Below are 45,282 nucleotides of genomic sequence, written 5' to 3'. Positions count from 1 at the left end.
CCTTTACGGTGATTTTTATGATCCTGATAAAGGAAGGGATTTTTGGCAGGACTTTTGAGGTCTGCGAGGTGTCATGTAATAAGGGTTTTCTGGATATTTTATTTGCACCCGGCTTCCGGGACTTTCACGCAAATCGGGCAAGTAGTACGCTCTTACGAACAAGCAAAAAGTAAGCCAGAATTTAAAAATCCCTTAACATATTCTTTTCAATTAATGTCCATCCTCGCCCTCACTTATGGCGTAAAAACAGACAAAATACGTACGGATGATCACCTGCACCATCAGTGTGCAATTGCGCCATTTTGGGGTTTTTTAACAGTGCTCAGATGAACACGTTCGCTGATAGCCGCGCGCTGTTTGCTGCACTTCTCAGCATTTTCAGCTGGTTTCCACCCCAATCTCAAAAATAACCGTTCATATATTCATCATTTAGCCAGAAATTTTTAGGGAATTAATATGGGCTAAACCGCCAGGAATATTCTTTTACAAAGTGGATTGTGTGGTTATTTGATGTCCAGACTGAACATTCATCCTGATTTGGTTAATGAAATGTTTTTTTATGTTTGTTTGTTGTAACTCACAGTCTGTGTAAATGCCTGATGGTTATATTGACGTCAAGGAAAGGAGTTGCCAAATTGATAGCCCCAAGGAAGACCAGTGATTATTTCCGGTAAGGTTTTGTAAAGCCAGCTTTACAGAACGCAGGAAAAAAATGGCAGTTCACCATGCTCTGGTTGGACTTATTGCAGCGCACGAGCAAACACAGTCACCCGCATATAAAAATAAAGGGTGACGTGAGCTGTAAAACACAACACACACATCCACATCACCATTAATCGATGGAGCAGAAGCGATGACAATCTCTTTAGGTAAGTCGGGGCTACTGAAATTCAGTATGGGCCTGATTGCGCTGACCGTTGCGGCCAGTGTCCAGGCAAAAACGTTAGTGTATTGCTCTGAAGGTTCACCTGAAGGCTTTAACCCTCAGCTGTTCACCTCCGGCACCACGTATGACGCAAGCTCCGTGCCTATCTACAACCGTCTGGTCGAGTTCAAAATCGGGACCACAGAAATCCAGCCAGGTCTGGCAGAGAAGTGGGACGTTTCCGCTGACGGCAAAACGTACACCTTCCATCTGCGCAAAGGCGTGAAATGGCAGGACAACAAGGACTTCAAACCGACCCGTGATCTGAATGCGGACGACGTAATCTTCTCCTTCGAACGTCAGCTGGACAAAAATAATGCCTACCACGGTGTTTCCGGCGGCAGCTATGAATACTTCGAAGGTATGGGAATGGGCGATCTGATCAACAAGATCGTGAAAGTGGACGACAACACCGTGCAGTTCGTGCTGAACCGCCCGGAGTCTCCGTTCCTGGCTGACCTGGCGATGGACTTTGCATCAATCCTGTCTGCGGAATACGCTGACAACATGATGAAAGCGAAAACGCCTGAGAAAGTGGACCTGGATCCAATCGGTACCGGTCCGTTCCAGCTTCTGCAATACCAGAAAGATTCTCGCATCCTCTACAAAGCCTTCCCGGGCTACTGGGGCACCAAGCCGCAGATCGACCGTTTAGTCTTCTCCATCACGCCTGACGCCTCCGTGCGTTACGCGAAATTGCAGAAAAACGAATGCCAGGTCATGCCGTACCCGAACCCGGCAGATATCGCGGCAATGAAGAAAGATAAATCCATCAACCTGATGCAACAGCCAGGTCTGAACGTGGGTTACCTGTCCTTCAACGTTGAGAAAAAACCCCTGGATGAAGTGAAAGTGCGTCAGGCACTGACCATGGCTGTGAACAAAAAAGCCATCATCGACGCGGTTTATCAGGGTGCTGGTCAGCCGGCTAAAAACCTGATCCCACCAACAATGTGGGGCTACAACAAAGACATCGTGGATTACCCGTATGATCCGGCCAAAGCCAAAGAGCTGCTGAAAGAAGCAGGTCACGCAGACGGTTTCACTATCGATTTGTGGGCGATGCCGGTACAGCGTCCGTACAACCCGAACGCACGCCGTATGGCTGAAATGATCCAGGCTGACTGGGCGAAAATTGGCGTGAAAGCCAACATCGTGACGTACGAGTGGGGCGAATACCTCAAGCGTGCGAAGAACGGTGAGCACCAGTCTGTGATGATGGGCTGGACCGGCGACAATGGGGATCCGGATAACTTCTTCGCGACCCTGTTCAGCTGTGCGGCTGCAAAAGACGGTTCCAACTACTCCCGCTGGTGCTACAAGCCGTTTGAAGATTTGATCCAGCCAGCCCGTGCTGAATCTGATCACGCCAAACGCGCTGCGCTGTACCAGCAGGCTCAGGTTGTGATGCATGATCAGGCACCTGCGCTGATCATCGCCCACTCCACTGTGTATGAGCCAGTACGCAAAGAAGTCAAAGGCTATGTCGTTGATCCGTTGGGCAAACACCACTTCGAAAACGTAAGCATGGAGTAATAGCGCTTCGCTATTGAATCCACTTGTTAAGAGTTTTGTGAGCTACTAATAAGCCCGGAGCGCTACGGTTCTCCGGGCATTTTATACAGAGAGTACGGGATATGTTGCAGTTCATACTCCGACGTTTGGGGTTAGTTATCCCAACGTTTATCGGCATTACTTTGCTGACTTTTGCCTTCGTACACATGATACCAGGCGACCCGGTCACTATCATGGCAGGCGAGCGCGGGGTTTCTCCCGAACGTCATGCCCAGTTAATGGCAGATATGGGGCTCGACAAGCCTCTCTATCAACAATACTTCAAATACGTGAACGGGGTGCTGCATGGCGACCTGGGCACTTCCTTAAAAAGCCGCACCCCTGTCTGGCAGGAGTTTGTACCGCGCTTTAAAGCCACCCTGGAACTGGGTATCTGCGCAATGATTTTTGCCATCATTGTCGGGATCCCGGTAGGTGTGCTGGCGGCGGTAAAACGAGGCTCGATATTCGACCACACGGCCGTGGGGATATCGCTGACCGGCTACTCGATGCCGATATTCTGGTGGGGGATCATGCTGGTTATGCTGGTCTCGGTGCAGCTTAACCTGACGCCGGTGTCGGGGCGAATAAGCGACACTGTTTTCCTGGATGACAGCCTGCCGCTGACCGGCTTTATGCTGATCGACACGCTGTTCTGGGGCGAACCGGGTGATTTCGTTGATGCTGTGATGCACATGATCTTACCGGCTATCGTGCTCGGAACCATTCCGCTGGCGGTGATTGTGCGTATGACCCGTTCTTCCATGCTGGAAGTGCTGGGCGAAGACTACATCCGTACCGCGCGCGCCAAAGGCGTGAGCCGTATGCGGGTGATCGTCATCCACGCACTGCGTAATGCGCTGTTGCCGGTAGTGACCATCATTGGTTTGCAGGTCGGTACGCTGCTCGGCGGTGCCATTCTGACCGAAACCATTTTCTCCTGGCCAGGACTTGGCCGGTGGCTGATCGACGCACTCCAGCGCCGCGACTATCCGGTCGTACAGGGCGGGGTGTTGCTGGTCGCTACTCTGATCATTGTGGTTAACCTGCTGGTAGATGTGCTCTACGGCGTGGTCAACCCGCGTATTCGCCACAAGAAATAAGGGGCGCACAATGTCTCAAACCACTGAGCCGGTCGCTAACGAGTTAGTGACGGCTGCGCCAGTGCCGATGCCGCCTCTGCGCGAATTCTGGCATTACTTCAAGCGTAACAAAGGGGCCGTTGTCGGCCTGGCTTACATCATTATTATGCTGGTCATTGCGATTGGCGCGAACGTGATTGCACCACACCTGCCTGCTGAACAGTTCCGTGACGCGCTGCTGCGCCCGCCGGTCTGGATGGAAGGCGGCAGCTGGAAATTCCTGCTGGGCACCGACGACGTGGGCCGCGATATTCTCTCGCGTCTGATGTACGGCGCGCGTTTATCGCTGCTGGTCGGTTGTCTGGTTGTGGTGCTGTCGTTAATCCTCGGTGTGGTTTTCGGGCTGTTTGCCGGTTACTACGGCGGTGTGGTTGACGCCATCATCATGCGCGTGGTCGATATCATGCTGGCCCTGCCAAGTCTGTTGCTGGCGCTGGTGCTGGTGGCGATTTTCGGTCCGTCGATTGTTAACGCCTCGCTGGCGCTGACATTTGTTGCTTTGCCACACTATGTTCGCTTAACCCGCGCGGCGGTGCTGGTGGAAGTGAACCGTGACTACGTGACCGCTTCGCGCGTCGCCGGTGCCGGTTCTGCGCGCCAGATGTTCATCAATATTTTACCTAACTGCTTAGCGCCGCTGATTGTTCAGGCATCGCTCGGCTTCTCCAACGCCATCCTCGATATGGCAGCGTTGGGCTTCCTCGGGATGGGCGCACAGCCGCCAACGCCTGAGTGGGGCACCATGCTGTCTGACGTTTTACAGTTTGCTCAAAGTGCCTGGTGGGTCGTGACCTTCCCCGGTGTGATCATTCTGCTGACGGTGCTGGCATTTAACCTGATGGGTGATGGCCTGCGTGATGCCCTCGACCCTAAACTTAAGCAGTAAGGGGTTGGAGATGGAAACAACATTAACGAATGACGTTCAGGTCGGCAAAACGTTGCTGACCGTGGATAAACTCTCCGTTCACTTTGGTGACGAAGGGACGCCGTTCCGCGCCGTAGATCGTATCAGCTACAGCGTGAAGCAGGGCGAAGTGGTCGGGATTGTCGGCGAGTCCGGCTCCGGTAAATCAGTCAGTTCACTGGCGCTGATGGGGCTTATCGACTTTCCCGGCAAAGTGATGGCGGAAAAACTGGAGTTCGGTGGCCGTAATCTTCAGGGGATCAGCGAAAAAGAGCGCCGCCAGATTGTCGGTGCCGAAGTCGCGATGATTTTCCAGGATCCGATGACCAGCCTGAACCCGTGTTACACCGTGGGTTTCCAGATAATGGAAGCCATCAAAGTGCATCAGGGCGGGAACAAAAAGACCCGTCGTCAGCGCACCATCGATTTGCTGAATCTGGTCGGTATTCCTGACCCGGCTTCGCGTCTCGACGTGTATCCGCATCAGCTTTCCGGCGGGATGAGCCAGCGCGTGATGATTGCGATGGCGATCGCCTGTCGCCCGAAACTGCTGATTGCCGATGAGCCGACGACTGCACTCGACGTGACCATTCAGGCGCAGATCATCGAGTTGCTGCTTGAACTGCAACAGAAAGAAAACATGGCGCTGATGCTGATCACCCATGACCTGGCGCTGGTGGCGGAAGCTGCGCATCACATCATCGTGATGTACGCCGGTCAGGTGGTGGAGTCGGCCAAAGCCACGGAAATCTTCCGTGCGCCACGCCATCCGTATACCCAGGCGCTGCTGCGCTCGCTGCCGGAATTTGCGGCAGACAAAGCCCGTTTACAGTCATTGCCGGGCGTAGTGCCGGGTAAATATGATCGTCCGAACGGCTGTCTGCTCAATCCGCGCTGCCCGTATGCAACCGACCGTTGCCGTACAGAAGAACCCGCGCTGCGTGACCTCGCGAACGGGCGTCAGTCGAAGTGCCATTATCCGCTGGATGATGCCGGGAGACCTACTTATGAGTCCTGATAACACCCAATCGCAGCCGCTGTTGCACGCGATTGACCTGAAAAAACATTACCCGGTGAAGAAGGGCATCTTCGGCCAGGAACGTACGGTGAAAGCGCTCGACGGTGTGTCGTTTACGCTCGAACGCGGTAAAACGCTGGCGGTGGTCGGGGAATCCGGTTGTGGTAAATCCACGCTGGGCCGTCTGCTGACCATGATCGAAGTGCCGACCGGCGGTGAACTGTATTACCGCGGGCAGGATTTGCTGAAACCTGACGCAACAGCTGAAAAGCTGCGCCGTCAGAAGATCCAAATCGTGTTCCAGAATCCTTACGGATCGCTGAACCCGCGTAAGAAAGTCGGTCAGATCCTCGAAGAACCGCTACTGATCAACACCAAACTGACCCGCGAAGAACGTCGCGAAAAAGCGCTGGCGATGATGGCGAAAGTGGGTCTGAAAACCGAACACTACGATCGTTATCCGCATATGTTCTCCGGCGGTCAGCGTCAGCGTATTGCCATCGCCCGCGGTCTGATGCTGGATCCGGACGTGGTGATCGCCGATGAACCGGTGTCCGCGCTCGACGTTTCCGTGCGTGCGCAGGTGCTGAACCTGATGATGGATTTGCAGCAGGATCTGGGGTTGTCTTACGTCTTCATTTCTCATGATTTGTCCGTTGTGGAACATATCGCCGACGAAGTGATGGTGATGTACCTTGGCCGCTGCGTGGAGAAGGGCCCGAAAGACGCCATCTTCAGCAATCCGCGCCATCCGTACACGCAGGCATTGCTGTCTGCGACGCCGCGTCTGAATCCGGACGAGCGCCGTGAACGCATCAAGCTGACCGGCGAGCTGCCAAGCCCGCTGAACCCGCCAGCCGGTTGTGCGTTCAACGCCCGCTGCCGCCGCGCGTTCGGCACCTGCAAACAGTTCCAGCCACAGCTGAAACAGTACGGCGACCAGCTCGTCGCCTGCTTCGCTGTCGATCAGGATGAAAACGGAACCACGCAAACCGTCGCGTAATTCTGAAGGATTTGCAGAAATGACAAAGCCCGCGAAAGCGGGCTTTTTTGTGGGTAATTTTTCAGACATATTGGCGGATGAGATATTGATATGATGCCTCAATCCCCAAAAATAACAGGACGTTAATTATGGCATCTGTACCCTTATCTGGACCCGGTTCTCAGGTTGTTCAAAATAATATGAGAGAAGCCCGGCAACAACACTTCTTATGGGGGCTGGATTTGCACAAGAACGTGCAGGAACTTCAAAACCTGAATGGGGAAGATGGACTCAGAAGCCACCGTACGGAGATGACCCGACAGATCAACGTAACATAAGAGAAGGGATCGATTATGCCATTCAAAATGGTTATTAGATGGCTACATCGTTTCGTCACTCTCGCCCTTTTTCTGCTGGTGATGGGGTTCTGGTGGCTTAATCAGAGCGGGGATAATCCAGCCGGAGATAAATTGCTTCGCACACAAAAAATTAATGATCATATGTGGTTATATATGACTGAAAGCCAAAGCGGGGGAGCGACGGTTCCTTTCCACTACCGGTATTATCTGGCTGGAGACCTGAAAGGCAGTCATAGTGAAATCGTTAAAAATCTGGCTGAGAGTTTTCCGTTTATCTCAGGGAGTGGAACAATTGCCGATATCAGCGCCAGTGCAGATAACCGGGTGAGGGTTACGTATAGCGGAAATGTTTTTTCTTTAAGTAATAATGCCAGCTACAACTATAACGGGCACGACTATATGGCCAGCTTTAGCTATCAGATTAATTAAATCTCTACAGATATTAAAAGGGCAGTCAGCGTCCACCGACTGCCTTACTTTTCCAGAGAACGTTTACCCTTTATGACTCGCCCACCAGCTCAGCAGTTGCAGAGTGGAAGAGTAGTAATCGTCTTTCGGGGCCAGGTTCGGGCTGATGGCTTCGGCATTGGCCATGGTGAAGTCGCGGATGGCTAACAGGCCCGGCGACATGTTGTAACTGGCTTTGGTGCCGGTCATGACATCAATCCAGGCCGGAGTGGCGTCACGCGAAGACTTCTGCCACCACAAAATAAACGGCGCCATCTGCGGGCTGCCGGGATGCGCCCAGCCAAGATACAGCGGGATACGCACGGCATCATAGCTGAAACGGGTTGGCCAGCGGCTCGCCGGTTTCATCGTGCCGTCAGCCTGCATATCAACCCAGTCAGTCGGCAGCCGGAATTCACCAAACGCCATTTTACTGAGCATTGCGGTGCCGCTTTCGTCCAGATCTTTCCACACTTTTAAATGGCTGCGCGCAAAGAACGCCTGCCAGGCGGGGAAGATGAAATAAGACGGGTTGACCGTGATATTGCTGGTCTGATTGAAACCTGATACGCCGGGCAGCATCACTTTGTAGCCCGCGTAATCAATCACATTGTGTTTGATCAGCGCGGCCTGCAATTTGTCAGAAGCCTGGGTATAGCGGGATTCATTCCATTTATCCCCCGCCAGCAACAGCGCCCAGGCGATAAGCGTGTCGCCATCAGAGGCGTTATTCTTGTCCGCGACATGGACGCTGCTATTCGGGTCATAGCGCCATGAGTAGAGACCGATATCTTTACGGTAAAGCGTTGTGTTTGCCCACTGCCACAGTTTGTCGAATGTCGCCTGATCGTCATTGAACACGGCCAGTAACATGCTGAAACCCTGGCCCTCTGTGTGGCTGACGTTTTTATTGGCGGTATCAATAATTCGACCGTCTGGCATCAGAAAGCGGCTTTTATAAGCCGACCAGCCTGCATCCTGAGCCATTACTGAAGAGCTGAAAAATGCAACAATGAGGCTGAACCACAGCAGCAGACTGTAGCGCCGAAATAACCACATATAAATTCCTTACAAACCATTTTGATAGCGGAAAACAAAGGCGCCTTCCGGTGTGCTTTCCTGCCAGCGAAGGGGAACATAAGGCTGCCCGCCTTGTGATAACAACCATTCGGCATACAGACCTTCAAACAACGAAATCAGGGCGATACGCCATAATTCGTCATCCTGTCCTTGCGGCGACACCGGCCAGGCAATATGAACCAGCGCGAGCTGTTGCTGAGTGGCTTCCAGCTTCACTACACCCCAGTCAAAATGGCTGAGGATATGGTTAATGTTATCTTCCAGTTCACCCAGCGTTGAAGAAGCCGGTAACGCATGTTGTCGCGCCAGATTATTGCCCATCAGGGTGATAAAACGACGGCCATCGTCATCGTCAGCCGACGCCAGAATACCTGAAAAAAGCACCTGCACCAGACTTTGCCAGCCAGGCGTGGTGTGACGCTGGCGGTAATATTCCTGCGCAACTTGTGCATAGTTCTGTTCTTGCATGGTTTTATTCCACCGGTGTTAATTTTGGCCCATCAGGTAACGGAAGTAGACCTGCGCGGTGCTTTCGTTGTAGTCGCCGAAAGTATCGTAGCCAACCTGTCCGCCAATCTGCATGCTTTTGTTCAGATGATAGTTGCCGCCAACGCCTGCGTTCCAGCCGATGCCGTTTTGTGTTTTCCCGCCGTAATAGGCTTCAGTGCCGTAACCTTCTGCCACCAGATCTTCCAGCTGTTTCTGCAAGTCCGGGTTATTCGGGAAGTACGCACTCTTATCCTGAGAGTAAGACTGATAACCCACGGAGCCTGACAGTTTCAAATCCCAGTCGTCATACTTCTGGGTGTATTCCACCGGGAAGGAGACGCTGACGTAGTTTTGCGGGCTGAAGTAACCGCCCTGGCCGTAGGAGTAGTAGCTGAGGTTCTTGTCGAAATTCATGTAGCCGACGTTGATCCCCGTTTTCAGCTCGCGGTCGTCATAACGATACGGACGAACGTACAACCCGGCGTTGGCATTCACCGACTGGTTGCTCTTCACGTTATTACCCAGATAGCTGTAGTAACCGCCTTCGGCATAGAAACCGGCGTCGCCATCGTCATAGGACAGATTGATGCTGCCGCCGTTTTTGGTGACCTGACCCCATTCCTTGCCGCTGTAATTATCTTTGGTGCCGACGTAAGACAGAATACTGTCGGTGACGGCACGACGTTCAGCGGTCACGCGCAGGGTGGTGAAATCAGTCAGTTTCGGTGCCCATTGCACGCCACCGACCAGTGAGTTCAGATCCTGTCCGAGCGGGGTACTGCCGATATCCGCTTTATAGCTGTCGCCGGTCAGCGCGGCGTTCACTTCTACGCCGGTCGCGCTTTGGTTGCCTGCGGCGGGAGCGGAATACGTTGTCGGATCGGTGCCGGTAATCGTGTTGTAGGCCACGCACTGATCGGACGTTGCATTGGTCGATGTACAGTTTGTACTTGAGTTCGCCGCTGCGGCTGCCTGCAATTTGGCAAAGGTGCTGTAGTTTGCGATATCCAGACCGGCGGCGGCTGCGGCTGCGGCCACATCTTTTTGCGCCGACTGCGCCTGTGCCAGCGCACCCTGACCAAACCGGGTATTGCCGGTGCCGGACGGGCTGCCTGCGCTGAGGGAAACCGGCGTGACGCCGATGCTCAGACGCGACGTATCAAACGGCACGAAGGCAAAGGTCATCGGCGCTTTCGCTTCGGTCAGCTGGCTGAGACCGCTTTCACCGTCACGTCCGCGAATTGACATATCGCCCTGCGCCCAGGTCGCAGTTTTGCCCTGCAAATCGTCGAGCATGTCGTCGATCTGTTTTTCCGTCGCGGTACGCTGTGCGACGGCGGTTGGTACGGCAGGTGTCGGAATATTCCCCGGCACCGAAACCTGATCAGAGACCTGCCACGGCAATACCGTTCCGTAGGACGATTGTGTTGCCGGACGGCCCGGTGAAGTTCGCGTTGAGCGGTTGATAAACGGGTTGTCGCTGATCTGCAATCCGGCCACCTGCGCCGTGCTGTCTGCGCCTTCCAGACCAATCATCTTGCCCTTTGCGGAACGCAGTAACGCCAGCGCCTGCTGGTGATCGCCCTGTGCTTCGGCAACGCGGGCTTCGAGTAACAAACGGTCCGGCGTACGTTCGCCGCGCAGACCGGTTAACAGTTCCTGCGCCCGTTTATTATCGCCTTCGCCCAGCGCAACGTTGATAGCACCGACGCGTGCATCCTGCGTCGGCGTATCATTAAGCATCAGGTAGTTATAAACCTGACCGGCCTGTTTATTGAGTTTGCCGGACTGATAAAGGCGCGCCATCGCCAGCATCAGATCGCGGTTTTGCGGATCGGCCTGGAGCGCGACGACCAGTTTGTCGTAAGCGGCGGCGTACTGACCTTGCTCACGCAGCTGATCGGCCTGAGTGATCACGTATCCGTTACGCAGATTAGCCAGTGCGGTTGCGGATGTGCCGGACTGAATTTGCGGATTTTGCAGGAAAGCCTGCGCTTCGTTGCCCAGACCGGCGGAATTGAGCACGGTGATCTGATCGGCATAATCGCCCGCATTGCCGTTCACGCCCTGACGCATGTTCTGGCGAACCAGCTGCACGGCCAGCGGAACTTGCCCGGTGGCGGCGAGATTTTTTGCCAGTGCGCCGACATCGGCTGGTGCCGTCGGCGGATTCTGCGCCAGTGCGCGCAAGGTATTGGCGGCCGCGGCGGTATTACCCTGTTGCAGATAATTTTCGGCATCCGTCATTTGTGCATTGAAGTTGGCGCGCTGCGCCAGTTCACGCATACCCTGATTCTGGCTGCTGCGCGGAATGCGCGAGAGCAGGGCATTGGCGGTGGACCAGTTTTTGGTTTCGGACGCAAACAGCGCGGCGGCGTAAAGGTCTGCCGATGACGCGCCCGGACGCGAAGACGGCGCCATGATGGACTGCGCCTGCGCGGTTTGCCCCTGCGATTGCAGAATCCGCGCCATATCCAGTTTTACCCAGACGTTAGACGGCTGACGTTCCTGCGCCTGCTGGAGAATATTCAGCGCGCGCTGCGGATCGTTGTTTGCTACGGCCTGCGCGGCCTGACGGCGCATCGGTTCGATGACGTCGGCCACGGTCGGCGGATTCATCTTCGCCTGCAAACTGGCTGGCAGGGTTTTCAGAACCTGATTGGCCTCAGCCGTTTTGTTTTGCTGACGCAGTACGTAGAACAGGCCAGCGCGGGCATCGGCGTTGTCACCGAGTGCGCTGTACTGCTGTTCCGCACCGGCCAGATCGCCTTTGCGGCGCAGAATATCTGCACGCAGCAAACCGGCTGACTGACCTTTTTCACCGCCGACTGACGCCAGCGGGGTAACGGCGGCCAGCGCGGCGTCATAACTGCCAGACGCGGCGGCGGCTTTGGCTTTCGCCAGCTGGGCATAAAACGCAGAATCCTGCGCCTGATTGCTCAACTGCGCACTGTTCGCGCCGCCCTGTGCCGCGGCTTTGCTCAGGTACTGCGACGCTTCTTCAAAGTTTCCGCTGCGCTGCGCGATGTAACCCAGACCGGCCAGTGCATCGGCGTCGTTCGGGTTATCGGCCAGCACGCTTTCAAACTTGGCTTTCGCGCTGTTGACGTCGCCGCTGTTGAGCGCCGTAAAGCCCTGACCCTTCGCCGCGCCGCCAATATTTTTCTGGAAGTATGCCATCACGGCGGTGTCATTCGGATGACGCGCCTGATAGCCCTGATACAAATCGCGGTCATCTTCCTGCGGTGCCATCCACAACAACGCCTGACGCAGCGAGCGGTCGGCTTCCGTGCTGGAACCGGCCATCGTGCTCAGCAGTTTGATCCCGTCGCGGCGGGTCGATTCCTGATACGTCAGCACTTTGCCTAGTCCGAGACGCGCCTGCGTGTCGTCCGGACGGGCGGCGACGCGCTGCTGTAATCCCTGAATGGCCTGCGGCTGGAGCGATTTGTCGCCCGCCATGGTCAGGTAATATTCGGTCGCCAGACTGTCGAGGGGCTGGTTGCCGTTGAAAATAGTGCGGTAGGCAGAAAGCGCGCCGCTGACGTTCCCCTGCGCCGCCATCTGACGGGCAGACGCCAGCTGCGCCGGTGGAATGGACTGCATCGCTTTGGCGCTGTTGAGCGAAGCCAGGCGCGGGTCATCCGGCGAAACGCTGGACAGTTTCTGACGCCACTGGTTTGCCGCCGTTTTGTCGCCACTTTGCATGGAATATAGCGACATCAGGTACAACGCCTGCGCGTTATTCGGTTCTACCAGCAGGACTTTCTGCAAGGCATCTTTCGCCAGATCATCGTGGGCGCGTTCATGCCAGTAAGCGGCCTGATCAAACAGGGCTTTCATGGCCGGATTGGTGGTGTCCGCCGCAAACGTGGTGGCACTGAAACTTGTAACTCCGGCGATCCCTACCAGATAAATAGCCCTGATCACCGCCAGGGACAGTTTATGTTTTTTCATTTTCCAGCTCCGGTAATCGCCAGGTTATAGCCGGGAGTAACGGCTACCTTCATTGTTATTGTTGTTCTTCTTGAGACGACGCTTTTCATTTCTGACCCAGACGTTTAGCAGCATGACGACGCAACACGACGAACAGGCTCAGGCCAATCAGCAGTGAAACCAGTGTGGCAATCAGCGAGAGGATCACAATATGTGTGCTGGCGTACCAGAGCACCATCATGTACCACGGCATCTGTCCGGTCGGGAATTGCTGGCCGACGGAGAAGCTGCGGATGCCATTTTCATCGGTAATAATCGCCAGATCGCCACGCACGTTGGCGTTGATTTTCGGCGATTTCAGGTCGTTATGAATTTTCAGCAGTTGCTGATCGTCCGTGCCCGTTGCGACGACCACGACGTGATCGTTTGACCAGCGTGAGCGGTAGCTGACGAAGCCGCGCCATGCGCCGGTTGAGGACAGATAACGGTCAGCATCCACCGGCTGGCGGTACCAGTCGCCGGTGAGCCAGGCCACGATGCGCTGAACCTGCGTCGGCGTTTTCACGCCCATCGAACCGGCATTCACGCTGAACGGCGAATCGGCCAGTAACTGCTGGTTGAACGGCGTATCGCCCAGCGTGGTGACGGCCAGAATATCGCGGTCAAACAACGCGTTATTTCTTTCATCGCCTTTCAGGCCAAAGGCGACCTGCACGTGATTCACCGGTACACCCGTGGCTTTCCCGGCGCGTGCGGCCAGATTCAGCAACGTATGGATTTCACCGGCAGAAGGCACTTCCGGCAGCAACATCAGCGTGTCGGTGAAGTCAGCCAGTTTGGAGTACGGATAAGACGCACCGACGAAATACGACAGGTTCGGCAACTGTGCGAAATGGTAGCTTCCGCTCAGGTCGATGAAGGATTTCGGATCGATACGGCTCTTGATGTTGTCGCTGGTCAGAATGCTGCACGGCGCATCTTTTTTCGGCCTGATGTCGAAATAGAATTGCAGCTGGTTATCGCCGTAAATCAGGTATGGCGCGAGTTGCAGGGTATAACGTTCCTGACGACTGTCACCGCCCAGACGACGCCAGATATTTTCCACCAGACCGACTTTGTTCACCGTCAGGCTGCGCAGGAAGTTGCTGTTGATGGACACATTGAGGCGGGAGCTGTCTTCATCAATCCAGTTTTCCGTCGGGAAACGGTAATCGATGCGCACTGGAATGTTGTGGCCATCCCACATGAACAAGTCTGGCGCGGCGCGGAAGGCGACCTGAATGCCATCGTGGTAAATCCCGTTGGAAATCAGGGAGTCCGGATCTTTACCCGCAAGTTCGCCCAGCGTGACCGGGCGCGAGGTATCAATCCAGCGCGGTGCGTCATACGGTTTGCTCGACGGAATAGTTTGCTGCGTGACATCCAGACGTTCGGCATTGTTCGGCATACCGCCGCTGATCAGGCGGTATGCGGCCTGACGCAGTTCGTTATCGTCATTGCCCAGTACCAGCAGCAGTTTGTAAACCGGGTTAATCGGGTTATCGATAATCTGAATCGATGCGCCGTTGCTGGCTGGCAACGTCAGTGAACCGATTTTATCGCCTGGCTTACCAAACAGAATGCCGTTCTGGTCCGGTAAATCGTTCAGGATGACCGGGAAATCGACGCTGCGATAATCGGACAACATGCCGAGATAAGAAGAGACCATCGCCGCTGCGCTGACATCGCCGGGTTTCATCGCCGCAGAGAAACCCATCGTAATTTTCGATTCCTGCATTTGCAGGCCATCAAAGAACGGACGCGGGAAGTTACCCAGATTGCGGCCAATATTCAGCTGCTGACCTTCCAGACCAATGCTGGTGGTCGGCAAAATTGTGACCCAATATTTGTCTGACTGATCTTTCTCGCAGGTCATGGTGTTGCTGTCATGCACGCGGAAGCTCAGGTTGTTGTTGGACACCACCATCGCCGACGGAATATCCAGATCGTAAACATCGCCGCCGTTGCTGCTTTGATTGAGCGGCAGATTGCCCAGAGGCTGACCGTTAAGCATCAGTTCCAGCGTAGTATCGCGGGCAATCAGTGCCGGGGAAATTTTCAGTGCCAGCGACAGGTGGGCGTTGGTGACCACTTCATCGGCAGGCAGCGTAAAGATAATCCCGGACTGTAACTGGCCGCCGCTGAGGGTCAGGCCGTTGGTCTGCCCCATTTCAGCCACGGTGATAGTGCTGGTCACCGGCTGAACCAGCGGAATGACCGGCGCAGGGGCTGCCGACGGATCGGCGTCGGGCGCGGTGCTGCTGGTATTCAACGGCGTTGTATCGGTCTGAGGTGCGTCGCCCGCCGGAGCTGCCGTGGTTGGTGCTGCGCTGGCCGGTGCGCTTTCATCCGGCATCGGCGTGACGGGCGGCAACCATGATGGCGCAGCGGGAAGGCTGGTCGCCGGATCCACGGCTGGCGCCGCGGCGTCTTCAGCATGAGTAAACGGCAGGCTGCTGAAGGTCAGCAATACACCTGCGGAGATTTTCCTGAGCAGGGACGCGCCCGGCACAGCAGATAAACGGCGTTTTACGGTCTGTTTACTTGGTCGATTCATGCTGCTTCACTCTTGCTGGTGGCGTCAGCGGGTTTATTTTTGGCACGGCGCTCTTTCCAGGTGTTGTAGAACAGCTCAAACACGCAACGGATAATGCTGACCAGAGATTTGAACGGGTTGTCCGGCGGATACTCTTCGCCAATCCAGGCGTCAGCTCGGCATAACACAACGCGCACCAGCTCGCGGCGTTTCGACAGCGGCAGGTTTTCAAATTGCAGACGCAGGCGTTCTTTATTGCCGCTGATTTGCGTCACCGGGAAACTCTCTGCACCGGAAGAAAGCTGAATTTCAACTTCTTCAATTTCTTCGTCGATGTAACGCACATCCGGCGTTACCAGCTGCACGCCGCCCATCGACATATCAATCGTGGTGGTGCGCAGTGAAATCCCATTGGCGTAATGAATGATGGCCGGAATAGCGACATCAATACGGATGGTTTTACGCACCTGACGGGTTTCTTTCGCCACGGCAATCGCCGCCAGCAAAATCAGCACGCTGAAGCTCCCCCATGCGACGTTCAGGGCAATAACGTTCGGATCGATGGCAAAGTAGTCATGGAAAATCGCCCGCACTACGCCGTAACCGATGCCGATAATCATCAGAATCGCGACAATCAGGTGCGGTTTGACAATGTTGAAGTCGAAGAAGCCGACGTCCAGCAGGCCGCCTTTGTCGGTCACGTTAAATTTCCCGCGTTTTGGCGCGAACATCGTGACCAGCGTTGGCAGGATCAGGTGGAAAGCCATGACGGTTTCGTAGATTTCACCCCAGAACGTATAGCGGAACCGGCCATTCATGCGGGAGTTGATGTACAGCGACATCACCAGATGCGGCAGCGCGTACGCAAAAATCAGGCTGGCTGACGAGGAAATGATGTTCAGGTTAAACAGCAGGAACGCCAGCGGTGCGGTCAGGAACACCACGCGCGGCAGGCCAAACTGGAAGTGCAGCATGGCGTTCAGATAACACAGGCGTTGCTGCCATTTCAGGCCACGGCCCAGTAGCGGGTTATCGACGCGGAAAATCTGCGTCATGCCACGCGCCCAGCGGGTACGCTGAATGACGTGCAGACCAAGACGTTCTGTCGCCAGACCGGCGGCCAGCGGAATATCCAGAAACGCGGTATTCCAGCCACGGCGCTGCATTTTCAGCGCGGAGTGCGCATCTTCTGTTACGGTTTCAACGGCAAAACCGCCGACTTCTTCAAGCGCCACGCGGCGGATAACCGCACACGAACCGCAGAAAAAGGTGGCATTCCAGTTATCGTTACCTTGCTGAACCGGGCCGTAGAACAGCGCGCCTTCATTTGGCATGGTGCGGCCAGCGGAAAGGTTACGTTCGAACGGATCCGGCGAGTAGAAATAGTGAGGCGTCTGGATCAGCGCCAGTCGCGGGTCTTTCAGAAAACTGCCCACGGTCGCCTGCAAAAACGCGCGTGTCGCGACGTGGTCGCAGTCAAACACACAAATCAGCTCACCTTTGGTGAGTTTCATCGCATGGTTCAGGTTACCGGCTTTGGCGTGGGAATTGTCGTTACGGGTGATATAACCCACGCCCGCATCGGCGGAGAACACGGCGAATTCATCGCGTTTACCGTCATCAAGCACGTATATTTTGATTTTGTCTTTCGGATAATCGATACATTGCGCGGCCAGAACGGTATCACGCACCACATCCAGACTTTCGTTATAAGACGGAATATAAACGTCAACGGTTGGCCACAGGGTGGTGTCATCCGGCAATGGTTCGATGGTACGTTTCAGCGGCCACGTGGTTTGCAGGTAGCCCAGCAATAAAATAATCCAGACATACAGTTCGGCGAGGAATAACCCGATCCCTAAGATGGCTTCTATCGTTGAATTAAAATGCAGCGTCTCTGTCGCGCGCCAGTAAATATAACGCGTCGACATAATAACGGACATGATGACCATGACCACGCTGATACGGCGGCTCTTGCTGATACCGAGCAGGAATAACAGCCCGATGCTGATCAGACCAAAAATGTACTGTTTCTGGCTGTCCATAGGGGTGATGATGATCACTGCTGCCACCGGCAGCAGCAGAAGCACAAGTAAGGAAAACAGGAATTTATTCATCGCTTTGGGGTCGCTGTTAACAGTGATAGTTAATAACTGCCAGATTTAGGCGCGGCGTGTAATTCACCATCACCGACTTTAATCCCTAAAATAGCGGCGACTTTTTTGCTGATCAGTTCAATATCAAATGCCGAAGCCGATACCGGACTAAAATCAATAATAGAGCGCTGCGAGGCATTTGCCTCTGGCACACATTCATCCCTGTGGATCGTGCCTAATAATCTTTCGTTCAGACGTTGTTCAAAAAATTGCGTCACGTCGCGGCTTAATGTCCGGCGAGTGTCACTTTGGTTAACGACGTAATATTCACCTTTCTTATTATTTAAAGGCGTGCCAATTAATTTATTTTTTTCCATTAATGGCAATAAAGATAATGACGCGGTATCCGCTAACATCACCACAATATGTAAATCCGCAAGCGCCTGAACGGCTTTTAACGCCGGGCTCGGGCCCGGAGGAAAATCGGCGACAATAATTAAACCCGGATAATTCAGTACGGTATTTAATCCCCGCTGTAAGAAATGCGGATCGCTGGCTAACTGGTGTTCGAATTCCAGACGCTGATCTTCCGTCACTTCTCCGTAAGGTAAAACAAAGGTATTTGAACCCGCTTTGAGAATAAACTGGCTCCAGTCGGATTCATTGCCTGAACCGGCGACAAAGCCGCGGGTATCGGAAATAGGCACGCCAAAGTGAAGGCGAAGGGCATTCTGCACATCAAAATCGATGACCAGAACTTTGCTGCCACTGCGGGCAAGCGAATAGGCCAGGTTGGAGGCCACCGTGGTTTTTCCCACCCCACCTTTCGGTGAACAAACGCAAACTAACGGCATGAGGCAATCATCTCTAACAGGGGTTGAAGCGGTGTGTCGCGATGTAAATAGGCGCTGACAGGCTGCGGAGCCCGCTGTTTAAACATTTGTTTAAAGCGCTGGTTAGCATCAGCAGACGCCGGGGACGCGGGTGCAACAGGCGCCGTGCTGGTTGTGTACGGGCTGGCCGGTGCCGGTTGATACGCCGGTGCTGCAGGCTGTACGGGCTGGCTGCGAACCGGGGCGGCTTGCTGAACCGGGGCCGGCTGAACATGCGCGGGCCGCACAGGTGCTTCAGGCATCACTTTACGCAGTGAATCGAGCAGACTTCCGCCGTTGTCAGGAATAACTGACTGGGCGTGGAACGTCGGCGCGGTGTGAACTGGTTGATGTTTTCCGGGCTGCGCGGCCTGCACGGGAGCAGGCTTTGGCGGCACCGGAGGCAGCGTTTCACGCAAGGCATCGAGCAATCCAAAACCCGCCACGGGCGGAGGGACTTCCGATGACAACGGTGCGGCCTGATTTTGCTGCACGGGCTGTGCGGCCGCGGCTTGTGGCAACGGTTGCTGAGGCTGATTCACCGGGGGTTGCGTGAACGAAGGTTCGCTCATGGGCTGCGACGCAGCGAGTGAAAACTCATCGGCAGAAATAGACTGAGGCGTAGGTTGTGTCGTGCGGCCATTGTCGAGCGGTCCGGCTGGATTTTCGCTGGCTGACACTTGTTTAATCAACGTCCATTGGTTCATAGAACCGGTAATGGATTCACCCGTTGATTTTTCGTTAAGCTCTTTATAATCAAGCTTTTCCAACTTCGTTTTATCCATAAAACGTTTAATGTCGTCATATTTATTCATAAATCCCGCCCGCTAGGATTATATATATCGGTGTTTTCTGGACGTCAAAACGGACCTTAAAAGGCCGCTAACAAAGCATAAGAAAAGTTTAATTTTGTTTAAGTTTTTAGTGGGAATAAGACTCTTCTTAATATATCAGCTCTTTTACAGCATAGAGCACTTTTTACAAAAAATAGGATTATCACGCATAAATAACAATGCCCCTATAACTGCCTGTTACAGAAAGATTTAGATATTAATTATCTGTGTTTTTGCGTTAAAGCAGAGGAATGCGTTGCTCGTATTGAAATCGGTAGCACACAAACAACATTAGTGAAGTTGATGTTAGGATCTTCTTACGTTGCTAAGTATTCAATTACGACCCGTAATGTATGTTTTTCGTCAGTGAAATACCCTTGTGAATAATGAGTGTAGATGCTTACGGTCAAACGTGTTGTTTTTTATAGCCAAAACATTGTGTTTCACCTCGAAATAACCGGTTATGAGGTATACTGCGCAGAAGTACCGTTCCTGTTAGTGTATGCGGGGCAAATCAGCCCGGCAGTTGATGGAGAAATAAGTTGCGGGTCAGGCGTTCATTAACGATTAAACAGATGGCGGCGGTATCCAGTATTGCTGCAGTCACCATTTGTATTTTTATCGTCATCCAGTTGTTTCACTTTGTGCAACAGCGGAGGGACGATTACGCCCAGCAACTTGAAAATATTGCACATTCTGTCCGCGAACCGCTGTCGCAGGCGGTGCTCGATGTCGATCTGGAAGAAACGCAGGACATTCTCAATACCCTGCAACCGGTCGGGATTCTGAGCCGTGCCGACGTCGTGATGCCTAATCAGATTGCTGCATTGCACACGCATTTCCCGCCGGGCAGACCGGTGCCGCAGTGGGTTACCCGCGGTTTCAATCTGCCCGTCACCATTTCTGTTCCCCTTTATTCTGCGGCTGCCAGCCCTAAAGCCCCCAAGCCGCTGGCGTATCTGGTTCTTCAGGCGGATTCGTACCGCATGTATCAGTTTATCGTCAGCGCGCTGTCGACCATGCTGACAACCTATCTCCTGCTGTCACTGATCCTCACCATCTCGGTGAGCTGGGTGGTGAACCGCCTGATCGTCAAACCGCTGCGCACCATTGCCAGAGAGCTGGAATCGCTGCCGGAAAGTGAAGTGCCTTATCACCAGCTGGTGCTGCCGGAGCGCCATGAAGACGATGAAATTGGCATGCTGGTGCGCAGTTATAACCGTAATCAGCAGCAGCTGGAAAAAGCGCAGCAAAGCATGAATGACGCGCTGCTGCCCGCGGAAGATAGCCTCAATAATGCCGAGCAGTTTATGCTGCGCCTTCAACACCGGCTGCATTCGTCGGAGCCGGAAAAGGGCTTCCACCTGCTACTGATCGGCATTGAAAGCCTGCGTGACGACGGCCATGTCAGCTGCCCGCTGATCTCTTCTATTATGGATGTGCTGCCGGAACACTGTTTGCTGGCGCGTCTGAGCTACAACGAATTTGCGTTGCTGGCGGGCGATGTGCCACGGCCATTTATGGCGATGCGCCTTGCGCGACAAATCATGGAACGCATTAATGCGCCGCAGGAAAGCGATTCCGGGAATATGTCCCTGCATCCGACCGGCAGCATCGGCATTGTTCAGCACACGGGCGAAACGCCGGTGACCGCACAGCAGCTGATGGCGAATGCCCGTGCGGCCAGAGTGTCGGCGTATCAGCAGGGCAAAAACCAGATTCTGTTTTTCGAACCGGAACTCACTGAGAAAATTCAGAAACGCCTGTTGCAGGAAAATGAAATTCTGCACGCGATGGAACAGAACGATTTCACGCTGTTCATCCAGCCGCAGGTCAATATGGAAACCGGCACGGTGTTGGGCGCTGAAGCCCTGTTGCGCAGAAAAATGGCCAACGGCAGTTATGGTCTGGAAAGCGATTTCATCGTGCTGGCCGAAGAAATCGGCGTAATGAGCATGCTGGGTTACAAAATCCTCGAACTGGGCTGCGGCATTCTTGCCGACTGGCAACAGCGCGGCATTACCTTACCGCTCTCGGTGAATTTATCCGGCGTCCAGGTTCAGCAGCGTAATTTCCTGCCGGAACTGCGCAGCCTGCTCAGTCGCTACAAAATTAATCCGGGTCAGCTGGTGCTGGAAATCACCGAAACGGCGCGCATTGATGATTTGGATCGCGCGCTGTTGTTGCTCAGCGAACTCCGCGCCGTGGGCGTCTCGATTGAACTGGATGATTTCGGCCTGGGCTATTCCGGGCTGGAATATCTCAACCGCCTGCGTTCTTTACCTATCGATGTGATCAAAATTGACCGCAGTTTCGTCAGCGTTCTGCCGGAAGACGAAGTGATGGTACACATTGTGGCCTCAATTGGCCGCGCGATGGATATTCAGCTTATTGCAGAAGGCGTTGAAACCGAAGCGCAGCGCCAGTGGCTGCTGAAAGAAAATATCCGGTTCGGGCAGGGCTATTTATTCTCTGCGCCGCTTTCTAAAGAAGAGTTCGAAGAGAAATTCTGTCAGCCCGCATGAATCCGATAAAGGGCAGGAAACCCCTTCCTGTCCGGCCTTTTTTACCCCTCCTTTACTTTTTTTAATTACATTACTTATTGCTGAATGCTTTCCGCTCTGGTTTTTCATGAACCGTTATTGCAGTGCGAAACGAAATATTTCCATCATGTTGTGTGTGTGTTATTTCCCTGCTGCCGCTCATTACCTTTGACCTTACAAAAATAGAAGGCGGCGCAATCACTTCAGGATGGGTATTTATGAAAAAATCACTCTTCAAGAGTCTGTATTTTCAGGTTCTTCTGGCAATCACCCTCGGAATTTTACTGGGACATTTCTACCCCGAACTCGGCGCTCAAATGAAACCATTGGGTGATGGTTTTGTTAAATTAATCAAAATGATCATCGCCCCTGTCATCTTCTGTACGGTGGTGACCGGCATTGCGGGCATGGAAAGCATGAAAGCCGTGGGGCGCACCGGGGCGATCGCGCTGCTCTACTTTGAAATCGTCAGTACGCTGGCGCTGATTATCGGCCTGGTGATTGTGAATATCGTCCAGCCGGGCGCGGGAATGAACGTCGATCCGGCGGCGCTGGATGCCAAGGCGGTCGCGGTTTACGCCGAGCAGGCGCAGAGCCAGGGCATTATTCCGTTCCTGCTGGATGTCATTCCGTCGAGCGTGATCGGCGCATTTGCCAGTGGCAATATCTTGCAGGTGTTGCTGTTTGCCGTGCTGTTCGGCTTCGCGCTGCACCGCATGGGCCACAAGGGCCAGCTGATTTTCAACGTCATCGAAAGCTTCTCACAGGTCATTTTCGGCATCATCAATATGATCATGCGTCTCGCGCCGTTAGGGGCATTCGGGGCGATGGCATTCACGATTGGTAAATATGGCGTCGGTTCTCTGGTGCAGCTCGGTCAGCTGATTCTGTGTTTCTACCTGACCTGTATTCTGTTTGTGGTCGTGGTGCTGGGGCTTATCGCCCGCTTTACCGGCTTCAGCATCTTCAAGTTTGTTAACTACATTAAAGAAGAACTGCTGATCGTGCTGGGTACGTCGTCCTCTGAATCCGCGCTGCCGCGGATGCTGGATAAAATGGAGCGTTTGGGTTGTAAGAAATCAGTGGTGGGGCTGGTTATCCCGACCGGCTACTCGTTTAACCTCGACGGCACCTCGATTTACCTGACCATGGCGGCCGTGTTTATCGCACAGGCGACCAATACCCATATGGATATCTGGCATCAGATCACCCTGATTGTCGTGCTGTTGTTGTCCTCGAAAGGGGCGGCGGGCGTGACCGGCAGTGGTTTTATCGTTCTGGCGGCGACGCTGTCAGCGGTCGGGCATTTACCGGTTGCCGGGCTGGCGCTGATTCTGGGCATTGACCGCTTTATGTCAGAAGCACGTGCGCTGACCAATCTGGTGGGTAACGGCGTGGCAACCATCGTGGTTGCAAAATGGTGTGATCAGCTGGACGAAGGTCAGTTAAAAGCGACGCTGAATGGTCAGAAAGGTCTGACGGAAGCTGAGAAATCGGCGTCAGGTTTCTGAATAATGGTCTCTGAACGGATGAAAATATCGCTAACCGTTCCAAAAAACGCATTTATTTAGGCTCAAAATCCCCTAATAACCACCGGTTACTTGATGTAACCGGTGGATTATCTTCATAATAACTCCCTCAAAGGCCACCTCCGGCGCTTTTTACCAGAATATTTTCACGGGCTGCGCGACATTGCGAAAAACGCGCGGTCTAACGAAGGGCTGTAATTTACGTCCTTAACTTACGCATTCAGTTCCTGTGGGCTCGCCGAACAGCACCGGCAGGACAGCATATTTGAACATTAGATTGTCATTACGTAGGGGTTCACATGCAGGGCACCAAAATCCGTTTACTCGTTGGTGGATTGTTGCTGGCAGCAGCCGCAAGTCATGTGCAAGCTGAAGCATTACAACCTGACCCGGCCTGGCAGCAGGGCAAGTTGGATAATGGATTTACCTGGCAGTTGCTGACCACGCCGCAACGTCCGAGCGATCGTATCGAATTACGCCTGGTGGTACGCACCGGCTCGCTGGCAGAATCTGCCCAGCAGGCGGGCTACGCCCATTTCCTGCCGCGTCTGGCGCTGATGCACAGCGAAGGATTCAGCACGTCTGAGCTGCAATCACTCTGGCAGCAAAGTATCAATCCGCAACGGCCATTGCCGCCCGCGGTCAGTTCCTATGATTTCACGATGTATAACCTGAGCCTGCCGAATAACCGCCCGGAGCTGCTGAAAGATGCGCTGAACTGGCTGGCGAATACGGCGGGTAAAATCTCTGTAACGCCTGCGCTGGTCAGCGCCGCGCGGCAGGAATCGCAGGATCCGGTGGGTTCATTGCCGCAAAATACGCAGGATGCCTGGTGGCGTACCCGTATCGTCGGCTCAACGCTGGTGGGGCATAGCCCGGATCAGCTGCCGACCAAACCGGTCAATATCGAAGCCCTGACGAAGTTTTATCATCAGTGGTATACACCGGACGCCATGACGCTGTTTGTGGTGGGTAATGTCGACAGCCGCGCGCTGGGTGAACAAATCAACCGGACATTCTCGCCGCTGAAAGGCAGCCGTCAGACGCCACAAACGTTGCCGACGCTGTCGGAAGTCACCACCAAATCCATGACCACGATGGACGGCAACCTGACGCAAGATCGTCTCTCATTAATGTGGGATAACGCGTGGCAGCCGATTCAGGATTCACAGGCGCTGGCCGCTTACTGGCGCAGTGATCTGGCCCGCGAAGCGCTGTTCTGGCATCTTCAGGAAGCCCTGAAAAGCGCTTTTGAAAACAAAAAAGACGCCACAACACCGGGCTCTGGCCTTGGTTTTGATTGCAACGTCCAGTATCAGCGTGCGCAGTGCGCCATCCGAATTGAAGCGCCACAGGCTAAGCTGACCGAACTGTTCAAGCGTCTTTCCGAAGAACTTCTGGCCGTGCGTGACAAAGGGATTTCTCAGGCTGAGTTTGATGCGCTGATTGCGCAGAAGAACGATCAGCTGAGCAAACTTTTCGCCACTTACGCGCGTACCGACACCGACGTGCTGATGAGCCAGCGTTTACGCTCGCAGCAAAATGGCGTTGTCGACATCGCGCCTGAGCAATATCAGCAATTGCGTCAGCAGTTCCTTAGTACGCTGACGCTGCCGGTGCTGAATCAGGAGCTGAAACAACAGCTTTCCCGCGAACCTGCCATGCTTATCGCACAACCTAAAGGTGAGCCAGAACTGAATGCGGGTGAACTGCGGGCGGTATATGACAAAGTGATGGCACCGGTGGAGAGCGTTCCGGCAGCGGGTGATGTGCCGGCGGCATCGGCGGCGGCGAGTGCGCAATAAGGGAGAATCCCTTATTTATTCCCGGTTGGGATGGGTGAAAGTTTCGGTTTTTTAAGTGCAGCGCTCACTTAACTCACCGCGCCGAAACCGATAAAGAGAGGAAAGTGCTTTTCCTCTCTTTAATCTCTCCTCGCTTTTTCACTCCGCGCTATCGCTCGCTGGCTATGTTTCAGCAACCGCAGTGACAGGCTGGAAATCTTGCCGCTGCGCGGTACCTTTGCTCGGGTTTCGAGCCATAGGTCTCGAACCTCTCGCGCAGCAAGCTTTCTGAAACGCCCGTACGATCTTAAATTCAAAACCAATATGCTTTTAGAAAGTTAAAAATGGCGTGATCAAAAATCCTGCTGAACGGAGCGGCTTCGAGACCTGCGGCTCGAAGACCGAGAGAAGGAAGTGCGAAGCACCAGGAATTGCGCCACTCGCTTAAGTGACAGAACATGTCCGTCTTGCCTGCGGTAGCGCGCAGTAAAAAGACGTGGGAAATCCAAGAGGGGCCCGTCATGGCCCCTTTTGGGCGGTTTCGGCGCAGCGAGTTAAGTGATCACTGCAATAAAGAAACCGAAATACCCACGGTCAATTTTGGCAGCCCCACTGCAAGTGAAAAATCGTTATACCCGCCCTGGCATAAACTCCACAGGAATGATCGCCCCGCGATGCTGAATCACAGTACTCGCAGTCTCATGCCCGCGCACGGCGGCTTCCACCGCGCTGCCACCGGTTAACCGAACAGCCAGATACCCGGCGCTGAATGAATCACCCGCCGCAGTAGTATCAATCACTTTCTCTTTCGGTAATTTAACCGCCGGAACGTCGTATAGTTCGCCTTCGGCGCTGGATACGATGCAGCTGTCAGCGCCGCGTTTTACCACGACTTCACTGACGCCAAGCGCGTGGGTGCGGGCTATCACTTCGTCGTACGGCTTCTGGCCCCACAGCATATCTTCGTCATCAAGCGTCAGAAATGCGATGTCCGTGCAGGAAAGCATGGCGTTGTAAGCCGCCTGCGTTTGCTCTTTGTTCGCCCATAAGCGCGGACGGTAGTTGTTGTCGAAAATGACTTTTCCGCCGCGTGAACGACACGCTTGCAGCAGTGTCATCAGACGTTTACGGCTTTCATCGTTCAGAATTGCCAGGCTGATCCCGCTCAGATACAGATAATCAAACTCTGCCAGCTTCTGGCAAATCTCTTCGGATTGCGGGCTGTCGAGCCAGTAACGCGCGGCGGCATCGTTGCGCCAGTAGTAGAACGTGCGCTCACCGGTGCTGTCCGTTTCAATCACATACAGGCCAGGTAGTTTGTTTTCCAGACGCTGCGTCAGCGCGGTGTGGACACCTTCCTGCTGCCACGCCTGCAACATCTCATTGCTGAAACTGTCATTGCCGAGCGCTGTCACGTAGTGAACGTTCAGCGCTTCAGGCGAAACCTGGCGGGAAATATAAACAGACGTGTTCAGCGTGTCGCCACCAAAACCACGGTGAAGGGCATCGCCTTTCTGAGACAATTCGATCATGCATTCGCCGATAACGGCAATATTTTTGCTGGTCATTGTACCTGGCCTATGTCTGAAACATTAAAACGAAAGAAAAGACCGTCATTATTGCGCTCTAGTCTCTTCATAAGAATGCGGTCAGTCAAATAAATTAAAACGAGGTTTTATTTTTTTAGGCAGGAAGCGAAAAAATGAAATAAAAGGAGGGTAAAAGTGGAAGCAGCAGAACTTCCACCTGGGCATCACCGTGGGAAGGCTACTGGCTTTCTTTACGCAGTTCGGTCACCGGTCGGCCCCCGATCCCCCAGTTATCGGTATCGACTTCATCAATGACCACAACCGTGGTGGCCGGATTTTTACCCAGCGTATCGGCCAGCAGCTGGGTCACGCCGGCGATAAGTGCCTTTTTTTGTTCGACGGTTGCGCCTTCTCGGGTGATTTTGATATTCACGTAGGGCATTTTTTTCTCCGTATCGGGTAAGCAAAAGGGAAATAACGTGCGGTCAGTTCTCCACTGTAGAAGCGGATGAAAAGAACCGCCAGCCAGCCTTTTTGGTTTTTTATGCGGGCAGAACGGCGAGAAATGCGGAGTGATTAAAGTTTCCCCGCGCAGCGCCGATAGATATCTCTACTAATGAAAGCCAGGAAATCGGGCTACTAATCACCTTGTAGTCACGCAACACATGTTGCCGCATGTCCCCTGATGATCTGATTCTTATTCATGACGGCAGAAAAATATGATAACTAAGATGATGTTAGGGCTGATTACGCCTTCTTTTACCGCTATCGAACGCGTAAAAGCACAGTCTTACTGGCGTCAATGTCAGAGAGTGTACCGTTTTCAGCCGATTTATCGCACTACAGGAAAACTGTTGGGGATTGAATTGCTGACCGGGGTTTTCCACCCTGCGAACCCGCATAAATTCATTTCGCCCGAAGAATATTTTGTCGCGATCGCTGTCGGTAAACGCCTGCAAATCGTTCAGGAACAACTTAACCTGTTGCAGCGCTGGCAAAATCTGTTCATCGATAACGAATTACTGGCGTCAATCAACGTCGATGGTCAGGTGCTGGAAATGTTGCAGTCTGATTCTGCGCTGCAAGCGCAAATCAACGCGATGCCATACGTCCGTTTTGAACTGGTCGAAAGTGCTGAACATGCGCTGAGCATTCCGTTGTCCCAGATTGAACAATCCGACCGGTTATGGCTCGATGACTTTGGTCAGGGCATTGCCAACTTCTCTTCCTTCACCACCTGGCACTACGAATACATCAAAATTGCCCGCGATTTGTTTATTCTGCTGGGTCAGAGCGAAGAAGGCTCGCGCCTGTTTTACACGCTGGTGACGCTGATGAAGCGCTACAGCAAAGGCGTCATTATCGAAGGGGTCGAAACCGCCGCTGAATGGGCGATGGTGCGTAATTCTGATGCGCTGGCCGCTCAGGGCTATTATCTGGCGCGACCCGTTGTTTTCGACCATCTGGATAATCTGCCAATACATTTCAAAGGATAATGAATCACACCTAACTCGCTGAGGCTAAGTCTCAAAATGCCGGGTGAGTTGATGTGGTGTGATGCATTATCATCACGCTGATTTTTAAGGCGTTATCACTGCCCCTCCTTCACGTTTTATCCCTCCTGATGCAGACCGTTTCCGGCAAGCTGTGACGAATTCAACTATGGTTAAACTCTGGGATTCGTTAACTGTTTGAAAGGAACAGCGTTATGACGCGCACAGGTAAAGTGATCTCCTGGGTTGTCGGTGTGATTGTTATTCTGTTGATTGCCATCGTGATTTTCATCGCGATGTTCGACTGGAACCGCCTCAAACCCACGATAAATCAAAAGGTCAGTACTGAGCTCAACCGGCAATTCGCGATCCGCGGTGATTTGGGCGTGGACTGGTCGCGGCAAAAAGATGAAGCGGGCTGGCGGGCGTGGGTTCCCTGGCCTCACATCCATGCGGAAGATATCGTGCTCGGAAACCCTTCCGACGTTCAGACCGGCGAAAAAGACGCGCAGATGGTGAAACTCGCCCGCGTTGATGCCAGCATTGCGCCGCTCGCGCTGCTGCACAAAGAAGTGCTGATACCACGCATCTGGCTGAAACAGCCGGATGCCTCGCTGCTGCGTTTGGATAACGGCAAAAATAACTGGACGTTCAATCTCGCTAACAGCGACACCAAAGACCCTGCGCAGCCGCCATCAGCCTGGTCATTTACTCTCAACGATATCGTGTTTGATCGCGGGCAGATTGACTATAAAGACGCCAAACTCAAAGCCGATTTCCGCGCCGTGATTGATCCGCTGGGTAAACCGCTGCCGTTTACGGAAGTGATCGGCGATAAGAAAGATGCGCCGAAAACCAAAACCCCGCCTTACGTGTTTGGCTGGAAAGTGGACGGGAAATACAACGGCGAATCCCTGTCGGGCAGCGGGAAAATTGGCGGAATGCTGGCGCTGAAAGACCCTGACGCGCTGTTTCCGTTACAGGCGGATGTGCGTTCGGGGAAAACCCGCGTAGCCGTCGCCGGGACATTGCAGGATCCGATGAACCTCGGCGGTCTGGATTTACGCCTGAAATTCTCCGGGCAGACGCTGTCTGATTTGTACGGTCTGACCGGCGTCCTGCTGCCGCAAACGCCGCCGTATTCTACCGACGGCCATTTGTCGGCAACATTGCACGGGAAGAACGGCGCCATTTACCGTTATCAGAACTTTAACGGCGAGATTGGCGACAGCGATATTCACGGCTCGCTGACCTATGAGGCCAGCAAACCAAGGCCAAAACTCACCGGCGACGTGGTGTCCAAACAGCTGCGTTTTGCCGATCTCGCGCCGCTGATCGGGGCTGATTCCAATACGGATAAAGCGAAACGTGGCGAAACGACCCGTCAGCCTTCTGACAAAGTGCTGCCGGTAGAGAAGTTTGATACCAAAAGCTGGCGCGTGATGGACGCGGATGTGAAATTTAGCGCCAAACGTATTGAGCACGGTAAATCGCTGCCGCTGAGCGATTTAAGCACGCACCTGAAACTCACCGACGGCGAAATTCTGCTCGACCCTCTGCGTTTTGGCGTGGCGGGCGGTAATCTCAATTCCACCATCCGGCTGGAGGGCGACAAATCGCCGATGCAGGCGCGTGCGGATATTCATGCGCGTAAGCTGAAACTGAAACAGTTGCTGCCGAGCGTACAGTCGATGGAGCGCAGTCTGGGCGATCTCAATGGCGATGCGACGCTGACCGGCACCGGGAATTCGGTGGCCGCGTTGCTCGGCACCAGCAACGGCGACATGAAAATTCTCATCAACGACGGCGTGATCAGCCGGGGTCTGATGGAACTGGCCGGGCTGAACGTGGGGAACTACGTGGTCAGCAAATTGTTCGGCGATGACGAAGTGGCGATCAACTGCGCCGCCGCCAACGTGAACGTCAAAAACGGGCTTGTAACGCCACGGTTGTTTGTGTTCGATACCGAGAATGCGGTGATCAACATTACCGGTAGCACCAATATGGCGACGGAACGTCTGGATTTGTCGATCAACCCGGAAAGTAAGGGCGTGCGTATTCTGACGCTGCGTTCACCGCTGTATGTCCGCGGCACGTATAAAAATCCGGACGCCGGTGTAAAACCCGGCCCGCTGATCGCCCGTGGCGCTGCTGCCGTCGCGCTCGGCGCGGTCGTCGCCCCGGCCGCTGCGTTGCTCGCACTGATTTCCCCAAGCGACAACGAAGAAAACCAGTGCGGTCCGATATTGCAGCAGATGAAAGAGAAGTGATTGATACGCTCCTCCCGGCGAAAGGGAGGAGCTGATTTCACCGGGGCACCGGATCCAGTACTGCGCAGCTATGATCCTGGATTTCTTCGGTCGAGGCGTTGTTGAGTTTGAGTAAATCGCGCTCGCTGGCGAGCAGCAGGAAGTCGCCGCCCGGCAGGCTGACCATCGCCATGCCGAAGTGGCCCATTTTTTTATCTGCGTCCGGCACGCCTTGCGCCAGAATTCTGAACGCGCCTTTCTCATTGAGCTCGGCAGGTGTTACTTTACGCGCCAGATAGGTGTGGCCCAGCAGTTTTTCCGGCAGTTCCTGCCAGTTGTATCCCATCTGCGCGCCCTCTCTGGCCAGCGTAGTTTTTACCTGCGGCAACAGACAGGAAATATGGATGTGCAGCTGATTCTGCGAGCGTCCGTATTGTGAATTAATCGCCAGCGAGATATTGCTGTCATCAATCGGTTTGCCGTATTTATCCGCCATAAAATGCCGCGCATTCCAGGCCTGATTGAAAAAGTTCGGCGTTTCCGGCTCCAGCAGCGCCGGGCTTTCCATACCGGTGATCCGCGCGCTGGGCATCAGTAAATACTGCAATGGCCCGTTCAGATCCTTCAGCACCACAAATCCGTGTTGTTCATCCACCTGCGCGCAGGGATCGGGTTTGCCCGTGCTGCGCTGATTCGGCACGCATTTTTTGCTGATGATGTTCCACAAGGCGTTAGGATTGGAAGAGTGGGGCCAGAAATACCAGAAAGCGGCGGCAATGATGATAAGCAGGAGCAGGGCAGGCAAAACTAATCGTCGTAAACGCATAAGAAACCTTCGCAGAAGGCACCGTGCCAGGCGAAAAACCTGGCACGGTGTCCGGATCAGTTACAGCGACTGATGGGCAGTTTCTTTGGACAGCAGCAGCGCGACCAGCGTCAGCGTTGCCATAAAGGCCAGATAAACGCCCACATAGAACAACCCGTAATGAGTTGCCAGCCAGGTGGCGATGTACGGCGCGACGGACGCACCCAGTATCGAAGACACATTATAGGAGAAGGATGCGCCGGTGTAGCGGACTTCTGTCGGGAACAGTTCAGGCAGCAGCGCGCCCATCGGACCAAACGTCAGCCCCATCACCATAAAACCGCACAGCAGGAAGACCATCACCAGCGCCTGCGAGCCTGAACCGAGAATGGTCGGGAAGCACAGTGCGAAAACAATCATCAGCAAGGTAATGCAGATCATCGTTTTGCGACGCCCAAATTTATCCGCCAGCTGACCGGCAATCGGTACCATTACGCCGAAACCGACCACGCCAATCATCAGCATCAGCAGGAATTCATTACGCGGAATGCCCAGGCCGGCGGGCTGGGCTGCCGTGCCGTAACCCAGTGAATACACGGTCATGATGTAGAACAGCGTATACGTTGCCACCATGATGAACGTGCCGAGCAGGGTCGCTTTTTTGTATTTGGTGAACAGCGTGCCAATTGGCACTTTTACCTGTTTACCGGCTTTGGCAATTTTAGCGAAGACCGGCGTTTCATGCAGGGAAACACGCACGTAAAGGCCAACCAGCACCAGCACCGCAGAAAGCAGGAACGGCACGCGCCAGCCCCAGGAAATAAACTGTTCGTCGGTCAGCAGCCAGGACAACAGCAGGAACATCCCGTTAGCGAAGAAGAAGCCAATCGGCGCGCCAAGCTGCGGGAAAGAACCATACAGCGCGCGTTTTTTCGGTGGCGCATTCTCCGTTGCGAGCAATGCCGCGCCGCCCCATTCGCCGCCCAGACCGAGACCCTGACCAAAACGCGCCAGCGCCAGCAGCATCGGTGCGAAAACGCCAATCGTCGCGTAAGTCGGCAGCAGGCCAATGACAACGGTGGAAACACCCATGGTCAGGAGGGACGCCACGAGCGTCACTTTACGCCCTACGCGGTCGCCGAAATGCCCGAACAGCGCGGAGCCAATCGGACGCGCAATAAAGGCGATAGCGAAAGTGGCGAGCGACTGTAGCGTGGCGGCCGTCGGGTCGCCCTGCGGGAAGAAGATGTGCGGGAACACGATCACCGCAGCGGTGGCATAAATGTAAAAGTCGAAAAACTCGATGGCCGTCCCGATCAGCGACGCAACGATGACTTTTCCGCGTGAGTTCTGATTCACCAGGTTGGCGTCAGCTTCTAATTCTTGAGCGATGGAGGCTTGCATAAGTGTTTCTTATTTGTTGTTGATGAAATAGAGGGTTTGTAAATAAATGTGTGGTGAAAGGGCATCTTATGCACAGCCAGACGGGTTTTCAACGAGGGAGAAATGCCTAAAAACGGCATTTCGGGCGGGATCGGGGGAATCTTTTTTGGCGTTGCCCGTTTGCAAATCATAAGTTTGCTCAATGGAACAAATTCAGAGTAACTGACTGCAAAACCGTGAAATAAAAGTACGGCCATTAGTCAGTTATTCTGGTTTTAAGGGCAGTGAGAAGTGCTATCTGGTGTTATTCACTGCTTTTTGACTTCTTTTCCAGAGTTAACGGCGGTTATATGCATTTCATCTGGCACGATGAGGTCGTCAGGCGTGTATTCGCTGTCGTTTCCCGATGTCGTTTTGGCCGTTTTTGCGCCTTTTTTCCCATGATCGGGCATTACCGGGTCATCTTTGTATTTCGCGGTGGCAATCCACGCGGCGACAAACAACGTCAGACGGGCGAAGAAATAGAAGAACGCCATCAGGCCAATGACCGACCCGAACGCCGCGCCGGAAGGCGAGGTGGCCAGTTTCGGCAGTGTCATGGTCATCACGAATTTAATCACCTCAAAGCCAATCGCCGCCAGCAGCGTGCCGCGCAGCAGGGCTTTCTTGCGCGGTTTATGGCGCGGCAACATCCAGAAAATCCACAGGAACAGCAGATAGTTGGCCGCAATGGAAATTACCAGCGCAATACTGGTCATCACCGGTCTCAGCCACTCGATACCGCCGAGCCCCAGCGCATCCACAATGGTTTTTTGCGCCGCACCGGCAATAGACGTCAGCGACAGCGTGATGATCAGCGCCAGCACCAGCCCGGTCAGCGAAATAAAATCGCGAATGTAGCGGCGGTAAATCTTCTCCTGATCCTGCGGATTGCGTTCCCAGACGTCACGCGACTGCGCGCGGATCGCCTCGCGCAGATTTCCCATCCAGCTGATGCCGGAGTACAGCGCAATCAGCAGGCCGGATAACCCGACGGCGGTGCGTTGCTGAATGGCCGTATTGACCGTGCTTTTCAGCGTATTCGCCAGATTCGGGTCGCTGATGCTGTTCACGATTTTATTGATGAGACCGGCCAGCAGATCCGGATTGGACGCCAGCACGAAACCCACGGCGGCGAAGGAAACCATCAGAATCGGGATCAGCGAGAGGAAAGAGAAATAGGTGATCGCCGCACCAAACTGGCTGCCCAGACGATCGTTGAAACGTTCCGTGGCCCGCAGCAAATGCGCGACCCAGCCCCAGGACTGAACGTATTCCACCAGCCGTGAGAATCTGCCGATGTTTTTATCCACCGTCGAATTGCCGGTTTTGATGTTAATCAGCGGGGCGGGTGTTTCCTGTTTTACCGGTTCTTGCTTAGAAATAATGGGCATTGATCCATGTTGTCCTTAAAAGTGCATCCAGTCTTAAGTATAGACGCCTGAGCCGTCCGGGTGATATCCGGCGGGTTTAACCGCTCAGGCAATGAACGTTTGGGTTATATCTGTCAGCCAGTCCATGAAGACTTTGACGCGCCGCGAAAGGTTCAGGCGGTGCGGATAAACCAGCGTCACGGGCATCGGCGGCGCACGGAATTGCGGCAAAATACTCACCAGCTGGCCACCCGCCAGCGCGTTACGAACGCCAATCAGCGGCGCCTGAATAATCCCCAGACCGGCCACGCAGGCTGAAACATAGGTTTCCGTGCTGTTGACCGTCACCGCACCGCCGCTTTTGACGGTTTTCACCTGCTTGCCGTCGAGATATTCAAACGCAGACGTATGGCTGCCGAGCGTTTGTTCGTAATGCACCATCGCGTGCTGCGCCAGCTGATCGGGATGATCCGGCGTGCCGTAGCGTTGCAGATAACCGGGGCTTGCGCAGTTAATCACGCTCAGATGCCCCAGCGGGCGGGCGATCAGGCCGGAATCCTTCAACGTGCCGCTGCGCACCACGCAGTCAAACCCTTCGCGCACCACATCCACACGGTGATCGGTACTGCTCAGTTCGATTTCCAGCGCCGGATAGCGGTTCAGAAACTCCGCCAGACGCGGCAACACCAGATGCGTCGCCATGCCGACCGACATATCCACGCGCAGCCGCCCGCTGATGCTCGCCGGGTTCGACTGAAACATCGATTCGAGTTCGTCCATGCTCGAAAGCAGTTCTTTGCAGCGCTGATAAAACACCTGACCGTCCTGCGTAAGCTGAACGCGGCGCGTGGAACGGTGCAGCAAACGGGCGGACATGCGGATTTCCAGTTGCTGGACCAGCCGCGACACGCTGCCTTTGGGTAATCCCAGACTTTCGGCGGCGCGGGTAAAATTGCTCAATTCCGCGACGCGAACGAAAACCTTCATTGATTGAATTTTATCCACATTTTGCCCGATTGTTGTTGGTTTTGAGACAGTGAAACTCATTATGGACTATTTATCATTACAGAGGAGTCCAATAGGCTGTGTTTTAAACAACGAAAACCTACCAAATGCCAATGAGGTCTGAAATGAATCGTAAAATCGCTATCGTAACCGGCGGAAGCCGTGGTTTAGGCCGGAATGCCATTGAAAAATTGGCGAAAAAGGGGGTAGACGTCATTTTCACTTACCACAGTCAGATCGACGCGGCGAAAGCCGTGGTGCAGAACGTGGAAGCCTCAGGTGGAAAGGCGGTGGCTTTAGCGCTCAATACCGGCGAAACCGGTTCGTTTAATGCGTTTGTGGCTGATGTGAAAACGCAGCTTCAGCAGGTCTGGCAGCGCGAAACTTTTGATTTTCTGGTCAACAATGCGGGCGTAGGGCTGCATGAAGCGTTCACTGACACCACCGAAGAACAGTTTGACCTGATGATGAATGTCCATCTGAAAGGGCCGTTCTTCCTCACGCAAAAACTGTTGCCGCTGATGGCCGACGGTGGCCGTATTCTGAATATTTCCAGCGGTCTGGCGCGGTTTGCGCTGCCGGGCTCTTCGGCTTACGCCATCATGAAAGGCGCAATCGAAGTGCTGACGCGTTATCAGGCGAAAGAGCTGGGCGCGCGCGGTATCACCGCCAACGTTCTGGCACCGGGAGCGATTGAAACGGATTTCAGCGGCGGAATGGTGCGTGACAATCCGCAGGTGAACCAGATTGTCTCCGCGAACACCGCACTCGGGCGTGCCGGTTTGCCGGATGATATCGGCGGGATGGTGGCGCTGATGCTCAGCGATGAAGCTGGCTGGATGAACGCCCAGCGCGTAGAAGCGTCGGGCGGAATGTTTATCTGAGCCGTTTCTCTCAGATCTGAACGTTAACTTTCCTGGAAACGCCTGGCTTTGAGATGTTGCTGTTTTTCCAGCTCGAAAATCGCCCGTTGCAGGTCACGTTCCTGCGCGGGCGACAAATGCGGAAACTTAAAACTCAGCCGCTGCGTGCTGACGGTTTCGCCTTTGTTGCTGACAGATTTACGCGGCATCGAGCCGATATATTGCAAATCCAGCTTGAACGAGCCGAGTTCCGCCAGCTGAATCAGCGAATCTTTCAGCACCGCGCCGGAAGCCATTTCCGGTGGCGTTGTGCCGTCAATTTCCAGGCCAAGACCGCCGAGGGAAATATCGCGCACGCGCCAGGCAAACTCTGAGGCATCCGGCAGCTTTCCGCTGCAACGGTAATCCGGCAGCCAGGGAACGTTCACGCGGAAATACTCGCGGCGCTGGATAAAATACAGAACGGGGGGAATGTCGCAGGTAAACGTCGGCAAACCTTCGTACGTCACCTGACGTACCTGACCGCAGGCAAATTCCACTTTCGCACCGGCAGGTTCCGCGACAAAGTTCAGCGTCCCGGCATTGATCGCCAGACCGTTTTCATAATCTGAGCTGCCCAGATCGAACAAAAACTGATGGTTGTCAGAATCAACGTCCAAAATTTTACTGATAAATTGCCCGCGGGCGTGACTGACCATGACCAGCGTCTGGTTCTTCTTCAAGTCACGCAGTACGGACAAGATTGCCAGCGTGTTCCGCTTAGCAAACGACTCTCGGGATACTTCGCTCACCTGCCACACCTCTATATGCAATGATCACAATATGTTCGTACAGCCCTCGAAATAAAAAGTGCCTATTACGGATATCGGTTATTCAAAACAAAACTTTAATGTGTAATAACGGGTATTTTCTCCGGCTTAAGATGAAATTCCGCCGAAGACAGGCCGGAGTTGCTGCCGTCTTCACTTTATATATAGGCTATCTTTCACACTATCGAAGGTTATTTTCCGCCCTTGTCACGGATTTTTTGTTGTCCGGTTCGCAACGGGTTTCAGGAGTTGTATGGAACAAGTGATCAAGTCGCTGGATGCGCTTTACATTAATATTTGCGTGACTTACGCCAGCCTGGTGTTTTTCTATTTTTTCCTCAGCAGCGACAGCCCGCTCGGGCCTAACTCCCCGCTCTACAAGCGTGTGTTGTTCGGAGTGCTCTGCGGCGCCGTGGCGGCTTTTCTGGATCGCGATTTGTTCCGACTCAGCGGCACGGTGTATTACAGCTTTGAGATGATCCCGCTGGTGATTTGCGTGTTCTACGTCGGCTGGTTCAGCGTGCTCTGTGGGTTTATGCTGAAATTCTTCCTCACCGGAATGTTCACTATCGATAACCTGTTTGTCGCGGTGATGATTGCGGGCATCTGCTATTTCCGGCCATGGCGCGACAACAACATCCGCACCTTCGCTATCGCGACGTCGATAGTCCTCGTGATCCGGCTGATTGTCTCGGCCCCTTATCTGAATTCCTGGGCAATTATCTGGAGTTCACTTGGCTACCAGCTGGTCACGCTTTTTTGCATGTTTATCTGTTACCACGGGCTGGGAGGTAAATTCCGCTACGTGCGCGCGTTCTTCCGCGAGAAAGAAAACTCGTCGATGGATTTCCTCACCAAAACCTTTAACCGTATGGGGCTGGAAGAACACCTGAAAGCGGTGCAGAAAAACCACAGCGGATTCGGACTGGCGATGCTGGATATCGATTTCTTCAAGAAAGTGAACGATACCTACGGGCATGCGATCGGCGATGACGTGTTGGTGCGCGTGGCGAATGTGGCGCGGATGATGCTGCGAAAAGACGACGTTCTGGCGCGTTTTGGCGGCGAAGAATTTGTGATTCTGATTGCCAGCGGCAACACGTACGAATGCGTGAAATGCTGTGAGCGTATCCGCCGCGCGGTCGAAAGCACGGTCTTTACCAACGCCGACGGTGAACCCTTCAAGATCACCGTATCGCTGGGCGTGGCGAACTACCAGCCAGACAAAAGTTGGCAGGAAAATATCATTGTGGCCGACAGTGCGCTGTATCAGTCCAAAACCAACGGACGCAACCGGACGACCAGTGTTTAACGATTTCTGAAAATTATTTTTCCCTCATACCGAATAAAAAGCGGTGCTCAGGTGTTTACCTCATATCGAACACTTACGGGCACCGTTTTTTATGCAAACTTCCACTTCTGTTTCCCGCCACCGTTACGACGGGCTGACCATTCTTCTGCACTGGCTGACGGCGCTGTGCGTCATTTTTCTGTTTGCCAGCGCGCATATCTGGGAAGTGCTTGAGCGCGGCACGCCGCTGCGCAAAGGGCTGCAATCCGTGCATATTTCTGTCGGGATTTTACTGGCGGCGATTATCCTCGGGCGCTTGCTCTGGCGTCTGTTTACGGTCAGCACCGGGCGCAGCAAACAGGAACCTGTCGCCATGCCGGTGATGATGAAAGCGGCGGCGCATCTGACCCATCTGGCGCTCTACATTTTGCTGGTCACGCAGATCGTGCTGGGCTTTTTGTTCCGCTGGTCTCAGGCCGAGCCTTTCTACTTCTTCGGGCTTTTCCCCATTCCTGACGTTTTCAATTTCGACGGTGTGATGACCCGAACCTTCGGCACGTTACACAACAATGTGGCCTGGGCGCTGATTGTTTTGGCGGGCGTACATGCGCTGGCCGCACTGTTCCATCACTACGTTCTCCGCGACGGCATTTTGCGCCGCATGCTGCCGGGCCGCGTCAGCCGCCCGTAAATAATCTCTCCCCTACAGGAAGACAAAAACTATGAAGACAAAAACAGTGATTCAGGCGTTGTCGGTGGTGTGTCTGGCGGGTAATTTGCTGATGTTCAGTGTCGCCGCGCACGCGATGGGTGATGATTCTGATGAGAAAAAAACGCCGGACTGCCCGAAAGGGCAAATCTACGACAGCAAAACCAAAAGCTGCATGGTGGATAAAGGCGGCATGATTTCCGATCAGGACAAAACCCAGTACGCCTACCATCTGGCGAAATCGGGCCGGTATCAGGAAGCGCTGACGGTGCTCGACACGCTGAAAGACCCGAACACCAAAGAAGCCTGGAACTATCGCGGCTACGCCACCCGCAAACTCGGACGTACCGACGAAGGCATCCGCTATTATCAGAAGTCGATTGCGATTGACGCAAATTACGCCAAAGTCCGGGAATATCTCGGCGAGGCTTATATGATTAAAGGGCGTCCTGATCTCGCGAAAGCGCAACTGGCGACCATCAGAGGCCTGTGCGGCACCGGCTGCGAAGAGTATCGCGATCTGAGCGCGGCTATCGACGGACATCCTGAATCCTGAAACGGGGAAACGCTAAATTTCACCCACCGATTTACGTCATGAACTGAGTCAGTGTCTGGCGCGTCTGTGGCGTTACGCGATGGTGTTATCGCGCAAGCCGGACGTGGCAGATGATCTGGTGCAATCGACCTGCGTGCGGGCACTTGAACGCTGCGCGCAGGTGGTTGATCGCGCCGGTGCCGATCGCTGGTTCTTTTCGATTCTGCATTCCATATGGGTCAACGAACTCAGGGCGCAGCACGTCCGTCAGGGGCAGGGATTTGTCGATGTCAGTGAAACCGACATGCCCGCCGATGCGTTCTCTTTTGAAGACCGGCGCTGGCATACGCAGGTGATGCAGCGGGTGAATGCCCTGCCGGAAGCCCAGCGGAACGCGGTGTTTCTGGTGTATGTCGAAGGTTTTACCTATCAGGAAGCGGCAATGACGCTGTCAGTGCCTATTGGCACCATTATGAGCCGTCTGGCGGCTGCCCGGCTTTCGCTGGCAAAAGACACCGGTTCCGGCGCTCAGTCACAACAGGGAGAGAAAAAATGACCCGCGAAATCCCGCAAGCGCCATTCTCCGATGAAGTTCTGGTCGCCTACCTCGATAACCGGCTGAGCGAAAATCAGCGGGCGCAGTTTGATGCACGGCTCGCCGCAGACGACCTTCTGGCCGGACGTCTGGAGCAGATGGCGCGCAGCAATTTACCTTTCCACGATGCGTTCGGGTCGATGTTGCAGGACGCGCCGGTGGGGCGTTTGCAGGCAGCTTTGGACGCGATACCGGATGCACCGGTTGCCCGTTCGCGCGGATTCAGCCGCCGTGCGTTGCTGGCGGCGTCGGTCAGCTTTATGGCCGTCGGGCTGCTCGCCGGACGCTATTCCGCGCTGCTTTCCGGCGAATCTTCCAAAGACAACTGGCGTGATCGCGTGGCGGATTACATGTCGCTGTACACCGCGCAGACACTGGCGGACGTGAATGACTCTGCTGAACAACAGCAAATTCAGCTGGCGCGGGTACATAAAACGATGGGCATTGGGCTCAGCCCGGCAGCGCTGGAAGTGCAGGGCGCTGAGCTGAAAAACGCCCGTATTTTGCATTACGACGACTACGATATTGCGCAGATCACTTACCTTGATGCGCGCTACGGGCCGATGGCGCTGTGCATTACCCGCAGCGAACACCGGAATAATACGGCGCAGGAAAGTGAAATCCGGCAAAAAATGAACGTCGTTTACTGGCGCGAGGCGGGTTACAACTTCATGCTGATCGGCCACAGTCCCGCAGCCGTTATGGCGGCGCAGGCCGCGGCTTTGCGGGCTAATCTCGCCTGAGTAGTTTCTCTCCGAAACTAACTTATGTAATTATTTAAAGTATTAAACTATTTTTAATGCACGTAACGACGATGTTAAATTGTTTACGAAATCTCGATAATATGAGTATTCGGTAACATTTGTGTGGTTGATTTGTCGTTGTTCACCGCGGTTTTCGTTACTCCCCATTATTGTCCTTTCAGACTCTGAGGAAATAATCGCTTATTTCCCCACCGCACCGGGTTGTTGATTTCGTTTATCCAGGGAATCTGGATAGCTTTCACCTGCAAAACTAAAACTAAACATTCAGAGAAACAGACGTCATGAGAAAGATACTCGCCATGATCCTCTGCCTTAACGTGGTTGCATTCAGCCAGACAGCGTTCGCAGAAGATGAAAAGCCCGTTGATGTGTTACTGATCGGCGGCGGCATTATGAGCGCGACGCTGGGAACATACCTTCAGGAATTAGAGCCGGACTGGTCAATCGACATGGTCGAGCGTCTGGACGGTGTGGCACTCGAAAGTTCCAACGGCTGGAACAACGCCGGTACCGGGCACTCTGCGCTGGCTGAAATGAACTACACGCCGGAAAAAGCCGATGGCAGCATCGACATTTCCAAAGCGGTCGAAATCAATGAATCCTTCCAGATTTCCCGCCAGTTCTGGACTTATCAGGTACAGAACGGCGTTCTGCACAACCCGCGTTCCTTCATCAACAGCACGCCGCACATGAGCTTTGTGTGGGGCGATGACAACATCAATTTCCTGCGTAAACGCTTCGCGGCGCTGCAACAAAGCACGCTGTTCCGCGGCATGGAATATTCAGAAGACCCGGCGCAAATCAAACAGTGGATCCCGCTGGTGATGGAAGGCCGTGACCCGAAACAGAAAATCGCGGCGACCCGTATTCCGATCGGCACCGACGTGAACTTCGGTGAAATCACCCGTCAGCTGGTGGCCTCGCTACAGAAAAAACCCAACTTCTCGCTGAGCCTCGGCCATGAAGTGCGCGGTATCAAACGTAACCCGGATAACACCTGGAACGTGACGGTGGCTGACCTGAAAAATGACGGCAAAGAAAGCGTCATCAAGGCGAAATTCGTCTTTATCGGTGCGGGCGGCGCGTCCCTGACCCTGTTGCAGGAATCCGGTATTCCTGAAGCGGATAACTACGGCGGCTTCCCGGTTGGCGGCCAGTTCCTGGTGACTGAGAACCCGGAAATCGTGAAACGCCATCTGGCGAAAGTGTACGGTAAAGCTGCCGTCGGCTCCCCGCCGATGTCCGTGCCGCACCTCGACACCCGTATTCTTGATGGTAAACAGGTTCTGCTGTTCGGGCCGTTCGCGACCTTCTCCAGCAAATTCCTGAAAAACGGTTCCCTGTGGGATCTGTTCGGCAGCGTCAACTTCTCCAACATCATGCCGATGACCCACGTGGGTATCGACAACTTTGATCTGGTGAAATATCTGGTCAGCCAGGTGATGTTGTCCGACGAAGACCGTTTCGATGCGTTGCGTGAATACTTCCCGGATGCGAAGAAAGAAGACTGGCGTTTGTGGGAAGCCGGTCAGCGCGTGCAGATCATCAAGAAAGATGAGAAAGAAGGCGGCGTGCTGCGTCTGGGCACTGAAGTAGTCAGCTCCAAAGACGGCAGCATTACCGCGCTGCTGGGCGCATCACCGGGCGCGTCTACCGCGGCACCGATCATGCTGCACCTGATGGAAAAAGTGTTCAAAGACAAAGTTGCAACGCCGGAATGGCAGGCGAAACTGAAGGAAATCATCCCTTCTTACGGCACTGAGCTGAACGGCAACGTCGCCGCCACCGAGAAAGAACTGGGCGACACCAGCCGCGTTCTGATGCTGGACAACCCGCAACCTAAAGCGGCTGAACCTGCACCGGCTGCAGAGACAAATGCTGCACCGAAAAAAGAGCAAAAAGTCGTCGCTGACGTCGCGCTCTGATCGAATTTATTAAGCAGTGATTTTGAAGGCGCGGGAGACCGCGCCTTTTTTGTTTCTGCTTTCCACCATTTTCCTGAAAATACGGAAATATAAAAAATGCGTGGAACTAAGACCGATGTGCTTACAGAGGCTTCAGTGGTTGGCACCCTTCGCCTAGATAAAATGTGAAGGAATAAAAAAGTAACTTATTTATCAAAGGTTAGTTTTGAAATATGGAATCATGTAATGAAGATGATATCCATTTGTTTTCATGAAGAGTTTGAATCTCTGTTTCCACAATAATCTCCAGATAACAGACAATTCGCACCAATTGGATTTGGTTTCTAATGCCTATTTTCTCATATATAATATTACGTTGGCTTTTCACTGTGTTAATTGAAACCCCATTTTGGGTCGCAATGTCGCTAAGCTTACTCCCATTCCCCAAATGGGTAGCAACGTTGGCTTCCCGAAGTGTGAGATTAAAAAGCGTACATAAAATAGATTCACTACGAACATTATGGAATGGGTCACATATAATTAATGTGGCATTATGATCATTTGACGATATTGAATTGTTAGCCACTATGCGAACCAGATAAAACCTATCCCTGTCGCGCTGGACTTTTATTAATTTTGTGTATTGATTGGTTGCGGTGAAAATATCCACCAACGATTTCTTAAACTGAAAATGGCTATGGCTGTCTTGCATTTTTATATGGTTTTTCTGAAGCAATATGCCATCTTCTCTGACGAGTATTCCATGCCCTTCTGAATTCATTTTAATGAGTCGGCCTGACTTCGATATATTAATGATTGCAGTTGCTGAATTACTGAATGCATCAGGTACATCTGTTTCATTTAGAGATTGATTACATAACTGTAAATGTACATGTAGCGCAGTTCTGAGAAGCGGAGATAATTGAGATATGGTATCAGAATCTGCCACTTTAAATTCTCCACGGCGAGGATCACTTCGTACAGCTAGAATTCCCCGGTCTCCATTTTGAGAGTAAAAATTGACAAGTAGTGCATCTTTATATCCAAAGGACTGAAAAGAAGATCTATGAACTTTGCCCCATTCAGGGTCTTGATTACATAGGTCAGCCATAGTAAATCCGGTATCCAGTTCGTATCGGGTGACTCTTTCAGATATAGGATCATGATAGCTTCTTTTTTTAAGGTAAAAATCAGAGAAAAAACTATCAACTCCGGTATGACAAATCAAATCTACAGGTTTTTTTGTGTTGCTTATTCGTAATGAAAGGGAACTAGATGAAACACAAAATAGAGCATTAATGTTATTAAGTACTCTTTGAATTGAGTATTGGGTATCGTCCACTCCGTAAAGTGGACGCAATACTGAAGAAAAGATATCACGACTTTCCATATCTGATACCTATCTTAATAAGTTGTTGGGCTGTTGGCTGTATATTTTCATAGCATGTTCCTTCACACTAATCTATCACATTGATTTACTATTTATTCTACTTTATCAGTAAAACCATGTTTACGCGCTAAAAATGTAATAAAAAAAGCAATAATCAAGAGGCCTGTGACAAAATATGGCAGAGATAACACCCCTGTTTTCATTAAGAGCGCCCCACCCAGGATACCTCCCCCACCAATCGCAATATTCCAAATAGTCACCATCATTGATTGGGCAACATCAATAGCATCACTCGCGGTCTTTACTAATGCGGCTTGCAAAAGTGTAGGAGCGCCTCCGAAGGCGAAACCCCACACGGCTATAGACGCATATATTGACCAGCTTTGACTTGTTACCGTTAGTGCGAAGATTGATACTGCAAAAAGTAAAATGCTTAATATCATCGATTTTCTAGGCCACCGGTCAACGGTGAGACCGGCACCCCAGACACCTGCCAGTGCGGCTATGCCGAAAATAAATAATACTAAATCAATATGTTCCGATAGCCCTATATTTGAAATAAATGATGCGATGTAGGTGAAAATTGTATTATGGGCAAGAATGAAGAGTAGCGTTACAAATAAAACAACTGATACACCTTTCATTTTTGCTACCTGAAAAAGAGAAAGGTGTTCACGTTTTTTTTGGCCTGCCGCATCTGGCACTGACATAATAACCCAAAGAAACAAAATCATAGTAAGCGCACTCATAACTATAAAGTCAGTACGCCAACCTATTAATCCTGCAAGATATGAACCTGTGGGTATACCAATTGTCAGGGCTAAGGGGGTTCCCAGCATTGCAATTGCAATCGCACGCCCGGCAAGATGAGGAGGTGACATGCGAATGGCAAACCCAGCAGCTAAAGACCACACTAATCCGGCAAAAACACCACCAAAAAAACGGACCACTAGAGTCAGCATATAGCTGGTAGAAAATGCTGTGATTATATTGACGATCGCAAATCCAAAGATAGCCAGTAACAATAAAGGCTTGCGACGCATACCTTGAGTTAAAGTAATCAACGGAATTGCACTTAACAATGAACCCGCAGCATAAACAGTTACCAGCTGGCCTCCGTAACTAGCAGAAATCCCAAAGTCTTGGCTAATCCATAGCAAGAGCCCCGCAGGCATGGCTTCCGTCAACATTGTGATAAAGCAAGCCATAGACAAAGCCAATAAACCAAACCAGGGTAATTTATCTTTTGAATAATTATTCATGTCAAAATTTTTCCTACCTTAGAAGAAGATGGTGCAAAAAAATCCATTAGAAATTCATTCCTAAAAAATATCACTCTCTTGCATAGAAGAATTGCTATCAACATTCCATTATGACGGGCGTGCAATTAATTAAAAATGGCTATTCGAAACTAACTAAAATTTCTATTCACCTTCAAGATCTATTAAATTCCTATTTTCAGGCATCACCCTTAAGGG

34 protein-coding genes are annotated in these 45,282 nt (G+C 53.1%); 18 read left to right on the top strand and 16 right to left on the bottom strand.

Annotation, left to right across the window (positions count from 1 at the left end):
• The first annotated feature begins 853 nt into the window (after positions 1-853).
• The 6 genes from dppA to J1782_RS05445 all read left to right on the top strand — a co-directional run bounded on the left by dppA (position 854) and on the right by J1782_RS05445 (position 7,313).
• Positions 854-2,461, top strand: a complete 1,608-nt coding sequence (gene dppA, locus J1782_RS05475) for a dipeptide ABC transporter periplasmic-binding protein DppA (RefSeq protein ID WP_217152610.1) — start codon at positions 854-856, stop codon at positions 2,459-2,461.
• Between the two features lie 101 nt (positions 2,462-2,562).
• The gene (gene dppB / locus J1782_RS05470) at positions 2,563-3,582 is read left to right on the top strand and encodes a dipeptide ABC transporter permease DppB (protein ID WP_152323666.1); all 1,020 of its coding nucleotides are present in this window, start codon (positions 2,563-2,565) and stop codon (positions 3,580-3,582) included.
• A gap of 10 nt (positions 3,583-3,592) precedes the next feature.
• A complete protein-coding gene (gene dppC, locus J1782_RS05465; RefSeq protein ID WP_013573446.1) occupies positions 3,593-4,507 on the top strand; it encodes a dipeptide ABC transporter permease DppC in 915 nt (304 codons plus the stop codon).
• A 10-nt stretch (positions 4,508-4,517) separates the two neighbouring features.
• Entirely contained in the window at positions 4,518-5,543 is a 1,026-nt protein-coding gene (dppD, locus tag J1782_RS05460; protein ID WP_152323665.1) for a dipeptide ABC transporter ATP-binding protein, read from the top strand.
• Positions 5,533-6,546 carry a dipeptide ABC transporter ATP-binding subunit DppF gene (gene dppF, locus J1782_RS05455; protein ID WP_217152609.1) on the top strand — a complete coding sequence of 338 codons (1,014 nt, stop codon included), beginning with the start codon at positions 5,533-5,535 and terminating at the stop codon, positions 6,544-6,546. The genes dppD and dppF overlap by 11 nt, the downstream gene beginning before the upstream one ends.
• 332 nt (positions 6,547-6,878) lie before the next feature.
• Positions 6,879-7,313 carry a hypothetical protein gene (locus J1782_RS05445; protein ID WP_217152608.1) on the top strand — a complete coding sequence of 145 codons (435 nt, stop codon included), beginning with the start codon at positions 6,879-6,881 and terminating at the stop codon, positions 7,311-7,313.
• 63 nt (positions 7,314-7,376) lie between these two features.
• Here J1782_RS05445 and J1782_RS05440 read toward each other — a convergent pair whose 3' ends face one another.
• From J1782_RS05440 to J1782_RS05410, 7 genes are all read right to left on the bottom strand, one after another.
• Complete coding sequence (locus J1782_RS05440; RefSeq protein WP_217152607.1) at positions 7,377-8,390, bottom strand: glycosyl hydrolase family 8; 1,014 nt, start codon at positions 8,388-8,390, stop codon at positions 7,377-7,379.
• A gap of 9 nt (positions 8,391-8,399) precedes the next feature.
• Positions 8,400-8,879 (bottom strand): cellulose biosynthesis protein BcsD, encoded by a 480-nt coding sequence (gene bcsD / locus J1782_RS05435; RefSeq protein WP_217152606.1) that lies wholly within the window; start codon positions 8,877-8,879, stop codon positions 8,400-8,402.
• A gap of 18 nt (positions 8,880-8,897) precedes the next feature.
• Positions 8,898-12,857, bottom strand: coding sequence for a cellulose biosynthesis protein BcsC (locus tag J1782_RS05430; protein WP_217152605.1), 3,960 nt, complete (start codon positions 12,855-12,857; stop codon positions 8,898-8,900).
• Positions 12,858-12,942: 85 nt separating this feature from the next.
• Complete coding sequence (gene bcsB / locus J1782_RS05425; RefSeq protein ID WP_217152604.1) at positions 12,943-15,432, bottom strand: cellulose biosynthesis cyclic di-GMP-binding regulatory protein BcsB; 2,490 nt, start codon at positions 15,430-15,432, stop codon at positions 12,943-12,945.
• Positions 15,429-17,528 (bottom strand): UDP-forming cellulose synthase catalytic subunit, encoded by a 2,100-nt coding sequence (bcsA, locus tag J1782_RS05420; protein WP_152323658.1) that lies wholly within the window; start codon positions 17,526-17,528, stop codon positions 15,429-15,431. Before bcsA ends, bcsB begins: the two co-directional genes overlap by 4 nt.
• A gap of 29 nt (positions 17,529-17,557) precedes the next feature.
• Positions 17,558-18,361, bottom strand: a complete 804-nt coding sequence (gene bcsQ, locus J1782_RS05415; protein WP_165060797.1) for a cellulose biosynthesis protein BcsQ — start codon at positions 18,359-18,361, stop codon at positions 17,558-17,560.
• Positions 18,352-19,194 carry a cellulose biosynthesis protein BcsO gene (locus J1782_RS05410; RefSeq protein ID WP_217152603.1) on the bottom strand — a complete coding sequence of 281 codons (843 nt, stop codon included), beginning with the start codon at positions 19,192-19,194 and terminating at the stop codon, positions 18,352-18,354. Before J1782_RS05410 ends, bcsQ begins: the two co-directional genes overlap by 10 nt.
• 560 nt (positions 19,195-19,754) lie before the next feature.
• On the opposite strand from J1782_RS05410, the gene hmsP reads away from it, so the two are divergent.
• From hmsP to J1782_RS05395, 3 genes are all read left to right on the top strand, one after another.
• Positions 19,755-21,737, top strand: coding sequence for a biofilm formation regulator HmsP (gene hmsP / locus J1782_RS05405; RefSeq protein ID WP_217152602.1), 1,983 nt, complete (start codon positions 19,755-19,757; stop codon positions 21,735-21,737).
• Positions 21,738-21,973: 236 nt separating this feature from the next.
• On the top strand, positions 21,974-23,266 hold the full coding sequence (locus J1782_RS05400) for a dicarboxylate/amino acid:cation symporter (RefSeq protein ID WP_165060806.1): 1,293 nt from the start codon (positions 21,974-21,976) through the stop codon (positions 23,264-23,266).
• A gap of 317 nt (positions 23,267-23,583) precedes the next feature.
• Complete coding sequence (locus J1782_RS05395) at positions 23,584-25,089, top strand: pitrilysin family protein (RefSeq protein ID WP_217152601.1); 1,506 nt, start codon at positions 23,584-23,586, stop codon at positions 25,087-25,089.
• Positions 25,090-25,697: 608 nt separating this feature from the next.
• Here the strand turns inward: J1782_RS05395 and J1782_RS05390 are convergent.
• On the bottom strand, positions 25,698-26,636 hold the full coding sequence (locus tag J1782_RS05390; RefSeq protein WP_217152600.1) for a sugar kinase: 939 nt from the start codon (positions 26,634-26,636) through the stop codon (positions 25,698-25,700).
• A 199-nt stretch (positions 26,637-26,835) separates the two neighbouring features.
• Positions 26,836-27,039 carry a 2-hydroxymuconate tautomerase family protein gene (locus J1782_RS05385; protein ID WP_208951243.1) on the bottom strand — a complete coding sequence of 68 codons (204 nt, stop codon included), beginning with the start codon at positions 27,037-27,039 and terminating at the stop codon, positions 26,836-26,838.
• 277 nt (positions 27,040-27,316) lie between these two features.
• Between J1782_RS05385 and pdeH the strand changes: the two genes are divergently transcribed.
• Together pdeH and J1782_RS05375 are read left to right on the top strand one after the other, a co-directional pair.
• Positions 27,317-28,093 carry a cyclic-guanylate-specific phosphodiesterase gene (pdeH, locus tag J1782_RS05380; protein WP_152323650.1) on the top strand — a complete coding sequence of 259 codons (777 nt, stop codon included), beginning with the start codon at positions 27,317-27,319 and terminating at the stop codon, positions 28,091-28,093.
• A 212-nt stretch (positions 28,094-28,305) separates the two neighbouring features.
• The gene (locus tag J1782_RS05375; protein ID WP_208951244.1) at positions 28,306-30,360 is read left to right on the top strand and encodes an AsmA family protein; all 2,055 of its coding nucleotides are present in this window, start codon (positions 28,306-28,308) and stop codon (positions 30,358-30,360) included.
• A gap of 37 nt (positions 30,361-30,397) precedes the next feature.
• Here J1782_RS05375 and J1782_RS05370 read toward each other — a convergent pair whose 3' ends face one another.
• The 4 genes from J1782_RS05370 to J1782_RS05355 all read right to left on the bottom strand — a co-directional run bounded on the left by J1782_RS05370 (position 30,398) and on the right by J1782_RS05355 (position 34,944).
• Positions 30,398-31,165: a CDP-diacylglycerol diphosphatase gene (locus J1782_RS05370; RefSeq protein WP_217152599.1), complete on the bottom strand. Its 768-nt coding sequence runs from the start codon at positions 31,163-31,165 to the stop codon at positions 30,398-30,400.
• Positions 31,166-31,225: 60 nt separating this feature from the next.
• Complete coding sequence (locus tag J1782_RS05365) at positions 31,226-32,548, bottom strand: MFS transporter (protein WP_208951246.1); 1,323 nt, start codon at positions 32,546-32,548, stop codon at positions 31,226-31,228.
• A 287-nt stretch (positions 32,549-32,835) separates the two neighbouring features.
• Positions 32,836-33,960, bottom strand: coding sequence for an inner membrane protein YhjD (gene yhjD, locus J1782_RS05360; RefSeq protein ID WP_152323646.1), 1,125 nt, complete (start codon positions 33,958-33,960; stop codon positions 32,836-32,838).
• An 84-nt stretch (positions 33,961-34,044) separates the two neighbouring features.
• Positions 34,045-34,944, bottom strand: coding sequence for a LysR family transcriptional regulator (locus tag J1782_RS05355; RefSeq protein ID WP_193333065.1), 900 nt, complete (start codon positions 34,942-34,944; stop codon positions 34,045-34,047).
• 125 nt (positions 34,945-35,069) lie between these two features.
• On the opposite strand from J1782_RS05355, the gene J1782_RS05350 reads away from it, so the two are divergent.
• Entirely contained in the window at positions 35,070-35,828 is a 759-nt protein-coding gene (locus J1782_RS05350; protein ID WP_165060824.1) for an SDR family NAD(P)-dependent oxidoreductase, read from the top strand.
• A gap of 23 nt (positions 35,829-35,851) precedes the next feature.
• Here the strand turns inward: J1782_RS05350 and J1782_RS05345 are convergent, their stop codons facing one another.
• Positions 35,852-36,598 carry a flagellar brake protein gene (locus J1782_RS05345; protein WP_152323643.1) on the bottom strand — a complete coding sequence of 249 codons (747 nt, stop codon included), beginning with the start codon at positions 36,596-36,598 and terminating at the stop codon, positions 35,852-35,854.
• Between the two features lie 271 nt (positions 36,599-36,869).
• Between J1782_RS05345 and J1782_RS05340 the strand changes: the two genes are divergently transcribed.
• From J1782_RS05340 to mqo, 6 genes are all read left to right on the top strand, one after another.
• The gene (locus tag J1782_RS05340) at positions 36,870-37,928 is read left to right on the top strand and encodes a GGDEF domain-containing protein (RefSeq protein ID WP_208951249.1); all 1,059 of its coding nucleotides are present in this window, start codon (positions 36,870-36,872) and stop codon (positions 37,926-37,928) included.
• 91 nt (positions 37,929-38,019) lie between these two features.
• Positions 38,020-38,598, top strand: a complete 579-nt coding sequence (locus J1782_RS05335; protein WP_217152598.1) for a cytochrome b — start codon at positions 38,020-38,022, stop codon at positions 38,596-38,598.
• A 31-nt stretch (positions 38,599-38,629) separates the two neighbouring features.
• On the top strand, positions 38,630-39,172 hold the full coding sequence (locus J1782_RS05330) for a tetratricopeptide repeat protein (RefSeq protein ID WP_165060832.1): 543 nt from the start codon (positions 38,630-38,632) through the stop codon (positions 39,170-39,172).
• Between the two features lie 79 nt (positions 39,173-39,251).
• Positions 39,252-39,707, top strand: a complete 456-nt coding sequence (locus J1782_RS05325; protein WP_254302934.1) for a sigma-70 family RNA polymerase sigma factor — start codon at positions 39,252-39,254, stop codon at positions 39,705-39,707.
• Entirely contained in the window at positions 39,704-40,489 is a 786-nt protein-coding gene (locus tag J1782_RS05320) for an anti-sigma factor (protein WP_217152597.1), read from the top strand. Before J1782_RS05325 ends, J1782_RS05320 begins: the two co-directional genes overlap by 4 nt.
• Before the next feature lie 302 nt (positions 40,490-40,791).
• A complete protein-coding gene (gene mqo / locus J1782_RS05315) occupies positions 40,792-42,435 on the top strand; it encodes a malate dehydrogenase (quinone) (protein ID WP_101077664.1) in 1,644 nt (547 codons plus the stop codon).
• A gap of 199 nt (positions 42,436-42,634) precedes the next feature.
• Here mqo and J1782_RS05310 read toward each other — a convergent pair whose 3' ends face one another.
• Together J1782_RS05310 and J1782_RS05305 are read right to left on the bottom strand one after the other, a co-directional pair.
• Entirely contained in the window at positions 42,635-43,804 is a 1,170-nt protein-coding gene (locus J1782_RS05310; RefSeq protein WP_165060840.1) for a helix-turn-helix transcriptional regulator, read from the bottom strand.
• A gap of 92 nt (positions 43,805-43,896) precedes the next feature.
• A complete protein-coding gene (locus J1782_RS05305; protein WP_254302933.1) occupies positions 43,897-45,066 on the bottom strand; it encodes an MFS transporter in 1,170 nt (389 codons plus the stop codon).
• Positions 45,067-45,282 lie beyond the last annotated feature (216 nt).

Source organism: Rahnella sp. BCC 1045 (assembly GCF_019049615.1).
Lineage (GTDB): Bacteria > Pseudomonadota > Gammaproteobacteria > Enterobacterales > Enterobacteriaceae > Rahnella > Rahnella contaminans.
The sequence above is the reverse complement of the archived record's forward strand: the minus strand, read 5'-3'. Positions and strand labels throughout refer to the sequence as shown.

Excerpts from the sequence above, each read along its gene's own strand:
- J1782_RS05320 (WP_217152597.1), top strand. The coding sequence starts at position 39,704 with ATGACCCGCGAAATCCCGCAAGCGCCATTCTCCGATGAAGTTCTGGTC.
- bcsQ (WP_165060797.1), bottom strand. The coding sequence starts at position 18,361 with ATGCCGTTAGTTTGCGTTTGTTCACCGAAAGGTGGGGTGGGAAAAACC.
- J1782_RS05445 (WP_217152608.1), top strand. The coding sequence starts at position 6,879 with ATGCCATTCAAAATGGTTATTAGATGGCTACATCGTTTCGTCACTCTC.
- J1782_RS05335 (WP_217152598.1), top strand. The coding sequence starts at position 38,020 with ATGCAAACTTCCACTTCTGTTTCCCGCCACCGTTACGACGGGCTGACC.
- dppC (WP_013573446.1), top strand. The coding sequence starts at position 3,593 with ATGTCTCAAACCACTGAGCCGGTCGCTAACGAGTTAGTGACGGCTGCG.
- J1782_RS05390 (WP_217152600.1), bottom strand. The coding sequence starts at position 26,636 with ATGACCAGCAAAAATATTGCCGTTATCGGCGAATGCATGATCGAATTG.
- J1782_RS05365 (WP_208951246.1), bottom strand. The coding sequence starts at position 32,548 with ATGCAAGCCTCCATCGCTCAAGAATTAGAAGCTGACGCCAACCTGGTG.
- J1782_RS05325 (WP_254302934.1), top strand. The coding sequence starts at position 39,252 with ATGGTGTTATCGCGCAAGCCGGACGTGGCAGATGATCTGGTGCAATCG.
- dppB (WP_152323666.1), top strand. The coding sequence starts at position 2,563 with ATGTTGCAGTTCATACTCCGACGTTTGGGGTTAGTTATCCCAACGTTT.
- J1782_RS05385 (WP_208951243.1), bottom strand. The coding sequence starts at position 27,039 with ATGCCCTACGTGAATATCAAAATCACCCGAGAAGGCGCAACCGTCGAA.
- J1782_RS05395 (WP_217152601.1), top strand. The coding sequence starts at position 23,584 with ATGCAGGGCACCAAAATCCGTTTACTCGTTGGTGGATTGTTGCTGGCA.
- J1782_RS05340 (WP_208951249.1), top strand. The coding sequence starts at position 36,870 with ATGGAACAAGTGATCAAGTCGCTGGATGCGCTTTACATTAATATTTGC.
- J1782_RS05350 (WP_165060824.1), top strand. The coding sequence starts at position 35,070 with ATGAATCGTAAAATCGCTATCGTAACCGGCGGAAGCCGTGGTTTAGGC.
- bcsB (WP_217152604.1), bottom strand. The coding sequence starts at position 15,432 with ATGAATCGACCAAGTAAACAGACCGTAAAACGCCGTTTATCTGCTGTG.
- J1782_RS05375 (WP_208951244.1), top strand. The coding sequence starts at position 28,306 with ATGACGCGCACAGGTAAAGTGATCTCCTGGGTTGTCGGTGTGATTGTT.
- J1782_RS05330 (WP_165060832.1), top strand. The coding sequence starts at position 38,630 with ATGAAGACAAAAACAGTGATTCAGGCGTTGTCGGTGGTGTGTCTGGCG.
- J1782_RS05410 (WP_217152603.1), bottom strand. The coding sequence starts at position 19,194 with ATGAATAAATATGACGACATTAAACGTTTTATGGATAAAACGAAGTTG.
- J1782_RS05400 (WP_165060806.1), top strand. The coding sequence starts at position 21,974 with ATGAAAAAATCACTCTTCAAGAGTCTGTATTTTCAGGTTCTTCTGGCA.
- J1782_RS05440 (WP_217152607.1), bottom strand. The coding sequence starts at position 8,390 with ATGTGGTTATTTCGGCGCTACAGTCTGCTGCTGTGGTTCAGCCTCATT.
- dppD (WP_152323665.1), top strand. The coding sequence starts at position 4,518 with ATGGAAACAACATTAACGAATGACGTTCAGGTCGGCAAAACGTTGCTG.
- bcsA (WP_152323658.1), bottom strand. The coding sequence starts at position 17,528 with ATGAATAAATTCCTGTTTTCCTTACTTGTGCTTCTGCTGCTGCCGGTG.
- J1782_RS05305 (WP_254302933.1), bottom strand. The coding sequence starts at position 45,066 with ATGAATAATTATTCAAAAGATAAATTACCCTGGTTTGGTTTATTGGCT.
- yhjD (WP_152323646.1), bottom strand. The coding sequence starts at position 33,960 with ATGCCCATTATTTCTAAGCAAGAACCGGTAAAACAGGAAACACCCGCC.
- dppA (WP_217152610.1), top strand. The coding sequence starts at position 854 with ATGACAATCTCTTTAGGTAAGTCGGGGCTACTGAAATTCAGTATGGGC.
- J1782_RS05310 (WP_165060840.1), bottom strand. The coding sequence starts at position 43,804 with ATGGAAAGTCGTGATATCTTTTCTTCAGTATTGCGTCCACTTTACGGA.
- bcsD (WP_217152606.1), bottom strand. The coding sequence starts at position 8,879 with ATGCAAGAACAGAACTATGCACAAGTTGCGCAGGAATATTACCGCCAG.
- J1782_RS05370 (WP_217152599.1), bottom strand. The coding sequence starts at position 31,165 with ATGCGTTTACGACGATTAGTTTTGCCTGCCCTGCTCCTGCTTATCATC.
- pdeH (WP_152323650.1), top strand. The coding sequence starts at position 27,317 with ATGATAACTAAGATGATGTTAGGGCTGATTACGCCTTCTTTTACCGCT.
- J1782_RS05430 (WP_217152605.1), bottom strand. The coding sequence starts at position 12,857 with ATGAAAAAACATAAACTGTCCCTGGCGGTGATCAGGGCTATTTATCTG.
- mqo (WP_101077664.1), top strand. The coding sequence starts at position 40,792 with ATGAGAAAGATACTCGCCATGATCCTCTGCCTTAACGTGGTTGCATTC.
- dppF (WP_217152609.1), top strand. The coding sequence starts at position 5,533 with ATGAGTCCTGATAACACCCAATCGCAGCCGCTGTTGCACGCGATTGAC.